At 40.4% G+C, this 57,671-nt stretch carries 55 protein-coding genes (1 of these 55 running past the window's edge); 39 read left to right on the top strand and 16 right to left on the bottom strand.

Annotation, left to right across the window (positions count from 1 at the left end; all coding sequences use genetic code 11):
- Window positions 1-61: 61 nt before the first annotated feature.
- The 5 genes from KDK19_RS20275 to KDK19_RS20295 all read left to right on the top strand — a co-directional run bounded on the left by KDK19_RS20275 (window position 62) and on the right by KDK19_RS20295 (window position 5,346).
- Entirely contained in the window at window positions 62-913 is an 852-nt protein-coding gene (locus KDK19_RS20275) for a hypothetical protein (RefSeq protein WP_257292835.1), read from the top strand.
- Window positions 914-926: 13 nt separating this feature from the next.
- The gene (locus KDK19_RS20280) at window positions 927-2,849 is read left to right on the top strand and encodes a hypothetical protein (protein WP_257292778.1); all 1,923 of its coding nucleotides are present in this window, start codon (window positions 927-929) and stop codon (window positions 2,847-2,849) included.
- 68 nt (window positions 2,850-2,917) lie between these two features.
- A complete protein-coding gene (locus tag KDK19_RS20285; protein WP_257292779.1) occupies window positions 2,918-4,519 on the top strand; it encodes a DEAD/DEAH box helicase family protein in 1,602 nt (533 codons plus the stop codon).
- Between the two features lie 16 nt (window positions 4,520-4,535).
- Window positions 4,536-5,051, top strand: a complete 516-nt coding sequence (locus KDK19_RS20290; RefSeq protein WP_257292780.1) for a hypothetical protein — start codon at window positions 4,536-4,538, stop codon at window positions 5,049-5,051.
- Between the two features lie 97 nt (window positions 5,052-5,148).
- Window positions 5,149-5,346 carry a hypothetical protein gene (locus KDK19_RS20295; protein ID WP_257292781.1) on the top strand — a complete coding sequence of 66 codons (198 nt, stop codon included), beginning with the start codon at window positions 5,149-5,151 and terminating at the stop codon, window positions 5,344-5,346.
- Window positions 5,347-5,374: 28 nt separating this feature from the next.
- Here the strand turns inward: KDK19_RS20295 and KDK19_RS20300 are convergent, their stop codons facing one another.
- The 4 genes from KDK19_RS20300 to KDK19_RS20315 all read right to left on the bottom strand — a co-directional run bounded on the left by KDK19_RS20300 (window position 5,375) and on the right by KDK19_RS20315 (window position 8,214).
- Window positions 5,375-5,830, bottom strand: coding sequence for a macro domain-containing protein (locus KDK19_RS20300; protein ID WP_257292782.1), 456 nt, complete (start codon window positions 5,828-5,830; stop codon window positions 5,375-5,377).
- Between the two features lie 32 nt (window positions 5,831-5,862).
- Complete coding sequence (locus KDK19_RS20305; RefSeq protein ID WP_257292783.1) at window positions 5,863-6,192, bottom strand: hypothetical protein; 330 nt, start codon at window positions 6,190-6,192, stop codon at window positions 5,863-5,865.
- A gap of 71 nt (window positions 6,193-6,263) precedes the next feature.
- Window positions 6,264-7,766, bottom strand: a complete 1,503-nt coding sequence (locus tag KDK19_RS20310; protein WP_257292784.1) for a hypothetical protein — start codon at window positions 7,764-7,766, stop codon at window positions 6,264-6,266.
- Window positions 7,759-8,214, bottom strand: coding sequence for a hypothetical protein (locus tag KDK19_RS20315; protein WP_257292785.1), 456 nt, complete (start codon window positions 8,212-8,214; stop codon window positions 7,759-7,761). The genes KDK19_RS20310 and KDK19_RS20315 overlap by 8 nt, the downstream gene beginning before the upstream one ends.
- An 86-nt stretch (window positions 8,215-8,300) precedes the next feature.
- Here KDK19_RS20315 and KDK19_RS20320 point away from each other — a divergent pair, with 86 nt between their 5' ends.
- Genes KDK19_RS20320 through KDK19_RS20330 form a run of 3 tightly spaced genes read left to right on the top strand, consistent with a single transcriptional unit; the run spans window position 8,301 to window position 11,085 of the window.
- Window positions 8,301-9,137 (top strand): hypothetical protein, encoded by an 837-nt coding sequence (locus tag KDK19_RS20320; RefSeq protein ID WP_257292786.1) that lies wholly within the window; start codon window positions 8,301-8,303, stop codon window positions 9,135-9,137.
- Window positions 9,125-10,411, top strand: coding sequence for a hypothetical protein (locus KDK19_RS20325; RefSeq protein ID WP_257292787.1), 1,287 nt, complete (start codon window positions 9,125-9,127; stop codon window positions 10,409-10,411). Before KDK19_RS20320 ends, KDK19_RS20325 begins: the two co-directional genes overlap by 13 nt.
- 17 nt (window positions 10,412-10,428) lie before the next feature.
- Window positions 10,429-11,085: a hypothetical protein gene (locus tag KDK19_RS20330; protein ID WP_257292788.1), complete on the top strand. Its 657-nt coding sequence runs from the start codon at window positions 10,429-10,431 to the stop codon at window positions 11,083-11,085.
- Between the two features lie 58 nt (window positions 11,086-11,143).
- Here the strand turns inward: KDK19_RS20330 and KDK19_RS20335 are convergent, their stop codons facing one another.
- The 6 genes from KDK19_RS20335 to KDK19_RS20360 all read right to left on the bottom strand — a co-directional run bounded on the left by KDK19_RS20335 (window position 11,144) and on the right by KDK19_RS20360 (window position 15,339).
- The gene (locus KDK19_RS20335) at window positions 11,144-11,578 is read right to left on the bottom strand and encodes a DUF29 domain-containing protein (protein WP_257292789.1); all 435 of its coding nucleotides are present in this window, start codon (window positions 11,576-11,578) and stop codon (window positions 11,144-11,146) included.
- Between the two features lie 8 nt (window positions 11,579-11,586).
- Window positions 11,587-12,042: a DUF29 domain-containing protein gene (locus tag KDK19_RS20340; RefSeq protein ID WP_257292790.1), complete on the bottom strand. Its 456-nt coding sequence runs from the start codon at window positions 12,040-12,042 to the stop codon at window positions 11,587-11,589.
- A gap of 7 nt (window positions 12,043-12,049) precedes the next feature.
- Entirely contained in the window at window positions 12,050-12,505 is a 456-nt protein-coding gene (locus tag KDK19_RS20345) for a DUF29 domain-containing protein (RefSeq protein WP_257292791.1), read from the bottom strand.
- An 8-nt stretch (window positions 12,506-12,513) separates the two neighbouring features.
- On the bottom strand, window positions 12,514-12,969 hold the full coding sequence (locus KDK19_RS20350) for a DUF29 domain-containing protein (protein ID WP_257292792.1): 456 nt from the start codon (window positions 12,967-12,969) through the stop codon (window positions 12,514-12,516).
- A 9-nt stretch (window positions 12,970-12,978) separates the two neighbouring features.
- Window positions 12,979-13,467: a DUF29 domain-containing protein gene (locus KDK19_RS20355; protein WP_257292793.1), complete on the bottom strand. Its 489-nt coding sequence runs from the start codon at window positions 13,465-13,467 to the stop codon at window positions 12,979-12,981.
- Window positions 13,468-13,647: 180 nt separating this feature from the next.
- Window positions 13,648-15,339 carry a hypothetical protein gene (locus KDK19_RS20360; protein ID WP_257292794.1) on the bottom strand — a complete coding sequence of 564 codons (1,692 nt, stop codon included), beginning with the start codon at window positions 15,337-15,339 and terminating at the stop codon, window positions 13,648-13,650.
- Between the two features lie 109 nt (window positions 15,340-15,448).
- Between KDK19_RS20360 and KDK19_RS20365 the strand changes: the two genes are divergently transcribed.
- The 3 genes from KDK19_RS20365 to KDK19_RS20375 are packed head-to-tail and all read left to right on the top strand — an operon-like array spanning window position 15,449 to window position 18,492.
- A complete protein-coding gene (locus KDK19_RS20365) occupies window positions 15,449-16,684 on the top strand; it encodes a hypothetical protein (protein WP_257292795.1) in 1,236 nt (411 codons plus the stop codon).
- Window position 16,685: 1 nt separating this feature from the next.
- Window positions 16,686-17,126 (top strand): hypothetical protein, encoded by a 441-nt coding sequence (locus tag KDK19_RS20370; RefSeq protein ID WP_257292796.1) that lies wholly within the window; start codon window positions 16,686-16,688, stop codon window positions 17,124-17,126.
- Window positions 17,127-17,139: 13 nt separating this feature from the next.
- On the top strand, window positions 17,140-18,492 hold the full coding sequence (locus KDK19_RS20375; RefSeq protein ID WP_257292797.1) for a hypothetical protein: 1,353 nt from the start codon (window positions 17,140-17,142) through the stop codon (window positions 18,490-18,492).
- Window positions 18,493-18,516: 24 nt separating this feature from the next.
- Here the strand turns inward: KDK19_RS20375 and KDK19_RS20380 are convergent, their stop codons facing one another.
- Window positions 18,517-21,405, bottom strand: a complete 2,889-nt coding sequence (locus tag KDK19_RS20380) for a hypothetical protein (protein ID WP_257292798.1) — start codon at window positions 21,403-21,405, stop codon at window positions 18,517-18,519.
- 14 nt (window positions 21,406-21,419) lie between these two features.
- The gene (locus KDK19_RS20385) at window positions 21,420-22,289 is read right to left on the bottom strand and encodes a hypothetical protein (RefSeq protein WP_257292799.1); all 870 of its coding nucleotides are present in this window, start codon (window positions 22,287-22,289) and stop codon (window positions 21,420-21,422) included.
- Window positions 22,290-22,560: 271 nt separating this feature from the next.
- Here KDK19_RS20385 and KDK19_RS20390 point away from each other — a divergent pair, with 271 nt between their 5' ends.
- The 10 genes from KDK19_RS20390 to KDK19_RS20435 all read left to right on the top strand — a co-directional run bounded on the left by KDK19_RS20390 (window position 22,561) and on the right by KDK19_RS20435 (window position 33,359).
- Complete coding sequence (locus tag KDK19_RS20390; RefSeq protein WP_257292800.1) at window positions 22,561-23,655, top strand: hypothetical protein; 1,095 nt, start codon at window positions 22,561-22,563, stop codon at window positions 23,653-23,655.
- 10 nt (window positions 23,656-23,665) lie between these two features.
- A complete protein-coding gene (locus KDK19_RS20395) occupies window positions 23,666-24,562 on the top strand; it encodes a hypothetical protein (protein WP_257292801.1) in 897 nt (298 codons plus the stop codon).
- Window positions 24,552-25,124 carry a hypothetical protein gene (locus KDK19_RS20400; protein ID WP_257292802.1) on the top strand — a complete coding sequence of 191 codons (573 nt, stop codon included), beginning with the start codon at window positions 24,552-24,554 and terminating at the stop codon, window positions 25,122-25,124. Before KDK19_RS20395 ends, KDK19_RS20400 begins: the two co-directional genes overlap by 11 nt.
- Before the next feature lie 17 nt (window positions 25,125-25,141).
- Entirely contained in the window at window positions 25,142-26,488 is a 1,347-nt protein-coding gene (locus tag KDK19_RS20405) for a hypothetical protein (RefSeq protein ID WP_257292803.1), read from the top strand.
- 76 nt (window positions 26,489-26,564) lie between these two features.
- Window positions 26,565-27,938, top strand: coding sequence for a hypothetical protein (locus KDK19_RS20410; protein WP_257292804.1), 1,374 nt, complete (start codon window positions 26,565-26,567; stop codon window positions 27,936-27,938).
- A gap of 147 nt (window positions 27,939-28,085) precedes the next feature.
- Complete coding sequence (locus KDK19_RS20415; RefSeq protein ID WP_257292805.1) at window positions 28,086-28,370, top strand: hypothetical protein; 285 nt, start codon at window positions 28,086-28,088, stop codon at window positions 28,368-28,370.
- 181 nt (window positions 28,371-28,551) lie between these two features.
- Complete coding sequence (locus KDK19_RS20420) at window positions 28,552-30,084, top strand: hypothetical protein (RefSeq protein WP_257292806.1); 1,533 nt, start codon at window positions 28,552-28,554, stop codon at window positions 30,082-30,084.
- A gap of 10 nt (window positions 30,085-30,094) precedes the next feature.
- The gene (locus KDK19_RS20425) at window positions 30,095-31,402 is read left to right on the top strand and encodes a hypothetical protein (RefSeq protein WP_257292807.1); all 1,308 of its coding nucleotides are present in this window, start codon (window positions 30,095-30,097) and stop codon (window positions 31,400-31,402) included.
- Window positions 31,402-31,986, top strand: a complete 585-nt coding sequence (locus KDK19_RS20430) for a hypothetical protein (protein WP_257292808.1) — start codon at window positions 31,402-31,404, stop codon at window positions 31,984-31,986. The genes KDK19_RS20425 and KDK19_RS20430 overlap by 1 nt, the downstream gene beginning before the upstream one ends.
- The gene (locus KDK19_RS20435) at window positions 31,977-33,359 is read left to right on the top strand and encodes a hypothetical protein (RefSeq protein WP_257292809.1); all 1,383 of its coding nucleotides are present in this window, start codon (window positions 31,977-31,979) and stop codon (window positions 33,357-33,359) included. The genes KDK19_RS20430 and KDK19_RS20435 overlap by 10 nt, the downstream gene beginning before the upstream one ends.
- Before the next feature lie 46 nt (window positions 33,360-33,405).
- On the opposite strand, the gene KDK19_RS20440 is transcribed toward KDK19_RS20435, so the two are convergent.
- Complete coding sequence (locus KDK19_RS20440; RefSeq protein WP_257292810.1) at window positions 33,406-35,001, bottom strand: DnaB family ATPase; 1,596 nt, start codon at window positions 34,999-35,001, stop codon at window positions 33,406-33,408.
- 33 nt (window positions 35,002-35,034) lie between these two features.
- On the opposite strand from KDK19_RS20440, the gene KDK19_RS20445 reads away from it, so the two are divergent.
- The 5 genes from KDK19_RS20445 to KDK19_RS20465 all read left to right on the top strand — a co-directional run bounded on the left by KDK19_RS20445 (window position 35,035) and on the right by KDK19_RS20465 (window position 42,898).
- The gene (locus tag KDK19_RS20445) at window positions 35,035-35,583 is read left to right on the top strand and encodes a hypothetical protein (RefSeq protein WP_257292811.1); all 549 of its coding nucleotides are present in this window, start codon (window positions 35,035-35,037) and stop codon (window positions 35,581-35,583) included.
- Window positions 35,584-35,687: 104 nt separating this feature from the next.
- Complete coding sequence (locus KDK19_RS20450; RefSeq protein WP_257292812.1) at window positions 35,688-37,859, top strand: hypothetical protein; 2,172 nt, start codon at window positions 35,688-35,690, stop codon at window positions 37,857-37,859.
- A gap of 119 nt (window positions 37,860-37,978) precedes the next feature.
- Entirely contained in the window at window positions 37,979-39,133 is a 1,155-nt protein-coding gene (locus KDK19_RS20455; RefSeq protein WP_257292813.1) for a hypothetical protein, read from the top strand.
- A gap of 64 nt (window positions 39,134-39,197) precedes the next feature.
- Window positions 39,198-40,811 (top strand): hypothetical protein, encoded by a 1,614-nt coding sequence (locus KDK19_RS20460; protein WP_257292814.1) that lies wholly within the window; start codon window positions 39,198-39,200, stop codon window positions 40,809-40,811.
- Window positions 40,812-40,825: 14 nt separating this feature from the next.
- Window positions 40,826-42,898 carry a hypothetical protein gene (locus tag KDK19_RS20465; protein ID WP_257292815.1) on the top strand — a complete coding sequence of 691 codons (2,073 nt, stop codon included), beginning with the start codon at window positions 40,826-40,828 and terminating at the stop codon, window positions 42,896-42,898.
- Between the two features lie 40 nt (window positions 42,899-42,938).
- On the opposite strand, the gene KDK19_RS20470 is transcribed toward KDK19_RS20465, so the two are convergent.
- The gene (locus KDK19_RS20470; RefSeq protein ID WP_257292816.1) at window positions 42,939-45,518 is read right to left on the bottom strand and encodes a hypothetical protein; all 2,580 of its coding nucleotides are present in this window, start codon (window positions 45,516-45,518) and stop codon (window positions 42,939-42,941) included.
- Between the two features lie 38 nt (window positions 45,519-45,556).
- Between KDK19_RS20470 and KDK19_RS20475 the strand changes: the two genes are divergently transcribed.
- Genes KDK19_RS20475 through KDK19_RS20490 form a run of 4 tightly spaced genes read left to right on the top strand, consistent with a single transcriptional unit; the run spans window position 45,557 to window position 49,633 of the window.
- Complete coding sequence (locus KDK19_RS20475; RefSeq protein ID WP_257292817.1) at window positions 45,557-47,641, top strand: hypothetical protein; 2,085 nt, start codon at window positions 45,557-45,559, stop codon at window positions 47,639-47,641.
- A 10-nt stretch (window positions 47,642-47,651) separates the two neighbouring features.
- Window positions 47,652-48,497, top strand: coding sequence for a hypothetical protein (locus KDK19_RS20480; RefSeq protein ID WP_257292818.1), 846 nt, complete (start codon window positions 47,652-47,654; stop codon window positions 48,495-48,497).
- On the top strand, window positions 48,487-49,041 hold the full coding sequence (locus KDK19_RS20485) for a crossover junction endodeoxyribonuclease RuvC (protein ID WP_257292819.1): 555 nt from the start codon (window positions 48,487-48,489) through the stop codon (window positions 49,039-49,041). The genes KDK19_RS20480 and KDK19_RS20485 overlap by 11 nt, the downstream gene beginning before the upstream one ends.
- Window positions 49,042-49,075: 34 nt before the next feature.
- Complete coding sequence (locus KDK19_RS20490; protein WP_257292820.1) at window positions 49,076-49,633, top strand: hypothetical protein; 558 nt, start codon at window positions 49,076-49,078, stop codon at window positions 49,631-49,633.
- 22 nt (window positions 49,634-49,655) lie between these two features.
- On the opposite strand, the gene KDK19_RS20495 is transcribed toward KDK19_RS20490, so the two are convergent.
- Complete coding sequence (locus KDK19_RS20495; RefSeq protein WP_257292821.1) at window positions 49,656-50,111, bottom strand: hypothetical protein; 456 nt, start codon at window positions 50,109-50,111, stop codon at window positions 49,656-49,658.
- 28 nt (window positions 50,112-50,139) lie between these two features.
- Window positions 50,140-51,372, bottom strand: a complete 1,233-nt coding sequence (locus KDK19_RS20500) for a hypothetical protein (RefSeq protein WP_257292822.1) — start codon at window positions 51,370-51,372, stop codon at window positions 50,140-50,142.
- Between the two features lie 88 nt (window positions 51,373-51,460).
- Between KDK19_RS20500 and KDK19_RS20505 the strand changes: the two genes are divergently transcribed.
- The 9 genes in view from KDK19_RS20505 to KDK19_RS20545 are tightly spaced (at most 12 nt apart) and all read left to right on the top strand, a layout consistent with a single transcriptional unit that may run on beyond the window.
- Window positions 51,461-53,014, top strand: a complete 1,554-nt coding sequence (locus KDK19_RS20505) for a hypothetical protein (protein ID WP_257292823.1) — start codon at window positions 51,461-51,463, stop codon at window positions 53,012-53,014.
- Between the two features lie 11 nt (window positions 53,015-53,025).
- Complete coding sequence (locus KDK19_RS20510; RefSeq protein WP_257292824.1) at window positions 53,026-53,652, top strand: hypothetical protein; 627 nt, start codon at window positions 53,026-53,028, stop codon at window positions 53,650-53,652.
- 8 nt (window positions 53,653-53,660) lie between these two features.
- Window positions 53,661-54,287, top strand: coding sequence for a hypothetical protein (locus KDK19_RS20515; protein ID WP_257292825.1), 627 nt, complete (start codon window positions 53,661-53,663; stop codon window positions 54,285-54,287).
- A 2-nt stretch (window positions 54,288-54,289) separates the two neighbouring features.
- Window positions 54,290-54,910 (top strand): hypothetical protein, encoded by a 621-nt coding sequence (locus KDK19_RS20520; protein ID WP_257292826.1) that lies wholly within the window; start codon window positions 54,290-54,292, stop codon window positions 54,908-54,910.
- A gap of 7 nt (window positions 54,911-54,917) precedes the next feature.
- On the top strand, window positions 54,918-55,535 hold the full coding sequence (locus KDK19_RS20525; RefSeq protein ID WP_257292827.1) for a hypothetical protein: 618 nt from the start codon (window positions 54,918-54,920) through the stop codon (window positions 55,533-55,535).
- Between the two features lie 12 nt (window positions 55,536-55,547).
- Window positions 55,548-56,081, top strand: coding sequence for a hypothetical protein (locus KDK19_RS20530; protein WP_257292828.1), 534 nt, complete (start codon window positions 55,548-55,550; stop codon window positions 56,079-56,081).
- Complete coding sequence (locus tag KDK19_RS20535) at window positions 56,081-56,647, top strand: hypothetical protein (RefSeq protein ID WP_257292829.1); 567 nt, start codon at window positions 56,081-56,083, stop codon at window positions 56,645-56,647. Before KDK19_RS20530 ends, KDK19_RS20535 begins: the two co-directional genes overlap by 1 nt.
- 1 nt (window position 56,648) lies before the next feature.
- The gene (locus KDK19_RS20540) at window positions 56,649-57,179 is read left to right on the top strand and encodes a hypothetical protein (RefSeq protein ID WP_257292830.1); all 531 of its coding nucleotides are present in this window, start codon (window positions 56,649-56,651) and stop codon (window positions 57,177-57,179) included.
- A protein-coding gene (locus tag KDK19_RS20545; RefSeq protein ID WP_257292831.1) for a hypothetical protein crosses the window boundary here: on the top strand, window positions 57,176-57,671 show its 5' end (the start). It continues 1,739 nt past the right edge of the window; only the first 496 of its 2,235 coding nucleotides appear in the window; its start codon is at window positions 57,176-57,178; its stop codon lies beyond the right edge, outside the window. The genes KDK19_RS20540 and KDK19_RS20545 overlap by 4 nt, the downstream gene beginning before the upstream one ends.

Genomic DNA, 57,671 nt, shown 5'->3' on the forward strand with positions numbered 1-57,671 from the left:
TGCAGCAGTTCATAAGAGAACGGCTGACAATTAGCGCTTGTCAGTGAACATAGCGAAAGGTGTGGTATGTGATATATGGCCAGATGAAAGAATGCCTGTGGATAAAAACGGGGTACGTGCTCATCTGATTATGGACCCACTGAGTATCCTTAAGCGACTTAATATAGGTACTTGGTATGAGCATTATTTCAATGGCGCTTGTCGCAAAGTGGAATCAATGATTTCTAATATGAACAATAAGGAGGCATGGGATAAACTGAATCATTTTTTCAGTATTATCTCAGAACCGCATCATGAAGCTTTAAGTGATTTTACTACTGATGAAGATAAAAATGGTTATGTTCAGGATGTTAAGAAGGATGGTATACATCTTTATTTACCACCATGGTCGCCGTCCATCGGTCAACATACCATTCGTGCATTGATACAAAATGGTTATGATCCAGAAGCAGGATCTGTGAGTTATGGTGGTTTTAATGGACAACAAGTAGTTACCAAAGATCCCGTGTTAGTTGCTAATATTTATATTATTTTGTTGGATAAAATTGGCGAATATTCAACTGCGGTGACTGGTGCTAAGTTGCAACAAAATGGTGTACCTTCAAAGATTCAGGCTATGGATAGACACAGTAACCTACATCGTAAGCAACCGGTTCGTTTCGGTGAAACTGAGATGCGTTTGTTGACCGCTATTGTAGGACCACGCGCTGTGGCTAATCTGTTGGATTGGAGTAATAACCCTGATTCTCATAAGTACGGTGTACGTAATTTATTGGATAGTGAGGACGGCATTAACATAAAGACATTCGTTGATAGAAAACAATTACCATTGGGTGGTCATAGACCCTTGCAATTGTTGAAAAATCTTTTTGAATGTTCTGGCGTTAAATTTAAAGCCTCAGGTAAAAAATAAAAGGGAGAGAGCCATGAAAACGTTCAAATCACGGGTGGTTCTAAAATGGCCCGAAGAAAAACTCTGGTCAACATTTAATCAATTGGGTCAGCACAAACTGGTTATGGACGATAAAACTATTATCGCCCGTGGTCGTGCTACTATTATTTGTTGGTACTACTGGGAGTATCATCGCATTTATCCTAATGTCCCTTTGTTATCAAGACATCACATAGGGTTAGAAAAATGGTTATCCGATACCCACATGCGGTTATTGGAGAAGATCCTGTTTGATACCTACGATGTTGTGCGTGATTATAACAAGATGTCTGAATTGACTAAGTTAGGCTATGAAATTACTAACCGAGTTTATAATACGTCAATCCAATCTCTTGAGTCGTATGTGCTCAGCACAGGTTTATTACAGTTTCTTGAGATTGTTGATGATCCAGTGGTATCTGAGTTAAATTACAAAATGCTACCCAATGAGGAGTCTATTCAGAAAACTCCAGAGCTCATTAAGGAACATTTGAAGCGACCAGATACTATCAAGGGTAACCCTTTGAAAATGATTGCTGAGGCTAATATTGTTAACTGGGGTCAGTTACTTCAGGCAGTCACCACACGGGGTTATTGTATGGATATTAACCATATTATTTTCCCTAAACCGGTAATGAATAGTTATTTTCAAGGGCTGGTGAGTTTGTATGACAGTATGGTTGAATCTCGTGCTGGTTCTATATCTCAGGTAGCCCTATCTAAATCTATTCAGAACTCTGAGTACTTAACCCGTAAATTGCAGATATTGGGTATGTACATAGAAGATCTGGTTATTGGCGATTGTGGTTCTAAAACCTATATCCCAATGGCAGTAACCGAAGAGAATCTTGTACATCTGGAGGGTAAAAATTACTTTGATGGTAAGGGGCTAAGGGTGGTTAATAAAACCGATACCTTTTTAGTGGGTAAAACGATACAGCTGCGCTCACCGACTACTTGTCACCATCGTGATCAGTATAAAGTTTGTAGCAGTTGTTTTGGCGAATTGTCATTGTCATTACCAAAGGGCACTAATCTTGGTTATGCGTGTATGACAGCCTTGTGTGAGATTCTTTCTCAAGCTATACTTTCTACTAAGCATTTGATCAAAAATGCCGTCAGAGAGCGTGCTTCGCTGCCTAGCGAAGCTACTCGTTTTCTAGTGTATGATCATAAAAGTCAGTCTCTTTATCTAAGACCTGAGTTTGCAGGTAAGGATCTGAAAATATTAGTTGAGGCCGAAGAATTGCCTTTGCTTGAAAATATTGAGTTGCTTTCGGTTATTAATCAGCATACTGCACAAAAATTATCGCGATTAAAGAAAGTACACTTTGAGTTTACCGATAGCAGAGGTAATACTACCCTAACGCCGGTTAGATTAACCATGGGTACCTCACCTTCCACTTTTAGTCCTGAAATGCTCAGGCATATACAACGTCGTGGCGATCAGGTCTGGGAGTTAGGTAAGTCAGGTAAATACATCTTTAATCTTAAAGAGTTTAAAGCTAAAGTACCTATATTTAACTTACCTACAAGACACAGTACCATGATGGATTTTATGACCATGGTGAAAAATTATCTTGAGTCCAGTTCTAACGGGGCTAAGTTGTCTAAATATAAAAATGAAGCGGATGCTCTCAAGGCCACCTTGGAATTGGTTTGCTCAAGAACCAGTGTCAATATTGCCTTATTAGAAATTATTATACTGGCCTTTATGGGTTCAGGAAATAATCTTGCTGATGGTAGTATACCACCTGTAGGTGAACCCATTCGCTTTATGCCCGTTAAGAACGCTTTGTTTTTACGCTCTGCTGGGGGTCAGATGGCGTATGAACAGCATAATGACTATTTAGGTCGTATCGATTCTTATGAGGGTCGTCGACCTCGACATCCTCTTGATGCATTGTTTTTGACTTAATACATCGGGATGTTTGATTGGGGCTGGTAAGACCGGTGTCTTACCAGCTTAGTTTTTAGATTTAACTAGTGTATTTAAATGACTTAAATAAAAACAAAGGTTTAGGACTTATGATGGATTCAGCCCTATGCGATACGACTAATGATAGAGATAGATATATTGCCCGTATTGATGTTTATAGTCACTGCTTCGTCATGTCCAGACACAGGCCAGCGGCATATAACCTGGCACATTCTTTCTCTAGCCGCTATGTTGAACATGATTTAGTTAAAATGGGTCATCGTTTTGTTAAAAAACCCAAGCGCGTTTATGCTGCTGCTACAGTAGATCGAAGGGAGTTTCGTTTTCATATAAACGCATTGGAGAGTTTTCTCAATCATGCGCAATTAAACCATGTTAAACGAGATGAATTTGACTTTCGTTATCATACTGCATCTGAGTATGAAACGCATATTTTTAAAGTTATTGATAAACGATCGCCGCGTGCGGCGCAAGTACCCTTGATTGATTATTTAACAGCGGATGGTATCACTAAGGTACTGGCACTCAATACAGGTGGTGGTAAAACTTTTTGCGCGCTGACTGCTATTGCCCGACTTAAGCGACGTACAATAATCAATTTGCCGGGAAAATTTGTTGAAAAGTGGAAGGGTGATGTTGAAGAGGCTTTTGATTTAAAGTCTGGTGAGTTCTATGTAATTAGAGGAGCCAAGGATTTAAAGAATGTGATGAACCTGGCTATATCTGGCGAGTTGGAGGCGGGCATACTGATTATTACTTTGGGAACTATGCAAAATTATATCAAGGAGTATGAGCAAAAGCACCCTACTGAATTTAGCTACCCCATTCGTCCCATTGATTTTTATCAACAACTGGGCATTGGTTTGAGGATAACCGATGAAGCCCATATGATGTTTCATTTGAACTTTAAGATTGAGACTTATACCCATATCAACAAGGTATGTTATCTTTCAGCTACCTTAGATAAGGGAGATCCTTTTTTAGACTCTATCATTGAAATAATGTATCCCCCTAAGTTACGTATGAAAGGTGAAGCGCCACCTAAGTATATAGATGTATTCGCTTTGGCGTATTCATTTAAAGAACCTAAGCGAGTACCGCATAAACGTAGAGGTTCTTATTCACATACCCGTTTAGAGGAAAGCATTTTAACACAGGCTAATCGCACTGATGAATACCTTGAGCTAATTGAGTTTGCTGTTAATAAATATTATGTTGAGGATAAATTGGCTGGGCAAAAGTTGTTGGTTTACGCCGCAACTGTACAGATGTGTGACCACATTGTAGAACGTTTGTCTGAGGATATAACTAATCTATCTATAGCCCGTTATGTTTCAGAGGATGATTATAGTGTACTTATGTCTAATGACATAGTGGTTACTACCTTAGGTAGTGCTGGAACTGCTGTAGACATTGAAGACTTGAGTCGGGTTATCCTGACTGTTTCGCAAGGATCTCTACAGGGCAATCAGCAGGTATTGGGTAGACTTAGAGAATTAAAAAATTATCCAGGAGAGCACCCTAAATTTATCTATATATTTGCTAAAAATATCGATAAGCACGTGGCTTACCATAATCAGAAACCGGAACAACTAGCCCACATGTGTCGCAGTTTTACAACTGAAGAAACGCAATGGGTCATCAGTTAAGTGGCAAGTGAACACTATGCAAAAATATGAAAATGAAATATTAGGACTGTTGAGACACCCCTATGCCCACATTCCTGACTTTTTAAGGGGCAGTATATTTGATTCTATGGCGCGCAGCGTGTATATGAATATGTACACTACTTTGCAACAATATAATCCCCAGATATTACCCGGCGCAACTGTGTATGGGGATGCTTTAGAGACCGTCTTGGAAACCAACATAGAGAAGTTTTCTTCACAAAGCGACGTAAGGCAAGCTATTGGACGTTCTGTGCATTTAAGGCGTCGCCAGCAAATGTCTTTAGAAGAGCGTCTGGATATCATGTTAAAAGGTTTATCGCGACTACAAAGACGTAATCCCTCTCTTAAGAATTCTATTGTTACCAAGTTATTTAAAGAAGCTAAACGAGGTCATATACCAGATCATCATCATTTCCAATGGGCTTTGTTTAAATTGGCGTATAACATGAACGAGGATGAAATTGATAGAACTCTGCGCAAGTTACATGCGCGTATAACAACTATACTCTAATAAAGGCAGGGCTTGAGCCCTGCCTTTATTAGGTCGTTTCAAATTAATTTCAGATACATATAACTAAAGTGAATTAACTAACCTAAAGGTGATAATTATGTCTATTAACAATACAATCAAAGTCGTTAAAGACGCCATCGAAAAAATGGAGGATCAGTTACCAACTGATCCTAAGGCTGACGATGGTGCCAAGAGTCAACCCTCTTTTAAGTTTGAAGGCTCTTTCACTATAAATGAACATGGTCAGGCACCATATAAAGTCACCTTCAATATGGAGGGTGGTGAGGAAAAATAAAAGGGCGCATTGCGCCCTATTTTTTTTTTTAGAAAGATCCGTGTGAGGGTAAACAGATAAAGACATCTAGCTCAACATCTTTAAGGTAATGGTACATAAGAGGACGTACTAACGTGGACCAATCAAGACCACCATGACCACAGCCCAGTGGCGGGAAGGCAACGGATTGAATGGGAAAGTTTTTATAGATGCGGGCAAACTGCTGTAACCCACGTTCTACATATTCACGCCGACTGGGTTGTCGCCAGTGAATTTTAGTGGGTACATTGAATATCCAAGGCTTACCAAGTTCTTTATACTGATGAATAGTACCTATTTGTAATTCACCTAAGCGACAATGTTCTTGATAAACAGCAAACATTGTGGGGTATCGGGTTTTAAACGCTTTAGCCAAACCAGCGCCCATGACGCCTACTGTATTTACTGGGTTAATAAGGCACTGTGCCGGTACTTCAAAAACCGTACAATGAACCTCTCTAATCATAAATATTTACCATTTAGAGTAAGAATGAGGGGTCATTTAGACCCCTCAGTTATAGTGTCCTTTAAAGCATCCAGCTCATCTGTTTTAGCTAAAGCGGTATCGGCACTGACCTCAAAAATCAATTCAATGGTTGACCTTGGTAGCTTTAGAAACTCAATGAAGCTGATGCCTAAAAGATCGTGTAGCCTATGTTGAATAAAACGCTGCAATAGACTGTGAAAACGATCACATCGATCCAATCGCTCAGCATTATGCATCCTGACCAACCCTAATGATGAAGCATTAGGGTCGTCATAGTCAAACAAACCATAGGTCTGATCATAAGCTTCTTGGATATACATTTGCTTGGCAATGTTATCCACTTCCGGCGGATTCGCCAGTAGTTTCCATAGCTCACCACCATCCTCAGGTAATCGGTTAACGAAATTTCTGTCTAAGATATGGGGTCTTTTATTGAATTGGTCCGATTGATTATTTCGATAACTTTCAATCGGACTAGGGTAAAAAAAGTCTCTTCGATATCCAGTGGTATGATGGTTGGATACTTAGACTCTTGATCTGTTTGAGGTTTCTCACAGGCTGGACAATTATAGGTTGGTATACCAATAATGGAGAAAGTAGCCAGATCAATGAACTTACCAATTTCTTTAAAGATTAAATCGCAAATATCTTTCTGCGCTGAGAAACGATCGCAGGCCAGATCAATAGTTTCACGATCTTCAACAATAGAGAAATTGCCCTCACCTTCATCAATATAGAGCTTATCAATCCATGCGGCATACTGACGCAGCGTCGTTGCCCTACCCTGCTCACTGATGTATTGATCCTTTATGGCATCGCTCAAACCGCTACCCATACCACGCTCGACAACATCAACGATACTATCTACCCATCGCTCTCCTGAAACCAGATATTCTTCGATGGTGGGCACTTTAAAAGTCATGTATAGATTCTCATTGATCTGGATCTTATCATGATTATTAAAGCTGAACTGCTTTTGATATTTTTCAATATCTTGGAAATTATGACGTTTATCTCTATCTGACATAAACTGTTTTTGATCATCACTCAGCATGTTGTTGTCTGTCCAACAAAGTTTACTCAGATTGACCAGTTCTTCAACAACATGCTGACATTTGTGGATATCAGCAACACAGGCTTGTGCCAGATTGAAACCATTGGGGTGTATGGTGCATAACAATCCCCAAGCTATCAAAGGTGCGTCTGTGATTTTAATTACTTTCATCAATGCTTTCATATTACGATTAGTATACGTAGCATCGTAAATAGATGAGAAAGCAACCTCTAACCACCAACGGCGGGTATAGACATTGACGCTGGAGAAAGCTATGCCATTAGATTGACGTCCTAGCACTATTTTTTGCTCAGCTATTTTTCTCTCCATAGCCAAAAGTGGTGATTCACCAGGATCTTTTATGGACAGCCAGATACCACTGTGCCATAGTGGAAACTTAAGTGTGCCCCCCAAACCTAAAGCGTTGCCAATCTTAAAAAGAGCACTGTCGCCAGATAATTTAGCGCCATCAGCAGAAGCAGCGACTCTGGGTTTAACAATACCCATTTTCATCTCACCGGCTTTTACATTCTGACGCCAAGCACTACCTTCGCGGTTTAGAGAATCTTCAAAACTCCCACCTGCTTGATAATGCGAGAATCCAGCAGTATATACCTGTAGCCAAGAACCCATGGCTTCCTCACCACCCGCCGTCAAACTGGGTAGTTCTTCTAAAGCCTTATTGGTCTGACGAATAGTCTTCATGGGCAAAGACAGTGTATTGGTAAAATTTGGATCGGCTTTAGCGTCTTTAGGGCGTGGCGTTTTACATGGAGAGCTTAGCTCAACGTTAGGCTCTTTACCATCGTCTAAAGTGTTTTGTGCGTTATCAATATCGTCTGGTTTATTATTATCAGTCATTAGGCTGTTCCTCAACCGTGGCGGTATTGAAGTGATCGGTAATAGCTTTTACTTCAGGTAAAATAACACTGGTATATTTACATAGCCAGTCATGATATCCCTGACCTACAACTAGCCAATGCATATGGTCTTCATGGCTAACCATACCACTTTTGTTTTTATGCTCATCATAAATTTTTTCCAAGGACTCTTCCATTAATTTAAGATCACTTAGAAAAACTTTTGTCTGATTGGTTAATGATGTTATGTCTTTTACGGTAGCAAGTTTGTCTTTATTGCCAATTAGAAGTCTTACTTGTGTGGTTGTCGCTATCTGTTGTTGGCAAGCAACTCTTAGTGCTTCTATTTCGTCCCAAGACATAGGTTCTTCTTGAGAAGGGTTTAAAGATTTCCGATTGGGCTTGTTAACAAGCTTTCCGTTGCGACGTTTATTTTTTGACTGTGGCATAGCAATCTCCATTTTATGAATTTCTGGGTCATCTTTCCCCTATAAAAGTGCTGACCCAAAGTAACTTTTAACGGATTATTTACAATATGTCTTATTATTTCACAGATTTCATAAGGGAAAATGCTATCCCAGAAAGAGCTGATTTGTTATTGAGTGTGGTGGATTTTTTAAATGAGCAACACTATCACAGTTATGTCGTTGCCGTCGATAACCTGTTTATGTCAGCAGATAACCTAGGTACTGCCCAAGCGCTTGATGAAGTAGCTAGTGTATTACATGAGTCTTTAACACGCTTTATTGAGTTACTGGGTATTAGCCTCAATAAAGATATAATGATCCCTCTTCATGAACTTTTACAATTAGCTCAGGCATTGGATTCAATTGAGGGTTACGATCCCGTAGAGAGTGTTCTTGAATCTCTAGGTGACTATTCTGATCCAGTTGAGCAGCTAAGTGAGTTACTTAATTTAACCAATGAAGGTGATGTAACGGAACTGACACTGCATGTAGTCAATGTCGAATCGGACCTTTTTGAAACTATAGAAAAAATAGCACTTTATCGCACACAGCTTCCCGAGCAAGAAATTACATTGCCAACAGAGAAACGCAATGAGAAGATAGCTATTCTTAAACGCATGAAACAACTCAAGCCTGGTGGTCCTATTCTTGGTTTTTTACGCTTTGGTGGCCGTGTTGGTTTTGATATTAAATCAGTATTTAACTTATTGGAAGATGATTTAATAGAACTTTCTGGTATGGATTTAGTTGTAGAAATGGTGGGTTTTGTTGTAGCTTCTGGATCAGATAACTACATGGCCACTTTAGCTGAGTTAGGAGAGCTACTCTTAGATTCTATGGCACTTGAAAATTATCTGCATCTAACCGAGCGTTACCTTAGAGAAAATGACTTATGGCAACACTAACAAAGAAAACTTTTTTACTACGCTCTATTTTAGCTAACGCTGCTAAAAAGAAAACATGGCTAATTGATATACTCTCTATCAAAACGCCAGTAGAGTCTTTAACTTCCGCTAAATTTGAAGGGGATCTTAGCGTTGATGATAAGGGTGTTCTTTGGACACAATTTGATGATATTGACGGGACTGTTTTAATTGAAGGTCATAAACTTGGACAGCCGCTGTTCACGCCCAAGGAGCCGATAAAGCTTAAGGCAGGTGATTTACCTAATGTTAAAGAGGATGTAGATACTAATGTTGGTGAGGTGCTAGTTAATAGCATTGTATTACTTTATTCGGTGGGCGATAAAATACCTTACCAGTCAGGTAACTGGATTAAAGATAATATTGTTCATAAACTCGGTAATGAAGTGATTGAGCGGGATGATATTACCGCCGAGCAAGCACATGCGTTTTGTAATGCACTACAGTTTTTAACCGGTTTATCTCCTGTTTGTGTGCCCTCGGCAACTAAAAAATCACTAGGTACCGATCCTGCTATTCGTAAACGTCGTGATGAGTTATTAGCTAAAAACGCCGATCGACTTCATGATCCAGCTGTGATGTCTGCCATCGAACAAGAGTTGATCGCTATGGATAGAGAATATATTAAAGGCGATTTATCGGAAGGTTTTTATAAAGCATCTAAGGCATTTAACGTTACTCGCAAGAAAGCTTATATCATGTATGGTGCTGAAACTGATTTTCTGGATGAAAACAGCATACAGACTATCCCCAAATCCTTGGATGAAGGTTGGGATATGGACTATTTTCCCGAGATGGTGAACTCACTTAGAGACGGTTCTTTCTCGCGGGGAGCTGCCACTGCTATAGGGGGTGAGAGGGTTAAATTCTTTCAGCGCATATTTCAAAACGCACACATTGTAGATACTGATTGCGGGTCGACGATTGGATTCAAAGCGCATATATATGACTTTAACTATAAAGACTATAAAGGTCGTCATCGTATAGTTAATGGTAAAACTGGTGAAGCGCTTACCGAAGAGGATCTCAAAGCTTTTATAGGCAAAACGATAACCCTTCGTTCTGCAATTGGTTGTCAAACTAAAAAAACTGACTTTTGTCGTATCTGTGCTGGGCAATTGCTAAGTAATAATCCCAATGGTTTGAACATGATGATTGCTAATATAGGGGCAGCTTTCATGGACATGGCAATGCAGAAAACACATGGTAAGGCACTTCTTACTGAAACCTTTGATCCCGATGTAACCTTTCATTAAACTTGAGGTAACTATTTATGGCACGTAAAACAGCTGAACAGAAAAAGCAAGAGGCTGAAGCTAAAGCGCTGGCAGAAAAGGAAGCTGCACAAGCTGCCGCCGAAGAGCAAGCTGCTTTAGAAGCTAAGGAAGCTGAAGAACAAGCGGAAAAGGAAGCTGCACAAGCTGCCGCTAAGGAAGCTGAAGAAAAGGCTGCTAAGTTGGCACAAGATCCCATCAGTAAAGTAACTGGTGCAGTATTTCCTGAAGTGTCATGTGTTGAAGCTTCTATTTGCGGTTCAATGGTATCTGATTATGTTTGCGCCATGGCCACCAATCAGATGATGTCAGAAGCTGTTGGGGCAAGACATCAGGCAAAGCTAAATGATGCTATCTACCGCATTCTTCGTTTGCCTGAGGAAGATTTTAAATCTGTTATGGATTGGTTCTTGGCTGTCATTGCTAAAAACAAAACTGGTTGTTTTGGTATTCACTATGCTATGCGTTTTATCAGTTCTATGACATTTCTATCGACCAATCAAAGACAAAACTTTGAGCGTCTGCTGCATTTGTTTACCAGTACGGCTGATGTTAAATCCAGAGGTCTGGCATTGAAACAAATTAATCTGGATCATGTCACTCGTTATACTGAAGATAACGGTCCTCGCGAACGTATTATGTCTTACTTCTCCTAACGGACTCCCCTCCCTTGTGGAGGGGTTTATTTTTATTCATTTGCTAACCGATATTTGCTTAATCTTCAGGCCAAAAATCCGTATCCATTACCTGTTCTTTAGTCCAGGGATTTTCCTTGGGAAATAGCTCTCTGGCCAATTCGGTTTCATCTACCGCTGTTTGTGCGGCATCCTCATAAACGTCGCTGTAGAGTTCATCGAGCTTAGGCTTTAACCCAGGATTCTTCTTAATTTTTCTAGCTATTTGCCTTCGACCATTGTTGATAGAGCCTCTCCAACTGCTACATCGGTGCTCAGGCTGGTATTGCCATTTAAGAAGATGGGTTATGATAACAATAAAGAAACTCTCAACCGCATCGCTGCGACTATTGCCCAAATCCTCAACCTCCTCAATTAGGTTTAACACATCCAGTTCATTAAGCTTGCCTTCACGTAACAACTGTGCTTGTTGATGCGCCCAACTGTATGGATCTCTCTCATACAAACTTTTCATACTACCTCCTAAGGTAACCAATCTTTAGTCATGATTTTATTATAACTCCAAGGACACTGGGTGGGAAAATCACTCATTTTACAATTCAGGTCATCAGCTGCCTCTTCCCTAGCCCACCAATAAGCTTTAACCATTATTTCATTCACCTTAGGTTTTAATCCTGGATTCTCAGCTAACTCCTTTTTAGCTTTCCGACGTTGTTTATTGATGCTGACAACCCAGCTTCTATACCACCGCTCCTTGTCATGTAGATCATCTTTTTTAGAAGATTGCATCTGCCATTTGAGTAAATGTAGAATTAATTGCCCCAATGAACTTTCTAGCGCCCGATACCGAGACTTACCCATGTCTTCTATTTCCTCAAGTAAGTTCTCAATATCAAGGTCATCAAATTTACCTTGTTTAATCAGTTCTAATTGTTGGTAAGTCCAGCTATAGTAGTCATTCTCATACAAACTTTTCATAATGCCCTCACTCTGGTAGCCAGTCTTCAGTCATGATTTGTTCAAATGACCATGGACATTCAGTGGGAAAATCATTGATCTTACAACCCATTGCTTTAGCTGCCCTTTTACGCGCATTCTGATAAGCCGTAGCTAGGATTTCATCTATTTTAGATTGCAATCCAGGATTTTTTTCTAATACTTCCTCAGCATCAAGGCGTTGGGTATCAATGGTTACAGTCCAGCTACGATACCACGCATTCATCTCGTGCAGGTCGTCCTTTTGCGACTGCATCTGCCATTTTAGTAAATGCAAAAGTAATTGTTTTAAAGCACCCTCTAAGGCATCGTAGTGTCTACCCCCCAAACCATCTACCTCCTCAATCAAGTTCTCAAGATCCAGTTCATTAAACTTACCCTCACGTATCAACTGGGTTTGTTGACAAGCCCAAGTGTAATAATCACTCTCGTATAAACTTTTCATAATACCCCCTAGGGTAACCAATCCTCAGTCATTAATCGTTCATAACTCCATGGGCATTCGGTAGGAAAATCCTCAATTCTACAATCCATATCATCCGCTGCTGTTTCACGGGCCTGTTTATAAGCTGTAGCTAAAATTTTATCTAACTTATTCTGTAGTCCAGGATTCTCATCTAACTCATGTTTAACTTCTCGTCGCTGTTTTTTAATACTAACTCTCCAACTACGATACCACTCATCCATGTCATGTAGATCATCTTTTTTAGAAGACTGCATGTGCCATTTTAGTAAATGTAAAAGTAATTCTTTTAAACAATTCTTCAGAGTCCTATATTCACTCCTACCCATTGCCTCAACCTCTTCAAGTAAGTTCTCAATATCTAATTCATTGAGTCTACCCTCTTTTAATAATTCAGCTTGCTGACAAGTCCAGCTGTAAAAATCTCTCTCGTATAAACTTTGCATTTTAATCTCCTACAAAGTGTCTGGATACCAGTCATCCTCTCGCACTTTATCAAGATTCCATGGACAAGTTTCTGGGAAACTGGCTTGGGTTAATTTTTGCTTCTTAACACGAGAATATTTATTCATCTCTTTAATGGCCCCGTTTTTAGCCCCAGTATAAATGTCAATAAACACATTATTTATCTTAGGGTTGAGACTAGGGTATTTCTTTAACAAAATAGTGATTTGTTCTCTTGAGTCAATGATACTATCAGACCAGCCAGCCAACATGTAATCAACCCATGGGTCTTGTAATACCCCCTTTTGATAAGCATATTTTAACAGATGTTTGATTAATCTTGATAATTGAGACTCTAAACTATCGAGATTATTACCCACCTGATACTCCAGTGCTTCCAAAAGATTATCTAAATCCAATTGCTCAAATCTTTTATTAGCCAGTAAATCTCTTTGTTGCGATAGCCATTGAGTAAAATCTCTCTCGTATAGACTTTGCATAAGCACCTCTTAATAAAAGGAAAGCCTAAAAAAAAAGGGAGGGGTGACCCCTCCCCTATTAGGCGAACAAAGGACAGTAAACAATAAACCAAATTCAAAGCAAAGATCAGATGAAGCTAAAAAATCTGGCCTCTGGCTTACTACCAATACATGGTGTTTACTAATAAGATTTTACCGTGTTTATTTTAATTGGGCATCAGTATCTTTAATAAATTCCTCTAAAATATGGTCCAGAGTTGGCATTCCCATAACATCATTAGCTATCTCAATAGCGTTAGTTGTTGCTGCTGTTATATTTAAACCCATAACCCGCTGAACACTTTCATTAATTCCTTCTAATTTACAAAACTCACGTTCTGTAGTCTCTTTTGACATATTAAGAAAGTCCTCAGTGTTAGGATAAGATCCCGCTACATCCAGATCTGCTACTGCGAAGAAAACATTGGTTTTAAGACCACCCATATCTTCAATGGCATTAATGCCAACGCCATCGGCTAACATATAAGGGGGTAGTGTCACAATCCAATTGTTCATTGAGTAAATATGCTTATCCAGATCAATAGACATTTGATCTGAGGTAGACATGATAACATTATCTTCTTTCAAGTAACTAAAATGCAGATCGTTACATAAACGTCTGGGATTAGAGCTAAACTGTGAGAATTCGCTATTTCCCAAAAGGGTACTGAGCGTCATGCTAACGTCATTGGTTTTTTCATCCAGCAGCTCAACGCCAATGCAGTCAAAGATGTTATACACCAGATACTCAGCTTTAAACTTTTTTTGCATGTAAATATGCCACTCTATTCCCGTGTAGCCGTCGGTAATATTATCAAAATGAAGTTTTCCCATATCGATTTCTTCATTAAGAATACTATCCAGCGAGTAGCTGGCTTTTTTACCAGCAGCTAGACGTATCAGGCAATATAAACTCATGCAATCGACAAATTGAAAGCTCGCTGGCGCGCTAAGCACATGCCATAATTCAGCCGTGTGTTTTGAGAATTTTTTACCTGTGGCAGTTACTTTAATTCTTGGTGCTTCTTTGTAATAAAAGTGTCTTAACCTAGGCGGTATTTTTGGATCACAGAAAACACTTGCTGGATCTATGTTTTCTCTATCCAGCGCGTCTATCATCTTTTTAGCATCAAAGTTAAGATTCCACACACCTATATAGTCGGGTTTCCACTCATGTGCCGCTTCCATTAATTCCATTACGACTTGTGCTGGAGTATCAACAACTAGATAATCAAGCTCTAGCTTACGATCCTCTATTTGCGATTTTAGATGGGTATGGTATAGTTTCTTAAAGCGTTTTTCAAAATTTATTTCTTCGTCAATAAATCCTTTAGTCACAACCAGTTTTACTTTATTTTTAAAAGTTAACGCTCCAGTGATAATCTCCTCGGTGCCATTGAGTACATCTGTCTCATAATCAAGTACTGCAAGACTTTTCATTGAAACCAGATCCGGCCAACGTTCCCGGTAATTTTGCTTTAAGATAACTGAGCTGGTAACATCAACTCCGTAAAGGTAGGGTGAGCGAGCAAGTTCCTTAAGTCTTGCATTGGGTCGACCATTTAATACCCTAGAGACTTTAAGCTCCAACTCCGCTTGAGTACATTCGTAACGTTGTAGATTTTTCTTTGCTTCATACTCGCGTTTTTGTTGATGGGTTTGTTGACCCTTACGGGTTACATAAAAGTCCCGTTTAAAATTTTTAATTAAACGAAGATTAGGTTCGATAGTACCATCCTGATAATGAATATTTTCTTTTACACACAACAGATCATCAAACCGACCATCGCTGGATTTGCTATAAGTGACATTAATACATTCATAGCCCTTAATGGGTTTAGCTTTATTTTCCATCGTTTTCTCCTTAGCCTATTATCTAATGGAGCTATCATTATGAACGTACACACCTAAAACTCACCAACGGAATAGTATTATGGGAATAGCACGGGAACTATGGCCCTCCATGGAAGCCATTGATCATCAGTATTCTGGTGTCTTTCGAAAGCTTTTGGTTGAAAAGCTTTCAGCTTTGCAAGAGTTGAAAAAAATTAGAAATTCTAATATTCGCTCCTCTGGTATTTCAAAATTGATTCTTAATGAGTTAGGGGTTACAGCAACTATTGAACTGGCCAGTGAACGATATGACGCTTTTGTTCATATCCCCCAAATTGATTCCAATCACACACTGATTAATGAGTGGCGTAAATTCTTTACGAGTCAATCTGATGCCATACTCAACTTTAATTTTGCTAAAAAACTTAAGGGTTCTGTTGATTTACAAACCTCTAAAGTCAGTGGTATATTTTCTAAAGTACACTCCAAGATTTTTATTGGTGAAGGGTTTTTCCAGAAGAATGGCAAGTTTAGTGCTGATGAGTTAGGTGCTATTATTACTCATGAGTTAGGACACCTCTTTACTTACTACGAGCATTTGAGTTCTTCACTGCGAACTAATTTTGCTATGGCTGCTGTTGCCGATCGTTGGTCTGGACTGGATACTAAGTCCAAGAAGATGGAGCTGCTTGAAGCGGTTGAGGATCTTACCGACATTGATTTTGATGGCATTGAGGATTTAGCTAATACTCGTAAACCAGGAACCGTTAATGCCATTATTGTGGGTGCCAAAGTACATGGTAATCGCAGTCAGCTAGGTACAGATTATCACGATGAGAACAGCTATGAGTTTCTTGCTGATCAGTTTGCTTCACGACACGGGTTTAGCATTAGTCTGGCTTCAGCTTTAGATAAGATTTATAAAATGCATTATCATCCAGCGAGCTTTAGCGCCACTGGGTTTTTTCTACTTGAAGTAGTTAAGGTCGTTACTACCGCATTAACAGTTATTGGTGGATCGCCTGTTTTATTGTTACTGTTTCTAGCAGCTGTACCTATTCGCGATGAGTATGATCCACCCAAAGCTCGCATCAAACGGATCAAGGGTGACCTGATCGATCGCCTTAAAAAGAAAAAAATACCTATAGAGTTGACCAAGGAATATTTAGAGCAGTTAGAAACACTAAATACCATTGAAGAAACTTTAAATGATTATGATGGTTTATTTGAGTATATGGCCAAATATGTATTGCCCTGGAGAAGAAAACAATTTAAAGCTATTGAGTTTCAGAAGGATCTTGAGGCTTTAGTGGGTAATGCTTTATTCGCAAGTGCTAAAAAAATAGAAGTGATGGGAGATCGCTAATATGTCAAAACGTGAATTTATTAACTACGTTAAACAAGCTATGGATCAGGGCGGAGTCAGCGTTGAGCGGCGCAGTAAAGTAATGGCAGCAGTAATAGCCCGACAATTGGCTTATCAGCTACCTTTACCCAGTAGTCCCACAAACATTACAGTGCGTAATTGGTATCTTAATAATAACTCTCTGGATGTTGAGCGGGTACTGTCTGAGATCAATGAAATATACCCAGTAAATGTTAAAGCTGTTCTCGATATCACCTATTCAATCTGGATTATCAGGTATCGCATCTGCTTTACTCCATCCTCTATTTCATTGGTATCACTTTTAACGCTTGATAGCCCGACGACTACTGGTGGCGTTGTTGTTGGTGATTTTAATGATAATGAAAAACGAGTGTTGGGTTGGTCTGAAGTAAAAGCCCCGCAGAATTTATTTGATTGTTAACGGTGGGGTTACTATGGACATTGAGTTCTCTGAATTAACTGATATTTACTCTAAGAGCGATTTTGTTGTCTTGGATGAATTAACACTGTCTTTGGAGAGTTTACACGATAAATTGGTTGCTGAAGGCGCTTCTCGAAACTGGGCTCGAGCTATGGAGGTTTTATATCCCGATTGGCACGGTGGTCGTTATCCGGTGCAGTCTTATACCGAACTTCCCAGTACCACCAACTTTGATGTATCAATGGAAGGTGTGGTATCCTCTATTTTCAGTTTAGTCGGAAAAACCGTTGAGTTTGTTATGAGGGTATTGGGCGCTTTATTGACCGGCCTTGGTAGGATTATCAGTTGGCTTTCAGGGGGTAGCCGTGGGGACGATAGTAGGTCTGATCACCGTTATACCAAAAAGGAAGTTAGTGATCTTACTGAGATAGCGGTGGCGGGCAAAGAACAATTTAAAAGTCTCAGACCACGTATTAGCGAACAAACGGGTTACGATTTGACAGACAAGGAATGGTCAAAACTTACCAAAATAATGGATCGTGATATGAAACTTCTTGATGTTAAAATCGAGAAGTGGGAAGGTACATCGAGTCCTTTGTTTAAAGTAATTGACAACCCGGATGATGCCCACCATGTTCTGGGTCGTTTGTATGACATATATGAGCCTTGTACAGAAGCCATGAATATCATGGTCGAGCGCTTTACAAAGATGAATGATGAATTGGCCAAATTTGCAAAGCTCTATAATGCTAAAAATGGCTTAACTGATGATTTGAAAAATAAGTTAGAGGAAGAACGGGTTAGCTCAATAAGTGCATTTAAGATAGTTAATGAGAAATTAGCCGATCTAGTGTTTAAAACCACCAAGTATGTTACTAAAAAACTCAAACTTAAACATTATCCCATTGGTAACGGCGATAAACCAGCTAAACATTACCACTATGTAAAAGGTTTACGCGATGCTTTTTTAGAATACTCTAAAGAAACATTAGAAAAACCAGAGGATTTTATGAATTCAGCTATTCAAGCTAATACGATTAAATTTCCAGCTGATCCTGAGGATGTGTTAGTTATCAAGGGTATGCATGACAGGTTTAATAATGTTGAGCTGGTAGACGCTGGGGATATTGATGGTGATAAGCTACCTGATGTATTTAAAATATACATGGCTGATATGAATCTTTTTGGTAAAGAGGTGGTTGCGGCAAGTAAGGTAATTTCTGAAATATATGGTTTTGGTGTTGATTTTATCAAGCTTTGTCACAATGGTGCTAAAGCTGCTCATGAGGTGCTCCAACAGGCTAAAGTAGTGGAAAAAGTGATGAAACGCTTTGTTAGGAATCTGGAGAAAAGAGAGTCAGCATAAAGGAGGGGCTAGCCCCTCCTTTTATTACGTCTGATGTCTGATAAAATTAATTGTAATATCATCCTCTAACTGTACATTATTATCAAAAAGCACAACCAGTTTTTGACGTATAGTGGTATTGGTGGAGTTATCCAGTAGTGTAAAGGTTTCAGGAGGTATATCATCGCCCTGCCACAATACTTTCATAGATACTACATCATCACCAACCGCCACTGTTAGAGCGCTGGTAAAACCAGATAAACTAATGGTTGCCTGATTAATTTGTTCGTTAATAATAACCCTGGTTATCTGCTCAATGGTTTGGCGAAGATTGGTGTCATTGTAGTTCTGATTGTCCATGTAATAGTCAATCTGAAGTCCCTGCGCTGCATTTATTAAGCGCCTATCACCATCTTCGACGGTAACTTCCAGTGTACCTAAATTACGCTTAGGAACGAAATACAGTTCTGTACGTTCCAGCATATTTTCACTAAGATTAGCAATATCATTATCTAAATAATCAACGATGGTTTTTGGAACCTGTGTTCGATAATTCAGTTGATCCTCTACAGTGACATTAAGGTATCTGCCATCCATTAAAAATAGATTAACAAATCGCTTGAGCCCCCTCTCACCATCAATAACGGGTTGGCCATCAACAGTTTTAATATCACCTTTGCGATGTAGGTAAACAGGATTATCTTCATCATCCAATACAGGATCTCCCAGAGCATGGATGAGGTCTGCTTCCAAACCCCCATTACCATCGTCCACCAGTACAGGTAAACCATCACTATCTCGGCGATAAACGTTTTCGCTATACAACATCGGTACATCCGCTTCATGGGTACGATAAACCTGTGAGCTTATACTGGTGCGTGATTGTGTCAGAAGATCAACCAGCGCTGTGCCTAGTTTGAACGCTAAGCGCTCATGGATAATCACATGACTTTCAGGTGGTAAAAAATCTTCACCCAATAAATCATCCAAGGAGCCATCGGGTTGATTATTTAATCCGCTAACGATGTAAAGTAGATCAAACTGAGCATTGAGATTGATTGGGTGGGGTTGAATATCTGAGCTATACATTTTGGCATTGGTCAGCTCGATATGGTGGCTATCATCAATGTGATAACGAGTAGTGAGTTCAAACTCATACACACGCTCATCGTCAACTTCACCAATGAGTACGCCATTGATGTAAGCTCTTTGCGTCTCCCCTTTAGGGATAAAGGATAGTTGGGTATGTACTTGTGAGTCAGGAAGCGCATTAATGCGCACATCACCACGGGTTTTAAGTTGAATGATAAAGCCCGTTGTTGTAGCAGTAATATTAATCCCGGAGGTTGTCATCTGATAACCTAGTTCGGAATTCTCACCTTCAAAATAGCGAGATTTCAGCTCGGGGTCATTTAAATAATAAGCCCTGACATCAAAGCGGTCATCGCTACGATCCAACACATAATGAAACGGTGAGTACAGATACTGATTATTATTAAACAGATTGATTTTAACGTTCTTCTCTTGGTTATTTAAACTGGTAACTTCAGATTGACTAAGTCTTGTTACTTGATTGCCATTTAACCAATAAATATTACTGGGCAATAATGTGGTTTGAGTGCCGTTGGTTAAAGCGTGTTCATCGGAGGTATCACCATCTATAAGTGCCACCGGTTCGATCATTGCTCCCACTACTGTGGTAGTACCTTCAGTTTCTGGCGAGGGTAAGGCTCGTGTGGCTTGATATACCCTATCGGTAACATTGTCAATAATCTTAATGATGCTATAGCCAAGAGTGGTGATAGAGGCTGCTAATTGATCTTGGGTAATGGGCGTGCTGCTAAGATTGGCGTTAAGAATAACACGCTCTCTAAGCTGCTCAACACTTAAGGATCGACTACCACCCACTACCAGACTGGCAGAAAATGCTGAGAAGCCGGTAATAGCACTTAGTGGTGCAACAAAAGCACCCTCATCAAGATTGTCAAAGTCACGCCACTGGGCAGAGAATGCCGTGCTATCAAAATTACCCAGATTTAAGTCTATGGGTCCCCTTGTAGTGTAAACGTCAATTCTTAAATTATTGCCAAGCAAATTACTGTTAAAATAATATTGTGGTATATGGACCTCTAAAGAACCTTCAGTAACTTTAAGTACCGCAGTAGCATTTTTAAGATCATGAACCTGTTCAGAATGTGTGGTTTTAATCTCAGACCAACTACCTTCAGCATTACTGGTATAAACTCGACAATAATAAAAGTGATGGTTAAATTCAAACTGCTCTGTAAAACCTGTGCTAGCATTAAGTGCTATACTGTAAGTAGCTACTTTAAATTGTTCCACTGGAATATCTATCTTGATAAACTCAAGATTATTGATATCCATTCGACTCCATTCCAGCTGATTAGTAATCAAAGGTGCAATAGGTGAGCTAACCCTTGAGTCGTACACCACTTGAATGCCACCGTGTGCTTGCACTCTAATATCAATTGGGTAGTGAAATCCAAATGGGTACCCTGCTACAGAGAACTCAGTGTTTTTTGGTAAGGTTAGTTTTCGATAAGAAGTATTGGGTACCTCTTTAGCCAATTCTATTATTTCAGATTTAAGTAGCAAGATAGAGATATTACTTCGACCCGGTGTGGCAAATCTATCCCTATAATCGGCATCGGACATATGTCGATACAAATCCTCATAAGTGACTGCCAACTCAGGGTATATTTGTCGTGTAGCGGTAGCTGTAAAATCCATAGCGGCACTAGCGGTAGCTGCGGCTGCCTCCAGAAGAAATACAAACGGATTAGTAGGTGTTAATATTTGGTAACTCTCATCTGAGACACCTTCAAGCAAATCATAAGCAGCCCTTTGTATAGCATTGGGGTTACTTCTAAACATTAAAGTATTATTTTTTAAATCTTTTAAAGAGCTTGACATAATCAGTCCCTGTTTTAAACGATAAATTTACTACTTGCTTGACGTACAGATTCTCTATAGCCACTTTCAGTACTGGCAATATCAGCAGAATCTGTAGGTAATAGACCTAACTCCTGAGCAATGTTGCTATAAGTTTCTTTATCTACCCACCACTCAAGCTCCATATCGTGGGTAATTCTTGGGTAGCCACGATAGTTAAAGGCTTTGGATTCGGCGGGTGTGAGCTTAATGTAGTTACGTTCACGAACACCATCGTTCATTGAACCATTAAAGGTTTTTACCACGGCATTAAAGTCACGAATTAGAGCTGGATCATTATAGATAAAACCAACGCAGTGAAAGGGTACGTTGACCTGTGCGTTGTCTTGTGATAAAGGTATGTCCTGACTGGCATTAAAGGCGGCTGCCAGTGAATTAGACTGAGGTATTGCCGCGCCACAGGCGGCAATTTTTTGTATCCAGCGGCGTGTAGGATCGAGCACTAAACGATAAATGCGGGTTTGATAATCCAACTCACGCTCAGCAATGAACTCAGGGTAAGGTATTATGGTGCCTCTTGAAACGTTTCTGGCGTAATGCTGCCAAGCAAATAAGATAGCATTTATTGGATCACCCACTACATTTCTAAAGGTAGCGCTTAAACTGAAAGCATTGTACTCCTCACCCACGTGATCTACCTGCGAGTAAACTTCATTTTTTAACCCAGGTTCTGATGTAAATAGATCCAGTGTCTCATCTGGCCAACCTGTAATAGATTGTAAGTGGTTGGTAAAAGGTGCAATAAATGCCTGCTGATTATCAATGATTGGTGAGCTAATCATTTCACGGCGTGCGCTTTGGTTTGCACCCCAAGGATCAAGAAGTGTGCGAATAGCCCTTTGCATGGTATTAGGGTCTTTACTGACCAATGAGGTCAGTTGTCTGACAACGGATATATTATCGTATGATAAATTTAAGCAAGGTCTTGTAAAGAAGGTCAGACCAACATTGTCTTGGTTAGCCTTTACAGGACTTGATATGTTAGCATGGTTTATCCCTAAAAAACTATTTGCCGTGGCTGACTTTAACTCCCCTAACCCTGATTCCCTCGACACATAGTGTGAGGGTCCAACATGTTTCCTTATCATTTTATTCGTTCTCCAAAGGACTGAAACTATGAAAACAAAAAATGGGTTTTCTTCTGATACCCTTTTGTCCGTAATACCTAAAGTACGCGATATTATTCGCAGTGCAAAATCGGATTCTCTGATTGAATATACTCAGCCTACACGGGTTGAGCCCATCTGTATGGTTGAGAGCAAGCTCCAAAGTCAGTCGTTTATTGGTGACGTGCTTCAGTCCGTTGTTTCACTTTTTAGCGCTTATTATCTTCAGGCTGCCTCTATTTCCATGAATGTTGGAAGAGTGGACACTATAAGATTGCTGGATAAGCTAAATCCCAATCGTGACCCTCTCTCAAGTGCAGGTACTGGCGCACAGAAATTTATTGTCTCTACTGAAGACTATAAAGACAAGCTGCCTTCGTTTAATATGGCGGTAAGAAGTGATCAGTCCGATGACAGTCGTGGCAGTGCGCGCGGCTTTGGTCGAGATACCATTAAGAACATTGATGATTCAGTTAATCTTTCTGTGGGTAAAGTATTGGAAGTCCAGCTTGAAGACGATGGACATAGAGCTGTTATTCCGGTAATGGTAAGACTTAATGCCAAGACTTTGGGCACAGAGACTTTATCGGCTCTATTGACTGAGGAGTCTGAAGATCGTTCTGTTAAAAATCGCTATCACCGCTGGCGTGCTGGTGAGTTGCAGTTTGTTCGTGATCTGGTGTTGTGTCAGGATCTGATTGATAATCGCAAGAAGGCATTGAAAGCTGATAAGGATGGCATCTATGAAGCCATTTTGACTCGTAAAGGTAAAAATAAAATTTCGTCTATTTTGTCCGGTGATATTTCAGTAAACACAGCATCTAGCATTGTTGTTCTTAGTAAAGAAACAGCTAAGGACATTGAGCGACGACTGAACTTTAAACTGGATAATTTTCGCAAACGTGAAGATATTTTTAAAGCCACCTCTACTATGTTAATGGTAGTTGTTGATGTAGAGTGGGAGCAGGTAACTATCTACCACAGATCGCTTGATATGCCTACTGAACTATCGGTTAAGGACATTAAGAAACAGGCACGCAGTAGTGGTCCTGATGTCTCTGAAATTTTGAAAGCCTATCAGCTTTCCAATACCCCCACTTTCTGAGGACTATTAGATGAAAGTTGATACTTACGTACGCTCGTTGCTACCCTCATTTGAGAAAACACGTATCCTTGAAGAGCTGAGAACTGCCAGAGAAGAGTTGGTTGATATTACTATTCCAGCCTTTAAAGCGGGTTCTGAAGCCTTTAAAACCAATAAGTTTAAACATCGTGAAACTCAGTCTTGGGATAAGCAGTTTAAAAACTATCTTAAAGAAAATGCTTATAAAAACGATTATATATCTTCTATCTATCAGATATTAAATCGTTCATTAAAGGTCATTGATGATATTGGTGTGTTGGTTAATAAAAGCTACAGCAACGATGTTATGGCTGATGCCTTGAGTTACATTAAGGCAAACTTGCTTCAGTATACCGAGATGTTGCGTTTTATAAACACCACCTCACGTAGACTCTTGCTACTAACTTATGGTCTGGAAGCCAGTACTGTTAATAAAGAAGCTGATAGAGATATTTTTAAATCGATCGATGCCAAACACGTTCAAAAGCATCTGACTAATTACATAGTCGCACTTAATATACTTAACCGCCCCGTGGGTGAAGTTGAAAAGTCCATGAAGAAGATTCCTGATATGGATATTAACCCTGAGAACGTTCAAAATGTTCGAGAAACCGTAGGTGCCAGTCGTATTGATCCTTTTGGATTTGGTTTGATTCCAGTATTTATGAATCCTATCTTTCATGTTCGTATGGCTATTGCTAACTGGCAAGCCAAGCAGTACAAGTTGGCTCAGGAAGAAAAGACTCAGCTGGAGTTAAAACTGTTCCACCTCAAGCAATCACGCTCTGGTAAGCGTGATGCCAAGCTTGAACAGAACATTGAGTATACGCAGGATCGCATTGAAAAACTGGCTTATAAGATCCACCGGATGGAGGAGGATGATGACTGATAAATCTGAAAGTGGATTGGTTTATCTGACTTCCAATCAAGCCGCTAATATTCTTGGTAAACCTGTCAAGCCCAATCGTATGTATCGAGTCTGTGATCCTGAAATTCTCGCTTTGTATCAGCAGTGGCTGGAAATGGGTCGCAAAGAACCCTCTATAGACTGGGTTTGCTCATTAGTAGAATACGGTAATAATAAAGGTCTTAAAAATCCATTGTGGTGGCTTGAAAATGTGTCTAAGACCATTTATTGTGAGCATAACTTTAACTTTATGATGGATACATTACGTTTTATTATTACCGGCGAGCGTCAGATGGAACCCATGAGTTGGGCCTGTCTACTTGAGTTTGGTGGCGATAATAAAATGCTTATTACCCCCAAGGTTATTACCGAGCAAGCTAAAAAGTCTTGTACAAAGATTGAAATACAAAATCTTTGTAAGCAACTTTGTAGCTCGGGTGAGAATCTTATGATTCGTTGGGCTAAACAAAAAGATGGTTTAACCGATATGATATGTACATTAACTGCAATGTACTATGGGAACCCATTAAAAACCAATTGGTAACAGGGAGCTGAAAAGCTATGTCACATCTTCGTACGATGTTTTTGAGTAATAAAAAGGAAGATTCTGAGGGAGTGCGCACTCTCGTTGAAGGTCTTGAGTCCGATATGCAGGATATGGTTGAGCTGAATGTTGAAGTGGCTCGTACCGAACAAGGCATTGAAGAAATGTCTGAGATTGTTGCATCTCTTGAATCCATTGCTGAAGCAGCTGAAGCTTCATTGGAAGACGGTGGTCTGGATCGTCATAGTGCCGTTATGATGAAGCTGGCTGTTTCCCAACAGACCAGCCGTTTGTTTGATGGTGAAATTGTACCTTCTATGGAATCCTTTGGCGGTGCCAGTGAGCGTCTGGCTGCAACCCGAGTTTCTGTTGAAGGTATCAAAGAAACTATCGAGGACATTTGGAAGTCTATTAAAGAGAATATCCTAAAGCTGAAAAAGAAAATCCAGCTGTGGTTTGTTAAAGTATTTGCTGCTTCAAGTAAGCTAGTGAAAAAGGCTAAAGCTATTGCTGATAAAGCTAGTAACGCTAGTGGGACTGCTAAAGAAAGTAAAATTACTATCAATGTTGCTAAAAAATTGCACATTGACGGTAGTGTTAAGGATCTTAAGGGCGGCGCTGCCACACTTGAGGCTTTAGCTACTAAGTTCTTTGATAATACCGTTAAAAGTACATTCAAAGGTATTGATAGGTTTACTGACGTGGTTGCTGATGTCGATACTTCAGACCAAGCTAAGTATGATACTTGGATTAAGAGGATCTACGAAGGTGTTCCAGATTACACCGATGGGATGCCCATTGCGGTCAGTAAGTCAGCCAGTAACACCTCGTTTAGCAATGACTCTGAGTTGGGTGCTGAGTGGCACGCTAGTGAAGAGTTGTTTGGTGGCAAGGCATTGTGGGCCGTCAAGTTTGGTCTCAATACTGACAACACGACTGAAGAAGGGCGTAAGCTTATACATAAGTGCTTTAGCACCTCTTTTGTGTCTAAGCTTGATAACCTCAATACTAAGCCCAAAGAAGTAGACAATGAAGCCGATATCGATACTTTGTCGCTGTCTGACATTGGTGCTATCGCCGACAGTGTGGCTGCTGCTGCTCAGTCTATCGTTGATTATGAGAATCGCTCTATAGAGGGTGGTAAGAAAAAAGATAAAGTGACTAAAGCTGGTGATACATTGGCTAAGGCTATTAAATCCAATGACCTCGATGGCATTGACGGTGAGTTAAACCGTGTTAAGGATCTTCCTTCTACACTGGTTAAACTCATTGACTCTCCAACTAACCAACTGGTTGGCTTTGTAACAGGTTCAGCCCAAGCACTGCTGAGCGTTTGCGAGAAGTCTTTGGCTCAGTATAAGTAAGTCGATCCCGCATAATGGGGAGCACTCCCCATTATGTGAAGAACCTTCAAATTTAATAACCCTAAGAGGTTTTGCAATGAGCCTGATGCGTAATGCCCTGCTGGGCAACAGCAATGTGCATGTAGAAGCTGCACAACTGTCAACTGAAGAAGTTGATTTTAACATGACAGTAGCAATGGAAGAGTATTCCGAAATTGTTACTATCTCCGAAGAACTCAAGCGTATGGAAGACGTAGCTCCAGCCCTGGAAGGTCTGGCTGAAGTCTGCGATGCTATTGATGAGCCTACCATTGCCCACAAAGCACTGGTTGAAAGCGCTGCTGAGCTTGCTCTGGCTGGTACTGGCATTAAGCCCGCTGAGATGGTACCTTCGCTTGAGTCGCACGACGATGCGACTATCTCCACTGAAGGCATCAAAGAGATTGCTGTCAGCATTTACGAATCTATTCGTGATATGGTGAAAAAGCTGTGGAAGAAAGTAAAAGATTTCTTCTATCGCATGTTTGGTGCGGTTCCTTCTCTGCGCAGAGCGGCCCAAAAACTGAAAGCTAAAGCTGAAGACAAAGCCAGCGGTCACACTGATGAGAACAAAATCACTCTGGGCTCTGAAGCTAATGTGCTGTCTGTTAATTACAAACTGAAAACCAGTCCTAAAGATATTAAAGAAGGTCTGGCCAACATCGGTTCTCTGTGTAATGACATGCTGGACACTTACACCAAAGGTCTTGGTAAAATTGGCATGGATATAGCTTCAGCTATAGGTGATTATGAAGCTGAAAGCGACGTTGCCAGCTTGAAGAAAATTAACGATACTATTGTAGGTATGGGTTCTCAAACAGCTGGTCTTGAAAAGCTGGTCAAAGAATCCGCTAAAAAAGATCCCCGCATGAAAGATGCTGTTAATCCAATGCGTCTTGATCTATTGGGTAACAAATCTATTTTCATGCATTTCCCTGATAAATCTAAAGACTTTGCATCTAATCTAGCAGCTGCTACTGACGCAAATGACAAAGCGCGTATCAGTGAACAATACAGAGGTCGTGCTTATCAGTCCTGGAGAATTGATATTATGTCAAGCTCCGTTAAGTCTAAAGATGCTCTGGAAGATGGTGAGATTGATATTCTCATGCCAGCTGATTGCATTGAGATGGCTGATGAAATTCTTGCTATCTGCGATGCCATTGAAGGCTTTACCGGTGGTAAGGGTATAAAGGATCTGGAAAAAGCTCGTGACAAGCTTGACAGCGCTGCTAGCAAAGCCAGTAAAGCGGTTTCCAAAGCGGATGATCTGACTTCTGATCAAACTACCAGCTGGCGTGTTGCTGCTGGTTATGCCAATGCTTGGTCTCGTTGGGCTACCCAGCCACACGGTGCCATTCAAGCTACTGCCATGGCCGCTTGTCGTGCCGCTTTGGTTGCAGCTAACAAATCTCTGTCTAAGTTTAAGTAAGCTTAGGTGAGTGAATATTGGGGAGGGCATTGCCCTCCCCTTTATGCTGAATATTGTATAATCTAGTGTTCACGTTAAGGTATTTATTTATTTAAAATTACATTACTCTGGTATACTTTAAACTGTCCAGTACTGAGGTAGTGTCTAATGTCTGAACCGAGAGTTGAGTTTACTGAAGAGGCAATAAAGCGCATTGGCAACAATGCCGTGGCTATTGATGTAGTCGATGGTAAACTTGTGGTGTTATCATCAAAAGAGCCAAGCGCCAACCTTTTAAAAACCACTGATCATAGTGGTGAAGACCCACGTATTACTTTGATAAAGAATACTGAGGTTAAGGGAGCTAACCCCTTCTATCAAATGGCGGGTAAATATAAAACCTTAATGTCGACCGAGCAGTGGGAACATTTAATCGATGAAGATGGCGAATAACAATGTCTTGGTAGATAGCTGCGTGTTGATAGATTTGTTGAAGGGAATTTTAAAACGTATTTTCCCGATGTTCCTTTATTACAACCTAGCTAAACTGAATAGCAAAGCCTGACTTAATAAGGGGAGGGCTATGCCCTCCCCTTTATGCCGCATGTTATAGAACTTACCAGAGGGTCGGGTTATGCCTAAATTAACCGTTGATTGTTCCCAAACTTACCAAACTATTATTCGCCCTGTTGCCCTCCAAGTCGTTGATGACATGCTTAAACAGACAGGGATTGAAAAAGATATTCCTGTTATCTTTCCAGGGGCTAACTCTGGACCTATTCAGTCTGGCTCAGCACTGACCAATGATGAAGGGATTCGCTTTGATAATGAGCGGCATTTAAAAATAGAAGTCACTGAGCAGTATTTGGAAGAGGGCATTTACAACTCCTCTATCAGGAGTCGCTCTCAGCCGTTCATATTCTGCGATGACACACTGGCAATTAATATTGAGCCTATCTATAGTGAAACTCAGTTAACCTTCTCTGTGAGCTTTAAAGCGCCTACAAGACATGAAGTGGAGCAGTGGCGTGATAGAATGCGTCGTAAGGTTATTATGGGTCATGGCGTTATGCTGCACAAAGTGAACTACCATTATGTTATTCCTCAAGAATATTTAGTGGTATTGCACCACTTACATAGTCTGCGTGAGACAGTCTCGCCTTATAATGAAAGTCTTAAAGAATATTTAAAATCTCGTTTTCACCCCAGAGTGGGTTTAGTAGCTGATTTAGCCGGACAGTCTGAGGTGATGGTTAAAAATGAAACACAGATTGGTATTACCGGAGTCTTTGATTGGACGCTTGGACCTGAGCTTAATAAGGGCGGTAATGGGGAGAATTGGGAAGTCAGCTTTACTTACACGATTATGTTTGATAAGATCAGCTCTATTAGCATGACTTATCCGATGATGGTACACAATCAATTAGTGGGTGATAAGTTTCGTCTTGATTGTGATCATAATGCGCCTTTAGTTAATGGCTTGGGTTCTAAGACCAGATATTATCTTGATCATGTTAGAGAAACTTTAGATTACATGGATGACGCTGGTAACTTCCCTCCCTTTAAGCATATCACCCTACCCTGCTTTGATGATTGGTTACCCGAGCGAGTACCTTTAGCTACCAGTACAGCACTGACGGCAATGATAGGTGTAGATACTGATAATCCCACTGAAGTTTTTGATATAACTAATCTTGGCGACTATACCTTCCATCCAGTGTTACTTGATTATATTCTTGAGTATCCAGAGAAGGTTACTCAGGATAAGCAACACCCAGTGCATGTGCAGCTTTACATTGATGAGCATTGGTTGGATGAAGTTGAGTTAACTATGGATGCCCAGGGTAAAGTAACTACACAAAATCCCATGGACCCAAGACGTAGACATCATATTAGAATTTCACTAGTTAATGATCTTTCACTTTTATCCGATCAAGCCATTACTCGTTTATTGGATCAAGGTGAAGTAGCTAAGATGTTGTTAATCGCATTAGCCCCTGATCTTTTTACTTTGGATAATCATCCACCTATTGGCAGTAACGGGCGCATGAATCGCAGAGAGTTTTTTGAAGCCATTGCCAGAATAAGAACAACCAATCGTCAATATAGCAATGGTATTGAAGTGAGTCGTTTACACGTAGGTATCTTTACTGTGACAGCCCATTGAGGATCTTAACATGATTATTGGCAACCCCACTAAGAAAAAAGAAATTGAGCCTATAGTGCCAAGTCCTGTAACTCCTAAAGAAGAGCCTGTAGACAGCGCTGTTATTAATAGTCAATACACTGAGATGTCTTCATTATTGGTGTACATGGAGGGCTCATCGTGGACGGTAGATTATCATCGTCAACTGTTAGGCGCTGAAGATGAAGCAGCGCCTTTTACCGATTGGTCAGATGCCCCTTACCAGCAATATGAGAAGATTCAACAGGCTGAACTTAAAGTTACATCCCCTCTAACCCAGTCCCAAGAAGAGGGTACGGGTAATTTTATTGTTGAAGGTACCTCGACTATGTATCCAGGTACTAAACCTAATCTCAATGATATCTTTATTGCTCACGTTGGCGATGGTCGTCAAGCTCTGTTTTTAGTAACACAGGTAAGTCGTAAAACTATTTTAAAAGCTTCGGCTTATGAAATTAGTTATCGTTTGTATCAGTATGCTGATAGTGATAAACTTGATGAGTTGAATGAAAAGGTTGTTAAAACTCTGATATTTGATAAGTCATATTTAGGTCGGGGTCAAAATCCCTATTTACGCCCTGAGACCCATCAGCAGCACACCGAATTAGAAGCCGATATAACACAGTGGAGTCGGTGGTGGCTAAGGGTTTTTTACGATAAACAATATCGGACCATAGTAGTGCCGGATAAAATTAAAGCACATGATCCGTTTATTGTTAATTACATGCTCAATACTCTTGAGGCTGAACGACTCTTGGATATTAAATTACCACAACGTAAAAATGTTGAAGGTAATGGTCATATGAGCTACCCTACCCTGTGGGATTTACTGGTTGCCATGCGTTGGGATCACATCGATATTATTCATCCACAGATTCGTTGGGTGAGTGTTGGCGAGTTTCCAACTATACCTGTAATGGGCGGCATTGCTTATTCTGGTTTAAAAGAAGTTTGTCATATCCGTGATTTAACAACTTATTGTGAGGAGGAGTCTCACAGATCAGCACCTGAATTGGTAGAGTTAGTCAGTGACGCGCCAAACCCGGATACAGCAAAGCCTAGTCACTATAGTGCTGGCATTGTTGATGCTTATGTCTTTAGTGCTAATTTTTATCTGGCCAGACCCGAAAGTATGTCACAAATTGAGTGGCTTACCTTTGAGATGTTACACAATAAAGCTATTGATATTGAAATGGTTAATGAGCTATTTAATCAGTTTCCTGATTGGGAAACCATTGATCAGTTTTATTATTTACCTATACTGACAACACTGGCTCGATATGTGTTAAGGAGAGATTAATGAGTCTGGTAGAAACGCATAGCGCTGCTTATAAAATTTTTCATTACCCTTTTCGCTGTTTGATTCCCAATATTGATCTGGTTAGTGACGAAGAGATTGAGTTCTTTGGCTCTTATACCACAGGTGATGTCGATCGGGATTATTTCATGGCCTCATTACCACAACAGCGATTGATCACCATTAATGACATGGTGGAGTATCGTAAACGCGGCGCGGTGTTACAACTGGCTAATGTTAATGATGCGCCTAGAATTTACGAAATAGTCAAAGACCACATGGACGATTGGCTAAATAAAACCCAACGCATCGGTGATAGTGCCAACCCACCGATGGATGATTTGGTGCAGCTTGACGAGCTTTTGCGCGATTTATCGCCATTGGTAAGGCTTAATGGACATGATCCAAAACGTCCTGAAAAGGCTAAGGTTGATATGGGTATAGCTGAGTTTATGTCGACTCAGTCACTAACGGGGCCTGCGCCTATAGAGTTCAGAGAGGATGATGAGCCGCATGAAGGCATTCAATACACCTCCTATATACCCTCTATTGAAGGTAATTGTTCTGGAATAAAACGATGGAAATAAGTCAAAGTAATATTTACGAAGAGATACTGGAGATTGCCAATTCAGGCAATCCTCCGGTGCACTTTCGTTACTACATGGACCTACTTGCTAATGGGAAGTTGCACAGAATTGATATTGTTCTTTCACTAGAGCGTATTCGTGATTATGAAAATAACTACTGTGATGAAACTCTTATTGAAGTCGAGATAGCCATGGGTACCTTTATTCATGAAATCTATCCTTATCGTAATCATCTTCTGGCAACCCTATATCGTGAGCGCGTAGGTTCTCTGGATCGGGAGTCTATAGAAGGTGTACGTCCTGATATACAACAGTTTCAGGCGGTGCTTGTTGAAACAGATTCACTAATGCTAACCGATGGTTCACTGGTTACTTCTAACAAAGAACAGGGTGATAAAGCTGCGACCCTTAAAAGAACCTTTCAATTGATTGATAAAAGTCTTGGTGATCTCAGGATGGCCAGTGTTACAGGTATTTATCGTGATGCGCGGGTAGGGGATATATTAAAAACAGTTATGAAGGGGGATGTACAGAATGCTGCCTCTGGGGTATCAACACCCGTATCCAGTGATAGGGTTAATGAAGGGGGGTTTACAACGGTAATCGGGATAGATATGGTGTCGCCTAATAATACCCGCCAATATCACGCCATTATAGTACCACCCCACATTAAGCTACTTGATTTGCCATTATATCTCCAAGAAGAGTATGGCGTTTACAGCAGTGGTGTAGGCTACTATTTGCAGAGGGGGATTATGTATATTTACCCTTTGTGTGATTTGTTACGTTTTACTTCAACGACCCGTGGTCTGCGAATTGCCAATTTGCCACCAACGCGCATGGCAGGTGCTGACAAAACCTTTAAAGTGAAAGATAAGCAAGTGTTTGTTATGGCAACGGGTGAGGTTGTTCAAGGTGATCCTACTGATTTCAATCAGTTAAACCTTGGTAATGGCATTCGCTATTTACAAGCAGATAAAATTATTGATCGGTTTTCAACTACTTCGAAAAATCGTACTAATGTTTATCGAAGTAATAATCTAGTAGAGTATATTAGCCATCAACGTCCCGATGGTCGCAATAATATTGTTTACTCACCTAGACAAATTACTATTAATCATCAGCGTGAGAGTAGTGCGTTGGCCACTCGATTAGCCTCAACGATAGATATTGTTTGGGAAAATTCTGATCCCACGTTGATTTATCCAGGTATGCCTGTTCGCTTTTACTACCATCGTGGGGAAATTTTGGAATGGCTAGAAGGAGTCGTTATAAAAGCACATCATTATTCCAGTGCCTCGACGCCAGGATTGGTTAATGATAAACATATTACTCGTTCTACACTTACCCTTTTAGTTAATCGCGATACTTAAAAATTAACCATTTTCGTGGCATCACGAAAATGGTTAATTTATTTAATTATACGTCAAACCAAGCTCTACCACCACCCTCGCTTTCAACATTACCACCCACAGTTTTACGTGCCTGACTGGCACCATTAATGTCATCTGGGATACCAACCTCACCAAAACTGTAAACCTGATACAGGTACTTTTCATCGGTAGGGGTGGGCTTTCTGTGTTTACCACGATGCATGGTAAGATAGGATTTTCCATCGCCAGGTTTTTCAATGTGAATTCCCATTTCCCAATCCACTTCCTGATCAATCCCGGTGCAACCCTTATAGAAACTTTTTCCGGCTATCTCCTTAATAAAATCCGTTCTACCTTCACGCAATAATTTAGTGGCATCACTGGAGAACTGATGTGCTGTAACACAAGCAATATTGCGGGGAGTCATAAAGTTTCTTACCCGACGATAAAGATTCTGTATTCTATCTGATTCATTAAGACCTGTACAGCCTTTAAGATTCATCATAGGTAGATAATCAATGCTGGTCATATGTATCTCAAAACCTTGATTTTCAAAAGATCGAATCTCATCAAATAAATCTTGATAAGTAAAGTCAGATGGATTGTATCTGGACATAATAAATTTATAGCCATTGATTGTGGTTTGTTCATCAATAACTTGAGTTGCCATATCAATTTCAGTTTCTAATTCTTTTTGAAGATCTTCCACTGATTTGTTTTCTTTTTTGGCTAAATCATTAATATCAATTTTATGCCTGTCCATATCAATGGGTTCTTTACCCGTGTTATAAGTCAGTGAGTTGTAGATAATGATAATATTAATGCGCAACTCATTTTCCAAAGAGGCACACCAAATCAATGGTGTTTTATCGCCATTGAACATATAAGGTTCATTATACATTGCCACCTGCCTTGGTAGATCAAGTAACATGCCAGACTTATAATTGTGCCTAAGTGCGCCTATCAACCCCATATCACCACGACGAATGCCACCATCAAGCATGTTATTAACACCATGAAATCCGGTGCGCATAATACCATTGCCGCATAAGGAGTCAAGACCGCTTTTAAATACTGCTTTAACCTCGTCACGGTTATTAAGGTTTACCATATCCAATCTCGAAGCTGGACCGGATGCGCTGCCAATGTTAATAAAAGGATCGAGTTTTTCTATAGTGTTTCTAACAAAAACATCCCAATCAACATTTTTTTCATCAAAAAGAATAGCTCGACTGGCCTCTTGTAGTATGGATTTAACCTGCGTTTTTCTTGTTGATTTTCTCAACTCAGCCCGCAGGTTATTGCAGCGACGTGTCAAGCCGCTTTCACTGGTATCCTTAGCTATACCATCTTCTACGGCATTATATAGGAAGCTTTCAGCACCTACGTTGATTCGTATTCTTTGAAGCAATTCATCTTTATCATAAGGTTCTTTTAAACCCGACTCGATAAGTAACTCTAAGGTCGATACCAGAGCTACGAGTATTTCACGTTCTGTCTGAGAACCCATGGTTTCTTTGGGTATATCAACACAGCCAATAACCTCTTTTACTAGATCAATGGTGTCTTCGGATGGCGTTTTTCGTTGACTTTCACGAAAAAGCAGGGTGATTGCTCGTATTAATAAAAGTTTATTATCCATATCTAAACCAGAAACGTAGGAGATATAATTGTTATGAAATTTACTTTGGTTCCCCAATGGTTATGGGCAGGGATGGATGCCAACGGTCATTCTCATTCCCTGTTAGCCGATACTAAGTCCCTTTCGAACATATTATCGCAGCGCGAATTATCAATTTACTTTATGATTAATTCAAATTACGAGATAATGCAGGCTTTAAGTGGGGTTGATCGCAAGTTAATTTCTACCCTGTTCGGGTGTGGTACTAATGTTGCTTTAAGTGATCAGACAATCCGACATAAGTATTATGATAAAACCCATACGTTGGAGTTAGAATTTCGTACTCAGTGCGGTGATGACAATTATCCACACAATATTTTACACCTATGGTGTGAGGGTGAAACGCACCCAGCCCGTAATGATGCACCGGCTAGTTTATGTTTAAAACCGGTTCTGATAAACACCGATGTTATGGGGTTAATCTTTGTACGCGGTGAACACTCTGCGTCAAAGGGTAATTTGAGACGGGATCATTTGGATGTTATGAAGCAATTTATGACAACTGAGGAAGTGATTTCATCTCCACTTTTCGGCCTTGGCTGAAATTGTAATATGGTATATAGCAGATTATCTGATTAATTTGCTATATTACTATGTAATCGACACGCCACTAAAATAAACTGTTACTTACAAAGGAAGTCAAAAAAATGTCAAGATTTTTGGACGCCTCTGATAAAAAGAGTAAGCTGGAAAATGTAGCCGATGACCTACAGGTTATGCTCAAGAACTCTGGCGATGCTATTATCAATAAGACCATGACGGCCAGTGTTATCAGTCTGGAGTCACTGACTGATGCAGAGTTCGCTGACGCTCAATCACATTTTGATGAAGTGCAACGTGAACTTAGCGTTTCTCTAGAAGAACATGATCTGTGTGATGAGTCCCTGTTGCCTCACCAGAAAGAAGCAGGAACCATTGCCCTGATGGCCAGTGGATCTCCTAGCGAGTATCACTCTAAAGCTATTGACGTAACAGTAAGTGGTGAAGGAGCTACTGTTGTTACCCCACATATCTCAGGCTCCAATGGCAGCCTTGATTTTCTGGAATCTAACGTCAGTCTGGAAGCTTTTGATGAGCGTGAATTGCGTGAACATGCTCACGTTTCTGCGGTTTATAACATCGCAGCTTCTCGTCAGGATGACTTTGGTGAAGCTTTTTACCCAACAGTTGTAATTACTCCTGACCAACCAGGTGCTGAGTATTCTGTCTCACGCACAGTCGTTCACAAAGACCAATCTCGTAATGCAAAAGGCGCTGCTTTTGATTTCCAAAAAGTTAGCCTGATTGATGCGGCTGTAGATCACACTATCCTGGAAGACAATGCCACAGCCATCGTACCTTACTACTACCCGGATGACTCCAACGCCAGTTACTTTGTTGATAAGAATCTGGTTAATCCACGTGCAGTTCCTGTTGGTGATGTTGAAGTTAACACTGCTCCTTTGGCTGTGGGTGCATCACTTGATCTGCTTTCTATCAGTCAGGCCCCTGGCGTACTGGGTGGTCAAACTCTGGATACCACAGATAGCCTTGATCCTCGCGTGGGTCTTAAGCGTCTGTATGTAAAAGTTACCAAAGATGATGGCCAGTCTGTAGAAACTGTAGTCGTGCCTTTTGAGTTGAAAGATCTGCCAAGATCTATTTTCCAGAAATCTTTGGAAGGTGGTTCTCATGAGATGACTTTGACCTTCCGTAATGATGTTCTGAGACTGGGTCCAGACACCAGAAATACAGCTGGCTCTCGATGGGGTGCTACCTTTGCAGGCACTGAAGCCTTTGCTTATCGCTTTGACACCAGCCTGTCTGGTACTGTGGATCTTGAAACAGCGAATATTGAAGTCTTTGCTAACGCCTTTAAACTGGCTAAGGCTTACGATGCTACTACGGGTGACGAAGTAGCCATCACCGATGCTTCAGTAGTCGCAGCTTTGGCTAATATCAGCTTTGAAGTGATTGGTTATGATGTGGAAGCTACTCGTAGCAACCTGAACCACCGTACTCGTGGCATGATTATTGACACTAACAGTGTTGTTGAGCGCTATCCTATCCCACTGGGTTCACCTATCTGTGTTCCTGCACCTATCTCAGGTGGACGTGCTGGAGTGGATACTAAAGCTCTGATTGCAGCTTCACGTACTCGCTCTAGTAGTAACTCTGTTACTACACTGTTGAACTACGCTGAGCGTTTAAGAGCACACGCTATTTCTACCAAGGCCGGTGAACCTTCTCCTGCCATTGATGGTATTGGTCGTCACCTGATTAAGCCTACTTATCTTGAGCGTTATATTGACTTCTCTGCTCAGATTAACAGCACCAGCTCCCATGAGAAGCGTTCTGATATTCAGAGCATTTTGGTTGACACCATACGCGATGTTGCTTATCGGATGCTGCGTGACTCTAACTATCTGGCGGCATTGAATCATGAAAGTGGCGGTACTGAGAAAGCCCCTAAGCTGATCATTGGTACTGATCAGGTGCTCAATCGCTATATCTGGGAATCTGGTGATGAGCGTACTGTGAGTATTGGTTTTGATGACTTTGAAGTGGTTACCACTCCAGATGCCCGTATGCACAACCTCATAGTCCTGGCCTTCCAGCGTCCAAATGCTAAAGGCGATGGTCTGAGTTTAGGTAATAACTTCTTCATGCCTGAGCTGGTTGCTAATGTGCAGGTCACACGCAATGGTGCTACTGTGACTGAGTCACAGGTACAAACACGTAACCTGCATGTTAACAGTTGTCCAATTATGGGTGTGATTGTTGTTGATCAACTCGCTGAAGTTATTAACGAAAAGGTTAAACAAATCGTTACTACCTAAGCGATAGTCAAGTGGTTTGAGTAACAGTTAAAGGGAGGGCCTAGGCCCTCCCTTTTATGCCGTCTTATTATTTTTTTAAACCTATATTACTGATGTGCAACAACTGACGGAAACACTTTATGATCATTTTTAAATCACTAAAGTCCATCAATGGTTGGTCAAGTAATGTGACTGCAATTCCTCCAGGGGGTTGCTACAGCATTGACCAAGAGGCGCAGTTAAGGACCACAATCAACCTTATCAATAACACCAATGTGCCTGTTATCATTGCTTTACGTGACGGCACTTCGTATGAATTAGAAGCTAAATACAATGGTGAAGGGGATGAATGCATTTATATACAAAAAGAATATTGGCATTCAAAAGATACCAAACCAGCCATTCTTAAGCGCTTGGACCCTACCAACGATAAATTGACCGATCGTCAACAAGCTATCAGAAAATCCTTCTCTGCTAGTTTTGTTCACACTGACATTAGAGGGTTCAGATCGCGCATTGAGCATCGGGTACCCAGAAAGGATGTAGAGCAGCGAGGTGGTGTAAGTTATATTGTTGATTTGGATATACTGATTTCACTAGCCAGTGCTGATATCACACCACACCACCCATACAGCAGTGAAGGTGTACAGCGAAACTTAATTGAAAACGATTCTGAAGTTAACGCCGCAGAGAAGTTTGCTTATTCTTTGTATCTGGTTGATAATGAGGGTAAAGTGAATGATAAATTTATTAATTTCAATGGCGACGTCTATCGGGTATCACCCTACCCTAATGAAACTTTAACAACGGGTGTTTATGTACTAAATAGTGGTGTAACAGGTGGGCTGGAATCTAAAGGACCTTTGGATGTAGTACGAAGTGAATATTGGGATCATGATCCCGATAACCCTGATGCTAAAGGCATAATACTCTATAATAGCTACGATGAGGCTAAAGCTTTGGGTTCAGTGTATGAGCAAAGGGATCGTGAGTTAAAAGATGAATCACAACGGCTTGAGTTAAGAAAGCAAGAGTTGAATAGTGCTAAACTTGAACAGGAGAAATCACTTCAGTTAGAAAAGGATCGTTTGGAAAGGGACAAACAAAAGCGTGAAGAAGCCTATAGGGATCTTGAACACCACCGTAAAATGCAAGCTATGGAAGATAAGTACTATTACGAAAGTCGTTCAATGCGACGTAAAGACAGTAGCGATACCTTGAAGAATATACCATTAATATTAAGTAGCGTTGTCAGCTTGGTATTATTGGGTAAAGAATTTTTAAGTTCCGATTAGGTAAATTATTATACGGCCTTATATTTAATGCGAACAAATAAAGAGATAAAATAAAGGTCTCTAAATGAATAAGAAATTTTTATCTGCCGTACAAAAAAGGATACCTAAATTTAATCCGTTGATTGGTAATGGGATAGCTGTAGCTCAGATGGAATACGCTGCCAAGATGGTAGATGATATCTGGCGTGCCTCTGAAGCTTATTTTCCAAAAGGATTGAAGTATGTGGGTTGTGAGCGTTGCTCGCCAATAGAGATGTATCGCGTTATGGCAGAAAAGAAACGTGGTCGTCGAAGTATGGAGCGGGCAAGATCGGACGTTTACTTGATGAAATACCATTTCGAGTGGACGGAACCTGGTAGCAATAGAGTGGAGAAGTTAAAACCAAAATATTGCCTTTTACCCTTTGCCAGAAAAGGTGGGTTGATTACCATTCGTGGTGCACATTTTTGCGTTAGTCCAGCTATGATCGATCCTACTTTTTCAGTAGTACACAACGGTTTATTTATTCACCCATTAAAGGCGCGTATATCCATTGAAAGTGCGCCTTTTAGTTTTCTAGCTAATGGTCAAAGAAACACTAGCTCGCTCGCTTTTTCAGCAATATATAATAAAAAGGCTAGTGGTAAAAAGAGTAAGCGCAGAGGCATTACGGCACCCACTCTTGGTTGTTATCTGTTTGCCAAGTTTGGTGTAACTGAAGTATTTCTTAGGGCAGGTACGGAAGTCAAAGTTGATACTGTATTTGAATTAGAGCGCACACTTGATCAAGAAGAATGGGTGATTTGTTCATCAACCCGCATTAAACCTGTTAACTTTGGTAAGCGCCGTTATGAGCCAAGTGATACGGCCATTGCAGTGCCGAAATCTAATTATACACCGCTGGTTAAATCTCTAGTGGGTGCTTATATGCACTTGGTTGATAATTATCCAGATCAGGTACTCCCAGAATTTGTCAATGATGAAAGGTTGTGGAGGAAACTGCTGGGTATGGAAATCTTTGAAGAGGTAACTAATTACGGTCAATTACTCTCCAGTATGGAAGAGCATTTACATAGTCTTGATGCCTATATCGACGTGATTGTTCGTGAGGAGTATGCCAAACATGGTCTACACGTTAACGATATGTACGATTTGATGTTTAATGTCATTGAAACTATGCCTGTGCGTATGCTTAAGGCTAACAACGCTGGGTTGTACAATAAGGAGATTATAACGCTGAAATACGTGTTGTTTGATATTTACTACACCATTAACAACGTCTTCTTTCGTTTATTAAGAGGGGGTGACTCCTTACAAACGCTAAAAGATATTGAAGAAGTATTTAGAGATAAGTGGAAGCGTGATTTAATTCTTAATCTACATAGCTCTAAACACAGTGTAGTAAACCCGATTGACAGTCCTTCGATGTGCATGTTGTTTGAGCACACAGGAAAGGTTATACCTCAGTCATCGGTCACTCGAAAAAGCGCTCACAGTAGTGCTTCGGTTGATGAGACTAAGTTTCTGGATGCCTCACTGGCTGAGGTAGTGTCGTATACTAACCAAAGGAAGTTTGAGCCTACGGGTAGAGCTATGTTAAACCCGTATGCGCTTATTGATATACACGGAGTTATCCACCGTAACGAAAAATTTGCTGAATTAATTCATCGCACTGACAAGTTAATTAGAGCAAACTAACCAAAGGAAGAATTATGAACTTTACAAGTCATACAGGGCCAGGTCTCCCATTCGATCCGCGTCATGTGGATCGATCGCAATATATCGTAATAAATCAACCGGAAAGTATTCCGGTAACCTGCACCCCGCAGAATATTTCGCAGGGTGCTTACGAACATCTTCCGATGATTAATGCCTATACACGCATTAATCTACAGGTCAATGCTGAGAATAACGCAGCGCGGACCTTTACGTTTAACCAACAGTCAACACATGGGTTTAATAATCGTGAGTATGCGTCGACTTTATACTGGGTTGCTTATGTAACAGAGCAAATGATGCAGCAGATGCCCATGCAGCAAGCGGTGCAGCAGGCAGCACAGCTAGTGGTTGATATAGTAACTGCACTTAATGCTGTTGATATACCGGATCTTTGGCAATTGCTGCCAAGTGATGCGCAGAATGCTATCGGTAATCTGTTAAATCAACAAAACTCTCTTGCCAGTTCAATTAGTGGTAAACCCCTTCAAATGCCTAACGTTGGAACGAGAGACACGATGAACCGTTATGCGCAGTCGAGAAGTTGGCAAACCAATACACAAACCCATCCACTCCAAAGACCAGGGTTCAGAGGGGGTAACCCACAGCAATCCTTTCACAACCCGAAAAGCTTTACGGGCGGATATGTCCCCAGGAATGACCCCAGGATCGACCCCGTGTCCTCGGGCACCAGTCCCAGACAACCCACTAACTACCGAGCAAGTGGGGAAGCTGGTGCGTGGGCTTCTGAATCCACAGACAAACCCGCCAATAAAACAGTCGAGGTTAAAGAAAAGACTGACCATCATTCGGTCTCTGATAAACAAGGTGAGATTGCGAATCGGTTATTTCCTGAAGGGTTACCGCCGCAGACGTTAGTACTGACCTTTATGGGTGAGCAGGTATACGCTTACCACTACAGTGTGATAGATGTATCCGGTGTAGAAGAGAACATGCGTGAGACACCACTTCTATGGGATGCATCACAACGAGTTCTCTATTATATCTTCACGTCTATAGAAACCTTTGAGCGTATAACCTTACCCTTGAAAAGTCTGGAGGATGTTATGGACTATAAAGACCATAAACTGACTGCTGAAGTACCAACACAAGCCCTTGCGTCACGTTGGGACATTATTGAACCCAAAGAAGATGATGACACTATTGTTGACCGTAGCGGTAAGGATGTTCCGGCTGGCAACAATGTTATTCTCAGAGATTTTAATTACACCGGTTGTCTTAAGGACGCCGTACAACTGGCCAAATACTACCATCTGTTACTTGGAAAGGAGAGAAACGAGCACGATATATTGTCCTTCAGCTATTTAAATCTGGATATTGTTTATCATGATAAACAATTAAAATCACCCGATAAGGCTCTGTCGCCGTTGGGCAGTCCCAGTGATGTTGCCGATCTTACCAGCTTGGCAAAAGCGCTTAAAGAGTCAACTTTACCAGAAAATATCAAAGCAACTATTCTTAGACGTGGCAATGATAAGATTAACGATTTGCTGGAGTTGGGCTTTGGTATTAGCTGGACAACAAGCGACTTTGTTGAGGATATTGAGGATTTGGAGATAGAGATAGAGGATTCTTATGGGGAAAAGGTTCTTAATCATTTTCAAAAGCAGTACAGTGCTATAACACGTTCTATTCTTAAAGTGTTGACCACTAAGGGTCTGAATGAGTTTATTAAGTACTCTCCGTATAACTTTGAACTTGATGATCTCTCCGAAGAAGAAATGAAAAATCTTTCTGAGGAGGAGTTGAATCGCGCGAAGCTTGCTTCTGAAACAATTAAAATGATGGTGCCCTTCCAAGATAAAATTCATGTTGTGGTCTTACCCATAGATTTTTCTGAGATGGCGCTGGGTCAAGAGGCTGAAGTATCAACGTTAACCGAAGATGAGTTGCCTCAGCTCCATCATCTGGTGACGGAAACTTTTGCTACTATTAAAGAAACCGATTCTAACCTTGTGTATGTTGTTACTCGTGATAATGTGCCCTTGCGTGTATATCGCTCTATCTTTAATGGTGGTAATTTCATGATTAAACCTGAATCGTTTTAATCGTAAAAAAGAGGGGCAATGCCCCTCTTTTTTTTTTGCTTTATACGGTCGGCAAACCTAAATCGTCTTCCTCGTTATTAGCGTCATCGGATGCTGGATCACCCGTACCAGCTTCTTGCCCATCACTATCATCGTTAGTATCGATATCACTAACAGTGCCGATGTCATCATCAGTACCAGTGCCATCATCACCCAGATTGTCCCCATCACTTTCAGCAGGCTCATCTTCCTCTTCCTCTTCCTCTTTATATTCGTCATCTTCTAGCTTTTTATCTATCTTCCTACCCATCTTACGATAACTTCTTAGAAATTCAGCCAGATTCTTAATCATGGGCTCTAGATGTGCCGCATGAACGCCCTTAAGGTCCACACCATCATCGGGATCGACCAGTGAGTTTAATTCAGGGAGTAAATTGTTTTTGGCTAACCACTGCCTTTGATAGTAACCGCGAATGCAAGCAATAATGGCATCAAAGCCACCTTCCACCTCAGAGTCGATAAGACCATCGAGCATCTCGGGTTGAATATAAGCTTCAATGGCCATATCCAGTGTATCGGTATACGTCTGGTAACTATCCCTTAAACCCTCAGTGCGTGTGGTATCTGGCTTAGGTAATCCGATTATCAGATTATTTAACATGCGATGTAATAACCCATCCATGTCTTCATCTTTTTCTCGCTTAACTTTACTCAAAGTTTCTTTTAACTCTTCTCTTAGATAACTTGAATTAAGTGTATAAAGCTTTATAAAATTTTTCAGTTGAGGCGTGAATCTATCTTGATAATTGGTTACCCGCTTGGCCATTAGAAGATTAGAGCTGACCACGAGAGCTGCATAGTCAATATTCATATCAGTATCAATCATTTCAGGAGAAAGACCATAAGACATGTATTGACGACGACGCATTTTATCTTCAAGATCGGTACTAACACTAGTATTACCTCGGTTATTATCGCTAATATCCAAGGTGGTTTCAGGGTAACGAGCATTGCCACTAACTGCTACATCAACAGATGCTTTTTGAATAGCATCGGTAATATCGGATGGGCTTGATAATCCTAATGGAAACGCCGAGCGTTGATGCTTTGAAAATTCATTAAGCATAAACTCAACGGTTTGTTCAGGATCAGTATCTTCAGCATCAAGACCTATATTAACTTTTGTCCGACCAATAGAGCTTTTAAGCTCGCCCATAGCATTAGCTAGCATAAGTACCGAGCGAATACTGGTGATAACTTTACTTTGTTCCAATAATGAGCGACCTATGCCATTTTCATTATAATCAAAAGCAAAATAACAAACCAGTTCAGCTGGAACAAAAAGTATACGAGTATGTTTTTTTGCCAAAGCTCTGGCTAACATAATACGATACACTTCTGTGGGTTTGGCTACTTCGACGTTATCATCATAAATCCCGTTTTCCAGACGATGAATCAGATCGCTTTCGATAATCTCGGTATACGAATTTAGTAGCTCCTTTTTAGAAATATCGGAGTCAGTATGTTTTACTTTATGATGACCACTGGCCAGATTAGTTTGTTGCAATAAGTCCTTAGTTTCATCCAGATCGTTGATTCTTTGATTGAGCTCTTTGTAATATCCCGCTTCTTTTGGTTTATCAATGGGATTGCCATTTTTATCTAAAAGTATAAAGTAGCCAACATGTTGTGATGGGTCGCCAGGTACATGTACCGGTATAATGGACTCTGAAGCTAATTTCATGACCATTGGATGCCCATGACTTTTATTTTCTTTATCCACGTTAACCACTTCTAAAGGCATTTGCGTATACTCACGTCGTGAGTATAATGTCTTTTTAGAACGTACCTCTCTGGATTCTAAAGAAACACCAGTGAAGCCCAGTATATCGTGAATATGATCTTGTCGTGCTTTATCGGCAACCATGGGCCATTTAAGAACGTTGAAGTTATCTGTTACATCAACATAGTCATTAATTTTGCCAACAGTCCCTGTACGTTTTGGCGATACCAATGACTCCAAACTGACATTAGTTTTTCTTTTGACATCACCCAGAAATCCCATTTCTATTGGATCACCATCGAGTGTAAATTGATCTGTCATAGACTCAAGACTGATACGGCAATTGGAGTTAATAACCTCATCAACGCTCGATTCAGGTAAAATTACCATAGGGTAACTACCCCGTTTGAATAGCATATCCTCCAACATATTGGTTAATAGCTTAGGCAGATTATATTGTTCGGTGAAATAGCTTTTAATCTTCGATATAAAGTTTCCAGTGGTATCATCCACCTGGATATTGTTCATTAATGAAAATTCTAATTCAGTACTGATTAAGTCCTTAGGCGCTAGTATACTTGAGACTAGAATGGACATTGCCAATTCATTATCAGGGTGCATCTCGAATATGGCTTGATAGTCCATGACATCGGATGCGATTAAATCGGACATACCCTCTAAGGTGTGTCCTGAGGGAATCTTCGATTTATTATGGTTGGACTTGTTATTACCATTAGTTTTTTCAGTATTTTTTACCAGTTTATGAAAGACACTTTTCGCTATGGTTTGATCTGCTTTAAAATCAAATTTTGGAAATTTTGGTCTTTGTGCACGATACTGATTAATTTTTCTTTTCATGAGGTCCATCCTACTGGATCATTAATAAAGGTACTGGTATGGACAGTTCCGTTTATAACTTATATATAAAAGATGTCATACAATTATCTCGATCTCTGGTGATTAAATCAGAGGAAACTGCCCAAGCAATCAATGACAGTCTTCAAGTTGCTTATGGTACTGTTATCGATGAAATGCATCCTGAGACTTGGAAGTATTATTTAAATCTTAACGGCCAATACCACGCTGCTGATTTACCCTATATTCGCATCACTTCATTAGATACTTTGGAGGAAATTGATTTTACCAAAGAAAATATGGAGATTCACCGAACAACCTTTCGTGAGTATGCGGTGGGTAATCAAGCCTATACTGCTTTGGTAGCAAAGTATCCTGACGAAGAAGATTTGATTCGTGGCGTGGTTGCTCCCATTGACATAGATAGAGCCATTAATGCTGATAACCACACAGTTCTAGGTTGGACTGACAGCTTAATAGAAGCTACTGAAACTAATCTAATCCCCCAACTACAATCATGGATTAATGGTTTTCAAAATAAACATAACACAGCCGCTTATAGTGCTGCCGATGATCTTTATGTTGCCGCTAATCTTGGATTAATGTATCTCTATATTCCCAATACTATTTTAAATATAAGGCTCAATAACTGTAAAACTCCTCAGGTACACAGTTTTCATCTCTGGACTTATCTGCGCTCAAATGGTAATTTGGATAATTACCGTGGTCAACTAGATGATTATCAAGCATTGTATCTTTATCGTAATATAAGATGGATCATGAACAATGCTGGAAAACAATCCACCTTTGAATCTCTGGTTAGAGTATTTCTATCTCGTCGAAATCTATCTTTGTTTGGCTTTGATATTGCACACAATCTCGAAACTATGCCAGAGACATTATACCCGGACGTTGATATTAGGCGTTATCGTATTGATGAAACCTTAAACTCAATTAATTTTAATGAAACTCGTGAGGTCAGCGATTTACTTAATAACACGGTTGACTTGGCCAGAGATAACCCAGATGTAGTAGCACAAGCTTTAGTTGACGTTCCCAAATCTATGCAAAGAGCCCACAGTGGTAGGCTTCCTACAAAAACGTTGGAGTCTGAGCTGACGGAAATTGGCGATGATGTTATTTTATCCTTTGATGATTTGCTTTTGAATCAATGGGCCTTTTTAGCTTCACGCGATTATTATCGCGGCATTGTTAATATTCCTATACTAACCACAGGTGTTAGCATTAAACTCTCACCTCTTGATGCGTTAACTTTGTATATATACACTTTATACAAGGCTATTGACATAGAGTTGGTTGAAATACCTAGCCTACTGGTTTATGATGTGAGACGTATAGATTTACCTACTCTTGATACTTTAATGGGATTTGTTCAAGAGAATAAAGTATCAAAAGAGTTTGTTGCCAATTTGTTAAATGAACATACTGTTATTTCTCAGGTTTATAACAATGAACTTTTTCATCTTTGGTGTCAGGATTTATATGATTTACGAGTCAGCGAGATAGATAACTATAGCGCCTTTGAATACTATGATGCCAGAGCACAAGCAGAGTCAGTAACTAAAGTTTTGTATTGTGATGCACACTGTACTTTGTCAATGGCGGATAATTATAGTCAATTTCTACAAACACGTGACATAGATCTGAGTGGCTTTGGGGTACAGGATTATCTATCTTTATCAGAAACTATTTTTAAAGAAGCGACTGGTAAATCACTTAATCTGACCGGCTCAACCACTAATATTCAACGCGCTATGTTGGATATTTTATCAAAACTCTCAAGTTATGCATTGCAATTTATTGCTACTTCTTTAGCCTCCACCTCACTGGCCGTAAAGTGGACACAACTACGTTTGGGTGAACCTGTGGTTAGTGGTGATAGCGGTCCTGTTTATCTTGATGCCGCTGCACTACGGGTTGAGGCTAGTCAAGGCTCCAGCTCAATCACTAATGATATCGATCAATTTTTATTGGATGTTGATTCGCAGACAGCACCTGAGTCAGTTCATTCAATAGATATTCCAATAGAGCTTAACTCCGGCGGTCAAACAACCATTCAACACCGTGTGTTATTGCCATTAGTAACACTTAATGAACCTCAATAAGGGAAGAGTAATGTCAAATATAACAAGAACCATTTATGGTGCTGCGCTACAAACCTCTCAGTTTCTAAAAGCACCAATCAAGATAGATAACAATACTACCTTGAATGAAAAGTTTGGTATTATGGACTCGGCTACTTTAGATGCTAATGAAAGTCCATATGCTAAATATCTGGCCATAGGACGTGGCGGTCACAAAAATGTAACTGGCCCCGATGGTTCTCCAGTTTCTGGATTACATAAACATCACTCCAGAGATGCCTCTTTGTTTATACATTTGCCTTTTATCTTAAGAGAGACAGATAATGATCTGACCGCTGAACAGCGTGCTGGCTATGCCATGCGCCGTGAGGAGAGGCATGGGGGTCGTGACTATTATGCTTATTACTTAAAGCGTCTTCCAGATTATGAGAATCCCCCTGTAACCATTTTAACCACGGTAGAGAATGGTAACAGCTCTTCAGTACCTTTTGTACCTTCAGCCCAAGATTTAAACCCCACACCTCCTGAGCTGGCGGTTGGTGGCGTTACCCCAGCAAGCGGTGATAGTCTAACTACCACGGCTCCGGTGACTTATGCGCTATCAGTCAATGATATTAATGAAATCATTGAAGCTTGTCGTGTTATCAATAATGATACAGCCTATGCCATAATTTCAGAGATAGCCATAGTGACAGGTGTAGATAGAAACATTACGGTACCCTCTGGCGCTGGCAATGTTTCTTTTGCCGAAGCCATTGCTGCCCAAACCGCCATTTTGGTATGTGATGGACCCTACCACTTACCTAGTTTAAACAAAGCCTTGACGCTTCAGTATGAGCTGGGTGCTACTGAGAAATTAACGATTGATGAAAGTTAATTCCTACTATCGCATTATGGGTGTGGACCCCAGTAGTCAGTTTGTTGGTTTGTCAATAATTGATGTTGATTTTATTGATAATCTAGTGACTGTTCGACATTCTGAAACAATCAAGGGTTCACAGTGTCTTAGTAAGCGAAAAGACTTATTGGATTATCACCCTAATCGCTTTGTACGTTTAAATGGTTATCGAGATTATTTCACCCAGATAATTAATCGCTGGCAGCCCCATAACGTAGCTTGTGAAGCTGCTTATATGGGGCGCTTTCCTGCCGCTTATCAGGCATTAGTGGAGTGCATTACTACACTACAACTGGTAGTGTATGATTATAACCCCACCCTGTCATTTTCCACTTATGATCCGCCTACGGTTAAAAAGGCAGTGGGTGCCAGTGGCAAATCTAAAGATAAGGAAGATATCTTTAAAGCACTATCAGCCTTACCTTTGATTTATGATGGTGTGGTACTGGAAAATCTGGATGAACACGCATGTGACTCCTTAGCAGTAGCATTAACGGAGTATCGAAATATTCTTAATAATTAGCGGGGTAACACCCCGCTAATCTCGAGGACACATTATGGACTTTATGGACATAGTCTTAAAGGCTGGTAAGACAGCGGTTGCCAGTATGGGACCCGGTGGTGCTGCGGCGGTTACTTTAGCTAATATGTTTTTTGGCAATGATGAACAGGTTGATCCTAAAACCGTTACCGGCGATGAGTTGGCGCTAAAAATAAAAACCTTACCTCCAGAGACACGTGCTCAGCTTATGAGTAAACGGATTGATCTTGAGATTACTGAAGCCAATAACTGGCGAGCTATTCAGGAAGTGATTCACGCTGGTGACGATTACGGTAAGAAGATCCGCTCTTGGGTTATTTTAGCGATGGCTGCTATCACTGTGGTGGTATTAGGAGCTTATGCCACTGGGATGCTCTTTATTGCTTGGGATAAAAAAGAGTTACCCTCGTGGGAGTCTATTGGCGTGGTACTAACCATTCCATCGCTATTGCTGCGCTCTTACTTTGGTACTCAATTTAAAACGGTGCGTGAGGGCATTAATGCGGGTATGGGGGGTCGTATAGATACACAATCGCCCATTAGTAAAATTATTGATGGTTTAGGAAAAAAATAAAGGTAGGGCTTTAGCCCTACCTTTATTGCAGTGTTTGCTGGGCATTGCCAATAAATGAAGGTTCCATGTTAACTTGAAATTGTACCATAGGTGTAATTTCAGCACAATAATATTGTTTAATATATTCTTGCCACCACCTGATATGCAATTCTGAATCCCTTTGATCTATCATCTCATTGATATACATTCTTAACATATCTTCCCGATGACCACTGGCTACCCAGCAACGATATTCAGTAAATAATCGATCAAATAATCGATCCAGTAAAAAATAAGTCGCCGTTGAATCATTAACATAATGCATTAATAATTCTGTCACTTCATCCGAATGAATATAGGCTCTTGAAGCAATGACCAACCCATGCACATTGGCTATGGTCATATCACCATAACTATCCTCGGATATAGTTTCGGCTGTGGTAATTTCTGAAACGCTAACACATTCATTGGATTTAACACGCTTTGTTATTTTTCTCAACAGTTTCCTGCATATATTCATCAGTCTGTTACTCTTTATTGGCTAACAGTTGTGTAAATCTGGGCCTCTGGTGAAAGACTCTGGCAGCGGTTTCTCGATTAACAGTAGCCCATACTTTATTTTTCCAATCAGTGGTATTGTGGTGTAGCGAACTTAGCGGCTGTGCACTAGTCTCTATAAATAGTTGATCTGTGTGTAAAAAGACAATAAAGTTCATTATATCTCCCCACATCCCTTGTAACACACCCTCGGGTTGCTCATGTATCTCCCAAACCCCAGGCAACTCAGTGGCTTGTAAATGTTGACTCTGGATAAATACATTAGTGTTTTCAAGAGTGATAAAAAAGCAATTTGGGTTAGTGAAAAACGCGCTAAGATTCTGATCATCATACAAACGGTTAGTGTTAATACCCTCTGATAATGGATGCTCTACATCAATACCCTCATAGGCAAATCTATTTTTAGTTTGCTGATAATGTTCCAATACAGGCATTTTGCGAGTATCAAGTTTAACTATATCAACATCCGTTTGTTCCAATACGTTTCCGGTTATATTTAAATAACCATTGGCTACCATAAACAAAGTGCGATCACTAATATTTTCAGCTAACTTAAAATAGATAGATTCTCTTAAAGGCTGTCTTTGTGTATTAGGATAAATAATATCTTCTTGTTTGATTGGCCAGCATTTTATTTTACCCACATTAGTAAAATCAATAATGGTTACTTCAGTATCTTGATAATAACTTTGTCGATTACAAGCGCCTAGGACATAAATACCATATTCAGTTAACAGTGTTGGATAAACAAGACCGTTAACCGCCACTAGTATATACTCATACCTCTGGGCATAATCAGTATCATCGCGAGTTAATAATAAGTCATTGGCTTCTGAGTTTATTACATGTACATCAGGATGTACACCATGATTGGTGGGTAAACAATTCCAACCCGCCTCAAAGGCATCGTATTGAGTCAGCTTACCTTTTATACCCGTATCAGTAATGCTATCACGAAGAGGTAGGGAACGATCACCATTGTAACTAAGAAACTCTGGAATCGTCAGAGTTCTACCGCGTATTTGATCTTCGATATCATCAAGATAAAGCTCGCCCTGTTCATCAGTGATACTGTGTTTAAGTGTTAATCGAATATCAACATAGGACTGCATAAGTACAAATAAAGAAGTGCCATAATGAGTATTGTCTAGATCTACCCACTGCTTATTAATGCGGGCGATACCCTTGATTAATTGGTACATATTGTTTTCCTATTGTATGATTAAGTAAAAAAGCGGAGCAGTTACGGATAGACTGCGCCATAAAAAGGTCAATGGAAGGACGACGGCTATGGATATCAGCTACGCCTTTGACGAAACCGGTCAGGCACCTGCCAATCGTGTCTTTAACGAAGCACACACCCTCACAAGCGCCAATGGGTTTAATTATCAATTTATTGTTCCCAGAATGGCACCCTTCTTTACATACAATCTAAAAGTTATTCATGTTGCAACAGATCGTGAGTTAGCGCTTGGTATTGACTATACGCTTACTCATAAATTTAAGTTAGGTACAGAGCAGTTAGGTACTTCTTTGTATGGAAGTATTACCTTTTTAGATAAAAATCTCAATGGTGAGGTTCAAGTTACCTACCAGACTTTAGGTGGTGATTTTATTCTGGATGAAGAGCTGGCTTTGATTATGCTAACCAGTGACCTTATTGGTCATCGGTTGGTTAATTGGGAAGACATTGCCCAAACACCGGCCACTTTCCCACCTATACACCATCAGCATCAGCAAGATAATTTCATGGGGCTTGATGAGGTTGTTACTGCCCTTAATGCTATTCGTGATTATGTCTCGGGTATAACACACCCTGATCATCATCATACCTTTGCTGCTATTGATGGTTTACAAGAGGTACTTGATACTAAAGTGCCTAGAGTTGGAGCACTCTCGTATCTACCCACGCCTAGCCATCAATACCCAACGGGGCATACTGGTCCTTTAACCTTGGAGTTACCCAGAGTCACCAGTGAGACCCGTGTTACGCTTATGATGTTAGTGCAAGATGCGGATCAATCGTTTACCCTTTATGTTGATGGCGATCTTTTGCCACACACGGTTGTAACTGAAGGTCAAGTTATTACCAATGTTCATGCTTATGGCAGCCCCAATATACCCATTAATAATATTCAGTTTGCCTACAATCTCGACGGTCGTGCGGTTATTTATATTGGCGAGACAGGTGATGTATGGACTAAGCCACAGATAGCCGTTATTAACGCACTCTCCAGCACTGAAGCGGCTGAGGAAGTCAGTGGGGTTTATAAGTTTGGCACGGCGCTAACTGGTTTTGGTGATCAGACTCTGATTTACCGATCAGCTACCCTGCGAGATATTGAAAACTCCGGCAGCGCCTCAACTGCGGCAATAGATGCCCTGGAGCAACAGATAGATCAAGATCTGAATGATCTATTAACTAACCTGACGGCCACTATTGATGGTAATAAACAAGCTTTAGAGCTAGCTGATCAAAACCTATCGGATAGAATAGATGCCCTTGTGTTAGTCGATCAGGGGATCATTACTAGAGTTGATGCACTTGAGTCTGCTGATACTGGTTTATCCAATCGAATTGGTCTACTGGAGACAGAGGATCAAGGCATCAATACCCGATTGGATAATCTGGAGCTTGAAGATCAGGGTATTAAAGGTCGGTTAGATACTTTAGAGGCTTCTGATAGTGCTGTGGTTGCTCAAGTCAATACCAATACTGGGCAAATTGCATCCCTTGTTACAGCGGATTCACTAATAACACAAAAGAATACTGAGCAGGATGATCGCCTTAGAAAAGTTCGACTCAATACCATATTAGGCGAAACTGTATTTGACATTATTTAAAGGATGAAATAATGCCTACTTTTGATGAATTAAGTACCTCATTGCGAGATGTAATAGAAACCAGATCTCAAGACCCAACCACCAGTGCTGAGGACTTGTTGCTTTTATCTAAATCTTTGGCTGAACTAAATACTATTCGACCCAAAGAAGGACTGGTGTTATTTGATCAGGGTGTTAACTTGTCTGATAATATTTTAGCCGATGGCACTGAGTTTCCAATCACAATAACAACCACAGGGGTATTACCTGATAATGCCAAGTATGCATTTGTGCATATTGAATCTTTTTCTGAAATACCCGCAGCTGGCTCGGATGGATTTTTCATACTAGCAGGCCCGACAGCTGAGTCAGTAGCTAATAAGGGTTATATAGTTGATATTACCAATATTAACAATTCAGTTGATGCTGCAAATACAGCGATACCTCCTGTAGTTATCAACATGTATACGGGTAACTATGGCGCACCCTCACAGCAAGACCCCAATGTTTCTATTGATAATAATCATTATTTTGGTTACCATAATCGGGTACTAATACCTTTAGATTCAGTAACGGGTGAGTTTGTTATTAATGCTGATTATTTAGAGAGGGTATTTCAACTGAGAATTATCACCCACTGCCTTGGTTATTATGCTTAGGAGGCGTTATGGCTAGTGATCAAGAATTAAGTCAAGCCTTACTGGATCAGCTCGATCAACAACTGGATCGGGATTTATCGATTGAAGAATTATTACTGGCATCATCCAGTTTAAAAGAGTGTCATGATATTTTAGCGCCTAAAATGGCTAAGGTACATATGTTCGATGGGCCTGTGCCTATATTCGCAAAGCGCTGGACAGTTGATGTGGGGCCTTTACCCAGTATGATTCGCCAACCTTTGTATCGACCAGCTAATGTACCCGATAGTGCTTCTGGATTAATTTTAAACGTGGCTTATGCCAATAGCCATGGTCGTCATGCGTATTTTCAAATAGGGGCAACCCTTAATGATGAAGATTGGCTGTATTCTGTTCAGGCAGAGGACATTGGCCTTAGTAATAATCTCGTTAATAACCCTGAATTATTATCCGGACATGTAGTTGTATCCTTATTTGCCAATAATCCTGGTCCAGGTGAACATGAACACACCTGGACCAATTTTGGACAATTTGAAAATACACTGATGGTGCCCTTTAACGATAAGGGCTATATTGAGTTAGAAATGGGTAGAGGTGCTGAACAACCCATGATACTCAGTATGGGCGTTTGGTGTGTCGGCTATTTGGAGAGTTGATTATGGCAACGCTTAAAGAAGTCCGTAATAAGCTAATTGATGCCTTTACCACTAAAGCAACCAATGAAGCGTTGATTGGCGAAGAGTTGGTTATGGTTAGTAAAGCAATGGCCGCTATTAAGGATATGGATAGGAAAGATCAGGGAGTATTCCTTTTTGATACACCAAGATTATTATTTAATACTTTTAATAATAGTGAGTTGAGGTTTCAAGAAGTTATTCAGCGTCCTGATTTTATACCAGATACCGCTAAGGGTTTAATTTTAAATCTAGGCTATGTGTCATTAAGTTCTGATCACAATCAAATTGTTATGGGTCCGAATTTAACTTCTGATTGGAGCGATGCCAGTTATACCTTTGATATGGACTTTCAACCCGCTTATACAGCCGTTAATGTGGCACTGAACCCAGAGTTGGTTAAAGGACATGTCGTTCTCGTAAAATTGGGCGATGATTATAGCATCAACGACCATAGACACCATTATACTCAAAATGGAACCTTCTATAATAGCTTGCACGTACCTTTAGCTGAAGATGGTAGTTTTAGATTAATGGTTGGTTATCTTACTAATAATACCGATGGTCAAGCGGTTATCATTCACTGCATTGGTTATTATCAATGAGGCGATTATGGCAACACTTAATGATTTAACACTTTTGCTTCAAGATAAAATCAACGACAGACTGAGTCAGTCCCCTGAGGAAGAAGAAGTATTATTGTTAACTAAAACCCTGACTTCACTGACGGATAATGCACCAGCTGCTGGTCTTATACATATGCTTGATACGCCAATAAATATATTCATGGAACAATGGACAAGTGCCGATGAAATGAAAAATGTGTCGATTGATGCCCCAGCTCAAGTACCTAAAGAAGCGGTTGGATTAATTTTAAATGTGGCTTATGCCAGTGAGTATATGGACTTTATGGTATTCGTTTTTGGTGGCACTAAATATCATATACACGATCCCAGTAAACATGCGATTGCTCATTATGTATTCAATTTTAGTGAATTACGTAATCTGATCTTTTACCCAGAAACATTATACTCACCCCTTAGGGTTAATGCCTTTGGTGAAAACTATTTAAATACTGACCACACACACAATTACGTCAATTACGGGTACTGGTCTAATTCAATGTATTGTCCTCTTGATCGCAATAATCAATTTTTATTTCATACCGGAGGCAAGCATCGTTTGGATAACATGGCACTGGGTGTCTGGTGCACTGGCTATATTACTTAAAAGGATTTAATAATGGCAACCCTTAGTGAGCTTAGAGAAAGCTTAAAAAATAAAATTGACACTTTCTTAAGTGGCACCATTAATGTACAGGATAGTTTATTATTATCCAAAGCATTGGCTGCTCTTAAGATCACTGAAGAAAAGGCAGCTACTTTAGCTGAAACAGTAGCGGGTACTTTAAACACTGTGTTTGTAACGCCACAAACTATGCGCTGGGGGTTTCAGTATTCCTTTGGCACGAGTGCTGGCTATATCTTTTTTCCTGATTGGTTGATGGGATTTGGGTTTCAATGGGTCTATAACCCTCCTGGGGTAGTATCGGGTATAGCGACTATCAATTTACCTATCACCTATCCAAATCAGTTGTTTGGCGCAGTGGTTTTGGAATCAGGAGGTATTTCCAACGGCATTGTCGCTCCCATAAGTACCGTCGTTGATTTTAATAACAGTACATTATCCACTGTAATTATTGGTTGTTATGATATTTCAACGCAGGCAACGCGAGCCATTGGCTGGACGCCTCTTTTACTGACTTGGGGACGCTGATGAATTATTTATTGGATACAGAAACTATATCAGTATTCTTCTCTAATGATAACAATGCTCCTGAGCATTGCGTTGAGCTAGATAAAGATACTTATAAAAAATTTTATTTAGATGCCCCGCCTGAGGGTAAGTGTCGTGGCATAATTGGGGGTAAACTGACTTGGGTGGATAAGACTCCAGTGCTGGTAGAAGATATGTTTCTTTATCACATGGAAGTACTTAAAGCTAATTTTGAAGCTAAGAACGCCCAGCTGATGCGCTGGTATCCAGATAGTGAGCGCAGTACCTGGTCCACCCAAAGAGAGCAGCTCAGTGCTTATCGTAAGGATACCGATGCGTCTGTACCTTTACTGAGTCAGCTAGCAGCGCTTCGGGGTGTTTCATTAGATGATTTCTGTACCGCCTTAGAAGCTCGTATTGAGGATCACGATACCAAGCTCGCACCAGTGCTGGCTGCTTTTCAACTTAAACGGGATGAGTTGTTTAACATTTTTAACAATGCTCAGCTGCTGGATGATGAAAAACGACAACTGATCACTGACATGGATTTGTCACTGGAGGGCTAAGATGGCCACGTTAGATGAGGCAAGGACTGCTGTTCTGACAGCTATAGATACATTATTGAGCGCGCCAATAGACTCTTCTGAAGATGCTATACTTTTGGCAAAGTCTATAGAAACTCTGACTAAAAGCATTAATGCAGAGGGGAGTATTAGCCTAGGCGATGCTATAGCTAGCTTTATTGAGAAGACTAACGATAATATAGTTTCTGCCAATACACGTTGGAATCCGGGGTTTGCGATATCTTTTGGCACCAATGCTAACTACGCCAGTGTACATTACTCTAGTGTTAGCAATGTTGTTGATCTTTCCTTTTATGGCAATGCCAGTGCTTTTGTGTTTAAAGACAATCTTGGTAATGTCATGTATACTCTGGCTAAAGATGGCTTTAAAGCAACCCATGGTAATCTAGGCACCACACCGGTGGTAGAAACTCAGCAGAAGGGTATTAAGGTTGCCCAGTCCATTCAGTTTGATGATAAGGCTGAAATTAGCTGGAATGCTGATATGGAAGGTCTGGAGTTTAAGCTGCTATGATTATCAAAAATAAAGATGACCCAGTAGTTGAGGTCAGTAACCTCATTGAAGCTACTAACTCAAGTACTGTGGTTGATAAACATCAGGTCATTGCACTTAATAGCACATCCAATGCTATCTCGCTATTGGTCGATAATAATGAGCTATACTCAGTCACTGACCCAGCTCAAAAAGGTATTCATCTTATCACCTTAAATAATGTTGAGCTAACTATTGCCCAAAGTGAGATTTACGATGTTCAAGGTCAGCTCGATGGCGATAGTGTTGATGATCTTGATCGTCTGGTGATAAGACTCAATGGTCTGGCTAAAGACGAATTATTTGTTTTACTAGCTATGGGTACCATTAATACAAACTCAGCGCTTGATACTGCGATGGAGTCCTTGTATTCTATAAATTGGCCAAAGGTAGCTAAATCCAGTAATCCTAATGGTATTGCTTATGGGGCTGTAGGTGTGGGTCAAAGAGGCATTATCAGCGAAAGACTCGTCG

Source organism: Endozoicomonas sp. ONNA1, assembly GCF_024606325.1.
In the GTDB taxonomy this organism is placed as follows: domain Bacteria; phylum Pseudomonadota; class Gammaproteobacteria; order Pseudomonadales; family Endozoicomonadaceae; genus Endozoicomonas_A.

Coding starts and splice junctions, on each gene's coding strand:
- KDK19_RS20450 (WP_257292812.1), top strand. CDS start 35,688: ATGTCAAGATTTTTGGACGCCTCTGATAAAAAGAGTAAGCTGGAAAAT.
- KDK19_RS20350 (WP_257292792.1), bottom strand. CDS start 12,969: ATGCAAAGTTTATACGAGAGAGATTTTTACAGCTGGACTTGTCAGCAA.
- KDK19_RS20405 (WP_257292803.1), top strand. CDS start 25,142: ATGTCACATCTTCGTACGATGTTTTTGAGTAATAAAAAGGAAGATTCT.
- KDK19_RS20430 (WP_257292808.1), top strand. CDS start 31,402: ATGAGTCTGGTAGAAACGCATAGCGCTGCTTATAAAATTTTTCATTAC.
- KDK19_RS20325 (WP_257292787.1), top strand. CDS start 9,125: ATGGCAACACTAACAAAGAAAACTTTTTTACTACGCTCTATTTTAGCT.
- KDK19_RS20505 (WP_257292823.1), top strand. CDS start 51,461: ATGGATATCAGCTACGCCTTTGACGAAACCGGTCAGGCACCTGCCAAT.
- KDK19_RS20300 (WP_257292782.1), bottom strand. CDS start 5,830: ATGATTAGAGAGGTTCATTGTACGGTTTTTGAAGTACCGGCACAGTGC.
- KDK19_RS20520 (WP_257292826.1), top strand. CDS start 54,290: ATGGCAACGCTTAAAGAAGTCCGTAATAAGCTAATTGATGCCTTTACC.
- KDK19_RS20455 (WP_257292813.1), top strand. CDS start 37,979: ATGATCATTTTTAAATCACTAAAGTCCATCAATGGTTGGTCAAGTAAT.
- KDK19_RS20415 (WP_257292805.1), top strand. CDS start 28,086: ATGTCTGAACCGAGAGTTGAGTTTACTGAAGAGGCAATAAAGCGCATT.
- KDK19_RS20390 (WP_257292800.1), top strand. CDS start 22,561: ATGAAAACAAAAAATGGGTTTTCTTCTGATACCCTTTTGTCCGTAATA.
- KDK19_RS20410 (WP_257292804.1), top strand. CDS start 26,565: ATGAGCCTGATGCGTAATGCCCTGCTGGGCAACAGCAATGTGCATGTA.
- KDK19_RS20435 (WP_257292809.1), top strand. CDS start 31,977: ATGGAAATAAGTCAAAGTAATATTTACGAAGAGATACTGGAGATTGCC.
- KDK19_RS20490 (WP_257292820.1), top strand. CDS start 49,076: ATGGACTTTATGGACATAGTCTTAAAGGCTGGTAAGACAGCGGTTGCC.
- KDK19_RS20295 (WP_257292781.1), top strand. CDS start 5,149: ATGTCTATTAACAATACAATCAAAGTCGTTAAAGACGCCATCGAAAAA.
- KDK19_RS20365 (WP_257292795.1), top strand. CDS start 15,449: ATGGAAGCCATTGATCATCAGTATTCTGGTGTCTTTCGAAAGCTTTTG.
- KDK19_RS20400 (WP_257292802.1), top strand. CDS start 24,552: ATGATGACTGATAAATCTGAAAGTGGATTGGTTTATCTGACTTCCAAT.
- KDK19_RS20345 (WP_257292791.1), bottom strand. CDS start 12,505: ATGAAAAGTTTATACGAGAGTGATTATTACACTTGGGCTTGTCAACAA.
- KDK19_RS20335 (WP_257292789.1), bottom strand. CDS start 11,578: ATGAAAAGTTTGTATGAGAGAGATCCATACAGTTGGGCGCATCAACAA.
- KDK19_RS20315 (WP_257292785.1), bottom strand. CDS start 8,214: ATGCCACAGTCAAAAAATAAACGTCGCAACGGAAAGCTTGTTAACAAG.
- KDK19_RS20395 (WP_257292801.1), top strand. CDS start 23,666: ATGAAAGTTGATACTTACGTACGCTCGTTGCTACCCTCATTTGAGAAA.
- KDK19_RS20290 (WP_257292780.1), top strand. CDS start 4,536: ATGCAAAAATATGAAAATGAAATATTAGGACTGTTGAGACACCCCTAT.
- KDK19_RS20510 (WP_257292824.1), top strand. CDS start 53,026: ATGCCTACTTTTGATGAATTAAGTACCTCATTGCGAGATGTAATAGAA.
- KDK19_RS20465 (WP_257292815.1), top strand. CDS start 40,826: ATGAACTTTACAAGTCATACAGGGCCAGGTCTCCCATTCGATCCGCGT.
- KDK19_RS20445 (WP_257292811.1), top strand. CDS start 35,035: ATGAAATTTACTTTGGTTCCCCAATGGTTATGGGCAGGGATGGATGCC.
- KDK19_RS20500 (WP_257292822.1), bottom strand. CDS start 51,372: ATGTACCAATTAATCAAGGGTATCGCCCGCATTAATAAGCAGTGGGTA.
- KDK19_RS20460 (WP_257292814.1), top strand. CDS start 39,198: ATGAATAAGAAATTTTTATCTGCCGTACAAAAAAGGATACCTAAATTT.
- KDK19_RS20535 (WP_257292829.1), top strand. CDS start 56,081: ATGAATTATTTATTGGATACAGAAACTATATCAGTATTCTTCTCTAAT.
- KDK19_RS20385 (WP_257292799.1), bottom strand. CDS start 22,289: ATGCAAAGGGCTATTCGCACACTTCTTGATCCTTGGGGTGCAAACCAA.
- KDK19_RS20485 (WP_257292819.1), top strand. CDS start 48,487: ATGAAAGTTAATTCCTACTATCGCATTATGGGTGTGGACCCCAGTAGT.
- KDK19_RS20475 (WP_257292817.1), top strand. CDS start 45,557: ATGGACAGTTCCGTTTATAACTTATATATAAAAGATGTCATACAATTA.
- KDK19_RS20360 (WP_257292794.1), bottom strand. CDS start 15,339: ATGGAAAATAAAGCTAAACCCATTAAGGGCTATGAATGTATTAATGTC.
- KDK19_RS20440 (WP_257292810.1), bottom strand. CDS start 35,001: ATGGATAATAAACTTTTATTAATACGAGCAATCACCCTGCTTTTTCGT.
- KDK19_RS20480 (WP_257292818.1), top strand. CDS start 47,652: ATGTCAAATATAACAAGAACCATTTATGGTGCTGCGCTACAAACCTCT.
- KDK19_RS20355 (WP_257292793.1), bottom strand. CDS start 13,467: ATGCAAAGTCTATACGAGAGAGATTTTACTCAATGGCTATCGCAACAA.
- KDK19_RS20375 (WP_257292797.1), top strand. CDS start 17,140: ATGGACATTGAGTTCTCTGAATTAACTGATATTTACTCTAAGAGCGAT.
- KDK19_RS20310 (WP_257292784.1), bottom strand. CDS start 7,766: ATGACTGATAATAATAAACCAGACGATATTGATAACGCACAAAACACT.
- KDK19_RS20525 (WP_257292827.1), top strand. CDS start 54,918: ATGGCAACACTTAATGATTTAACACTTTTGCTTCAAGATAAAATCAAC.
- KDK19_RS20370 (WP_257292796.1), top strand. CDS start 16,686: ATGTCAAAACGTGAATTTATTAACTACGTTAAACAAGCTATGGATCAG.
- KDK19_RS20330 (WP_257292788.1), top strand. CDS start 10,429: ATGGCACGTAAAACAGCTGAACAGAAAAAGCAAGAGGCTGAAGCTAAA.
- KDK19_RS20515 (WP_257292825.1), top strand. CDS start 53,661: ATGGCTAGTGATCAAGAATTAAGTCAAGCCTTACTGGATCAGCTCGAT.
- KDK19_RS20470 (WP_257292816.1), bottom strand. CDS start 45,518: ATGAAAAGAAAAATTAATCAGTATCGTGCACAAAGACCAAAATTTCCA.
- KDK19_RS20420 (WP_257292806.1), top strand. CDS start 28,552: ATGCCTAAATTAACCGTTGATTGTTCCCAAACTTACCAAACTATTATT.
- KDK19_RS20340 (WP_257292790.1), bottom strand. CDS start 12,042: ATGAAAAGTTTGTATGAGAATGACTACTATAGCTGGACTTACCAACAA.
- KDK19_RS20540 (WP_257292830.1), top strand. CDS start 56,649: ATGGCCACGTTAGATGAGGCAAGGACTGCTGTTCTGACAGCTATAGAT.
- KDK19_RS20320 (WP_257292786.1), top strand. CDS start 8,301: ATGTCTTATTATTTCACAGATTTCATAAGGGAAAATGCTATCCCAGAA.
- KDK19_RS20530 (WP_257292828.1), top strand. CDS start 55,548: ATGGCAACCCTTAGTGAGCTTAGAGAAAGCTTAAAAAATAAAATTGAC.
- KDK19_RS20280 (WP_257292778.1), top strand. CDS start 927: ATGAAAACGTTCAAATCACGGGTGGTTCTAAAATGGCCCGAAGAAAAA.
- KDK19_RS20380 (WP_257292798.1), bottom strand. CDS start 21,405: ATGTCAAGCTCTTTAAAAGATTTAAAAAATAATACTTTAATGTTTAGA.
- KDK19_RS20425 (WP_257292807.1), top strand. CDS start 30,095: ATGATTATTGGCAACCCCACTAAGAAAAAAGAAATTGAGCCTATAGTG.